This window comes from Sphingomonas abaci, assembly GCF_014199625.1.
Taxonomy (GTDB): domain Bacteria; phylum Pseudomonadota; class Alphaproteobacteria; order Sphingomonadales; family Sphingomonadaceae; genus Sphingomonas; species Sphingomonas abaci.
Window position 1 is genome coordinate 169,679 of record NZ_JACHNY010000003.1, and the last position, 55,257, is coordinate 224,935.

Annotated in this window: 54 protein-coding genes (2 of these 54 only partly in view); 29 read left to right on the forward strand and 25 right to left on the reverse strand. The window is 69.5% G+C overall.

Features of this window, described 5'->3' with window-relative positions:
- On the reverse strand, positions 1-1,587 hold the 5' portion of the coding sequence (locus tag GGQ96_RS08360) for a tetratricopeptide repeat protein (RefSeq protein ID WP_184113532.1). 75 nt of this gene lie to the left of the window's left edge; the window shows 1,587 of its 1,662 coding nt (coding positions 1-1,587); it begins with the start codon at positions 1,585-1,587; the stop codon falls past the left edge of the window.
- A 108-nt stretch (positions 1,588-1,695) separates the two neighbouring features.
- Between GGQ96_RS08360 and GGQ96_RS08365 the strand changes: the two genes are divergently transcribed.
- The 10 genes from GGQ96_RS08365 to GGQ96_RS08410 all read left to right on the forward strand — a co-directional run bounded on the left by GGQ96_RS08365 (position 1,696) and on the right by GGQ96_RS08410 (position 14,367).
- On the forward strand, positions 1,696-2,316 hold the full coding sequence (locus GGQ96_RS08365; RefSeq protein WP_246360339.1) for a polysaccharide biosynthesis/export family protein: 621 nt from the start codon (positions 1,696-1,698) through the stop codon (positions 2,314-2,316).
- Positions 2,317-2,408: 92 nt separating this feature from the next.
- On the forward strand, positions 2,409-3,635 hold the full coding sequence (locus GGQ96_RS08370; protein WP_184113534.1) for a hypothetical protein: 1,227 nt from the start codon (positions 2,409-2,411) through the stop codon (positions 3,633-3,635).
- Positions 3,632-5,152 carry a GumC family protein gene (locus tag GGQ96_RS08375; protein WP_184113536.1) on the forward strand — a complete coding sequence of 507 codons (1,521 nt, stop codon included), beginning with the start codon at positions 3,632-3,634 and terminating at the stop codon, positions 5,150-5,152. The genes GGQ96_RS08370 and GGQ96_RS08375 overlap by 4 nt, the downstream gene beginning before the upstream one ends.
- A gap of 18 nt (positions 5,153-5,170) precedes the next feature.
- On the forward strand, positions 5,171-5,977 hold the full coding sequence (locus tag GGQ96_RS08380) for a CpsD/CapB family tyrosine-protein kinase (protein WP_184113538.1): 807 nt from the start codon (positions 5,171-5,173) through the stop codon (positions 5,975-5,977).
- The gene (locus tag GGQ96_RS08385; RefSeq protein ID WP_184113540.1) at positions 5,977-7,218 is read left to right on the forward strand and encodes a glycosyltransferase family 4 protein; all 1,242 of its coding nucleotides are present in this window, start codon (positions 5,977-5,979) and stop codon (positions 7,216-7,218) included. The genes GGQ96_RS08380 and GGQ96_RS08385 overlap by 1 nt, the downstream gene beginning before the upstream one ends.
- A gap of 4 nt (positions 7,219-7,222) precedes the next feature.
- The gene (locus GGQ96_RS08390) at positions 7,223-8,614 is read left to right on the forward strand and encodes an oligosaccharide flippase family protein (RefSeq protein WP_184113542.1); all 1,392 of its coding nucleotides are present in this window, start codon (positions 7,223-7,225) and stop codon (positions 8,612-8,614) included.
- A gap of 77 nt (positions 8,615-8,691) precedes the next feature.
- On the forward strand, positions 8,692-10,239 hold the full coding sequence (locus GGQ96_RS08395) for a hypothetical protein (RefSeq protein ID WP_184113544.1): 1,548 nt from the start codon (positions 8,692-8,694) through the stop codon (positions 10,237-10,239).
- A gap of 180 nt (positions 10,240-10,419) precedes the next feature.
- A complete protein-coding gene (locus GGQ96_RS08400) occupies positions 10,420-11,643 on the forward strand; it encodes a glycosyltransferase family 4 protein (protein WP_184113546.1) in 1,224 nt (407 codons plus the stop codon).
- Complete coding sequence (locus GGQ96_RS08405) at positions 11,640-12,809, forward strand: glycosyltransferase family 2 protein (protein ID WP_184113548.1); 1,170 nt, start codon at positions 11,640-11,642, stop codon at positions 12,807-12,809. Before GGQ96_RS08400 ends, GGQ96_RS08405 begins: the two co-directional genes overlap by 4 nt.
- Before the next feature lie 76 nt (positions 12,810-12,885).
- A complete protein-coding gene (locus GGQ96_RS08410) occupies positions 12,886-14,367 on the forward strand; it encodes an undecaprenyl-phosphate glucose phosphotransferase (RefSeq protein WP_184113555.1) in 1,482 nt (493 codons plus the stop codon).
- A 247-nt stretch (positions 14,368-14,614) separates the two neighbouring features.
- Here the strand turns inward: GGQ96_RS08410 and GGQ96_RS08415 are convergent, their stop codons facing one another.
- Positions 14,615-15,283: a YiaD family glycine zipper/OmpA-like lipoprotein gene (locus GGQ96_RS08415; RefSeq protein ID WP_184113557.1), complete on the reverse strand. Its 669-nt coding sequence runs from the start codon at positions 15,281-15,283 to the stop codon at positions 14,615-14,617.
- Between the two features lie 135 nt (positions 15,284-15,418).
- On the opposite strand from GGQ96_RS08415, the gene GGQ96_RS08420 reads away from it, so the two are divergent.
- Positions 15,419-16,720: a hemolysin family protein gene (locus GGQ96_RS08420; protein WP_184113559.1), complete on the forward strand. Its 1,302-nt coding sequence runs from the start codon at positions 15,419-15,421 to the stop codon at positions 16,718-16,720.
- Between the two features lie 58 nt (positions 16,721-16,778).
- On the opposite strand, the gene rdgB is transcribed toward GGQ96_RS08420, so the two are convergent.
- Entirely contained in the window at positions 16,779-17,408 is a 630-nt protein-coding gene (gene rdgB, locus GGQ96_RS08425) for an RdgB/HAM1 family non-canonical purine NTP pyrophosphatase (protein WP_184113561.1), read from the reverse strand.
- Positions 17,405-18,121 carry a ribonuclease PH gene (gene rph / locus GGQ96_RS08430; protein WP_184113563.1) on the reverse strand — a complete coding sequence of 239 codons (717 nt, stop codon included), beginning with the start codon at positions 18,119-18,121 and terminating at the stop codon, positions 17,405-17,407. Before rph ends, rdgB begins: the two co-directional genes overlap by 4 nt.
- Positions 18,122-18,201: 80 nt before the next feature.
- Between rph and hrcA the strand changes: the two genes are divergently transcribed.
- Both hrcA and grpE read left to right on the forward strand, forming a co-directional pair.
- Positions 18,202-19,245 (forward strand): heat-inducible transcriptional repressor HrcA, encoded by a 1,044-nt coding sequence (gene hrcA / locus GGQ96_RS08435; protein ID WP_184113565.1) that lies wholly within the window; start codon positions 18,202-18,204, stop codon positions 19,243-19,245.
- A 13-nt stretch (positions 19,246-19,258) separates the two neighbouring features.
- Positions 19,259-19,819: a nucleotide exchange factor GrpE gene (gene grpE, locus GGQ96_RS08440; RefSeq protein ID WP_184113567.1), complete on the forward strand. Its 561-nt coding sequence runs from the start codon at positions 19,259-19,261 to the stop codon at positions 19,817-19,819.
- Positions 19,820-20,064: 245 nt separating this feature from the next.
- Here the strand turns inward: grpE and GGQ96_RS08445 are convergent, their stop codons facing one another.
- Complete coding sequence (locus tag GGQ96_RS08445) at positions 20,065-21,228, reverse strand: glycosyltransferase (protein ID WP_184113569.1); 1,164 nt, start codon at positions 21,226-21,228, stop codon at positions 20,065-20,067.
- A gap of 24 nt (positions 21,229-21,252) precedes the next feature.
- Positions 21,253-22,041, reverse strand: a complete 789-nt coding sequence (locus tag GGQ96_RS08450) for a hypothetical protein (RefSeq protein ID WP_184113571.1) — start codon at positions 22,039-22,041, stop codon at positions 21,253-21,255.
- 138 nt (positions 22,042-22,179) lie between these two features.
- On the opposite strand from GGQ96_RS08450, the gene GGQ96_RS08455 reads away from it, so the two are divergent.
- Positions 22,180-23,406 carry a threonine synthase gene (locus GGQ96_RS08455; protein WP_184113573.1) on the forward strand — a complete coding sequence of 409 codons (1,227 nt, stop codon included), beginning with the start codon at positions 22,180-22,182 and terminating at the stop codon, positions 23,404-23,406.
- Positions 23,403-24,347: an oxygen-dependent tRNA uridine(34) hydroxylase TrhO gene (gene trhO / locus GGQ96_RS08460; RefSeq protein WP_184113575.1), complete on the forward strand. Its 945-nt coding sequence runs from the start codon at positions 23,403-23,405 to the stop codon at positions 24,345-24,347. Before GGQ96_RS08455 ends, trhO begins: the two co-directional genes overlap by 4 nt.
- Before the next feature lie 9 nt (positions 24,348-24,356).
- Here the strand turns inward: trhO and GGQ96_RS08465 are convergent, their stop codons facing one another.
- The 3 genes from GGQ96_RS08465 to GGQ96_RS08475 all read right to left on the reverse strand — a co-directional run bounded on the left by GGQ96_RS08465 (position 24,357) and on the right by GGQ96_RS08475 (position 26,282).
- Entirely contained in the window at positions 24,357-24,824 is a 468-nt protein-coding gene (locus tag GGQ96_RS08465; protein ID WP_184113577.1) for a vgr related protein, read from the reverse strand.
- Between the two features lie 87 nt (positions 24,825-24,911).
- A complete protein-coding gene (locus GGQ96_RS08470) occupies positions 24,912-25,535 on the reverse strand; it encodes a PEPxxWA-CTERM sorting domain-containing protein (protein ID WP_246360342.1) in 624 nt (207 codons plus the stop codon).
- 276 nt (positions 25,536-25,811) lie between these two features.
- Positions 25,812-26,282, reverse strand: coding sequence for a copper chaperone PCu(A)C (locus tag GGQ96_RS08475; protein ID WP_184113579.1), 471 nt, complete (start codon positions 26,280-26,282; stop codon positions 25,812-25,814).
- Positions 26,283-26,455: 173 nt separating this feature from the next.
- Between GGQ96_RS08475 and dnaK the strand changes: the two genes are divergently transcribed.
- The 4 genes from dnaK (at position 26,456) to GGQ96_RS08495 (ending at position 31,209) form a co-directional block, all read left to right on the forward strand.
- The gene (gene dnaK, locus GGQ96_RS08480; RefSeq protein WP_184113587.1) at positions 26,456-28,363 is read left to right on the forward strand and encodes a molecular chaperone DnaK; all 1,908 of its coding nucleotides are present in this window, start codon (positions 26,456-26,458) and stop codon (positions 28,361-28,363) included.
- A 78-nt stretch (positions 28,364-28,441) separates the two neighbouring features.
- On the forward strand, positions 28,442-29,566 hold the full coding sequence (dnaJ, locus tag GGQ96_RS08485; protein ID WP_184113589.1) for a molecular chaperone DnaJ: 1,125 nt from the start codon (positions 28,442-28,444) through the stop codon (positions 29,564-29,566).
- A gap of 33 nt (positions 29,567-29,599) precedes the next feature.
- Positions 29,600-29,974, forward strand: a complete 375-nt coding sequence (locus tag GGQ96_RS08490; protein WP_184113591.1) for a hypothetical protein — start codon at positions 29,600-29,602, stop codon at positions 29,972-29,974.
- A 308-nt stretch (positions 29,975-30,282) separates the two neighbouring features.
- Positions 30,283-31,209, forward strand: coding sequence for a DMT family transporter (locus GGQ96_RS08495; protein ID WP_184113593.1), 927 nt, complete (start codon positions 30,283-30,285; stop codon positions 31,207-31,209).
- Positions 31,210-31,256: 47 nt separating this feature from the next.
- Here the strand turns inward: GGQ96_RS08495 and ppa are convergent, their stop codons facing one another.
- The 3 genes from ppa to GGQ96_RS08510 form a co-directional block, all read right to left on the reverse strand.
- The gene (gene ppa, locus GGQ96_RS08500) at positions 31,257-31,835 is read right to left on the reverse strand and encodes an inorganic diphosphatase (RefSeq protein WP_184113595.1); all 579 of its coding nucleotides are present in this window, start codon (positions 31,833-31,835) and stop codon (positions 31,257-31,259) included.
- A 32-nt stretch (positions 31,836-31,867) separates the two neighbouring features.
- A complete protein-coding gene (locus GGQ96_RS08505) occupies positions 31,868-33,778 on the reverse strand; it encodes a M61 family metallopeptidase (RefSeq protein ID WP_184113597.1) in 1,911 nt (636 codons plus the stop codon).
- A 77-nt stretch (positions 33,779-33,855) separates the two neighbouring features.
- Complete coding sequence (locus tag GGQ96_RS08510) at positions 33,856-34,506, reverse strand: DUF1345 domain-containing protein (protein ID WP_184113599.1); 651 nt, start codon at positions 34,504-34,506, stop codon at positions 33,856-33,858.
- Positions 34,507-34,558: 52 nt separating this feature from the next.
- Between GGQ96_RS08510 and hisS the strand changes: the two genes are divergently transcribed.
- From hisS to GGQ96_RS08530, 4 genes are all read left to right on the forward strand, one after another.
- Positions 34,559-35,800, forward strand: coding sequence for a histidine--tRNA ligase (hisS, locus tag GGQ96_RS08515; protein ID WP_184113601.1), 1,242 nt, complete (start codon positions 34,559-34,561; stop codon positions 35,798-35,800).
- Positions 35,801-35,834: 34 nt separating this feature from the next.
- Complete coding sequence (prfA, locus tag GGQ96_RS08520) at positions 35,835-36,914, forward strand: peptide chain release factor 1 (protein WP_184113603.1); 1,080 nt, start codon at positions 35,835-35,837, stop codon at positions 36,912-36,914.
- Positions 36,907-37,716: a peptide chain release factor N(5)-glutamine methyltransferase gene (gene prmC / locus GGQ96_RS08525; RefSeq protein ID WP_184113605.1), complete on the forward strand. Its 810-nt coding sequence runs from the start codon at positions 36,907-36,909 to the stop codon at positions 37,714-37,716. The genes prfA and prmC overlap by 8 nt, the downstream gene beginning before the upstream one ends.
- Positions 37,717-37,981: 265 nt before the next feature.
- Positions 37,982-38,950 carry a DUF4167 domain-containing protein gene (locus GGQ96_RS08530; protein WP_184113607.1) on the forward strand — a complete coding sequence of 323 codons (969 nt, stop codon included), beginning with the start codon at positions 37,982-37,984 and terminating at the stop codon, positions 38,948-38,950.
- 70 nt (positions 38,951-39,020) lie between these two features.
- On the opposite strand, the gene GGQ96_RS08535 is transcribed toward GGQ96_RS08530, so the two are convergent.
- Positions 39,021-39,299 (reverse strand): hypothetical protein, encoded by a 279-nt coding sequence (locus GGQ96_RS08535; protein ID WP_184113609.1) that lies wholly within the window; start codon positions 39,297-39,299, stop codon positions 39,021-39,023.
- A gap of 73 nt (positions 39,300-39,372) precedes the next feature.
- Between GGQ96_RS08535 and GGQ96_RS08540 the strand changes: the two genes are divergently transcribed.
- Entirely contained in the window at positions 39,373-39,798 is a 426-nt protein-coding gene (locus tag GGQ96_RS08540) for a CBS domain-containing protein (protein WP_184113611.1), read from the forward strand.
- Positions 39,799-39,802: 4 nt separating this feature from the next.
- Here GGQ96_RS08540 and GGQ96_RS08545 read toward each other — a convergent pair whose 3' ends face one another.
- The 6 genes from GGQ96_RS08545 to lgt form a co-directional block, all read right to left on the reverse strand.
- On the reverse strand, positions 39,803-40,825 hold the full coding sequence (locus GGQ96_RS08545; protein ID WP_184113613.1) for an adenosine deaminase: 1,023 nt from the start codon (positions 40,823-40,825) through the stop codon (positions 39,803-39,805).
- Between the two features lie 193 nt (positions 40,826-41,018).
- Positions 41,019-42,332 (reverse strand): cystathionine gamma-synthase family protein, encoded by a 1,314-nt coding sequence (locus GGQ96_RS08550; protein WP_184113615.1) that lies wholly within the window; start codon positions 42,330-42,332, stop codon positions 41,019-41,021.
- 311 nt (positions 42,333-42,643) lie between these two features.
- Positions 42,644-43,414, reverse strand: coding sequence for a peptidoglycan editing factor PgeF (pgeF, locus tag GGQ96_RS08555; protein ID WP_184113617.1), 771 nt, complete (start codon positions 43,412-43,414; stop codon positions 42,644-42,646).
- Positions 43,411-43,923, reverse strand: a complete 513-nt coding sequence (locus GGQ96_RS08560; RefSeq protein ID WP_343058973.1) for a GNAT family N-acetyltransferase — start codon at positions 43,921-43,923, stop codon at positions 43,411-43,413. The genes pgeF and GGQ96_RS08560 overlap by 4 nt, the downstream gene beginning before the upstream one ends.
- Positions 43,920-44,978, reverse strand: coding sequence for a class I SAM-dependent methyltransferase (locus GGQ96_RS08565; protein ID WP_184113619.1), 1,059 nt, complete (start codon positions 44,976-44,978; stop codon positions 43,920-43,922). The genes GGQ96_RS08560 and GGQ96_RS08565 overlap by 4 nt, the downstream gene beginning before the upstream one ends.
- Positions 44,979-44,982: 4 nt before the next feature.
- Complete coding sequence (lgt, locus tag GGQ96_RS08570) at positions 44,983-45,861, reverse strand: prolipoprotein diacylglyceryl transferase (RefSeq protein WP_184113621.1); 879 nt, start codon at positions 45,859-45,861, stop codon at positions 44,983-44,985.
- A gap of 65 nt (positions 45,862-45,926) precedes the next feature.
- Here lgt and GGQ96_RS08575 point away from each other — a divergent pair, with 65 nt between their 5' ends.
- Positions 45,927-47,606, forward strand: coding sequence for a class I adenylate-forming enzyme family protein (locus tag GGQ96_RS08575; RefSeq protein ID WP_184113623.1), 1,680 nt, complete (start codon positions 45,927-45,929; stop codon positions 47,604-47,606).
- A 157-nt stretch (positions 47,607-47,763) separates the two neighbouring features.
- Here the strand turns inward: GGQ96_RS08575 and GGQ96_RS08580 are convergent, their stop codons facing one another.
- The 4 genes from GGQ96_RS08580 to GGQ96_RS08595 are packed head-to-tail and all read right to left on the reverse strand — an operon-like array spanning position 47,764 to position 51,572.
- Entirely contained in the window at positions 47,764-48,486 is a 723-nt protein-coding gene (locus GGQ96_RS08580; RefSeq protein WP_246360414.1) for a hypothetical protein, read from the reverse strand.
- A 48-nt stretch (positions 48,487-48,534) separates the two neighbouring features.
- Positions 48,535-49,404, reverse strand: coding sequence for a class I SAM-dependent methyltransferase (locus tag GGQ96_RS08585; protein WP_184113625.1), 870 nt, complete (start codon positions 49,402-49,404; stop codon positions 48,535-48,537).
- Positions 49,401-50,801: a threonine synthase gene (gene thrC, locus GGQ96_RS08590; RefSeq protein ID WP_184113627.1), complete on the reverse strand. Its 1,401-nt coding sequence runs from the start codon at positions 50,799-50,801 to the stop codon at positions 49,401-49,403. The genes GGQ96_RS08585 and thrC overlap by 4 nt, the downstream gene beginning before the upstream one ends.
- Positions 50,802-50,849: 48 nt before the next feature.
- Positions 50,850-51,572: a M15 family metallopeptidase gene (locus GGQ96_RS08595; protein ID WP_184113629.1), complete on the reverse strand. Its 723-nt coding sequence runs from the start codon at positions 51,570-51,572 to the stop codon at positions 50,850-50,852.
- 50 nt (positions 51,573-51,622) lie between these two features.
- Here GGQ96_RS08595 and GGQ96_RS08600 point away from each other — a divergent pair, with 50 nt between their 5' ends.
- The 4 genes from GGQ96_RS08600 (at position 51,623) to GGQ96_RS08615 (ending at position 53,890) form a co-directional block, all read left to right on the forward strand.
- A complete protein-coding gene (locus tag GGQ96_RS08600) occupies positions 51,623-52,297 on the forward strand; it encodes an RluA family pseudouridine synthase (RefSeq protein WP_184113631.1) in 675 nt (224 codons plus the stop codon).
- Positions 52,298-52,304: 7 nt separating this feature from the next.
- Positions 52,305-52,727 (forward strand): alternative ribosome rescue aminoacyl-tRNA hydrolase ArfB, encoded by a 423-nt coding sequence (gene arfB / locus GGQ96_RS08605; protein ID WP_184113633.1) that lies wholly within the window; start codon positions 52,305-52,307, stop codon positions 52,725-52,727.
- Between the two features lie 40 nt (positions 52,728-52,767).
- Positions 52,768-53,247 (forward strand): GAF domain-containing protein, encoded by a 480-nt coding sequence (locus GGQ96_RS08610; protein ID WP_184113635.1) that lies wholly within the window; start codon positions 52,768-52,770, stop codon positions 53,245-53,247.
- 256 nt (positions 53,248-53,503) lie between these two features.
- Positions 53,504-53,890, forward strand: coding sequence for a hypothetical protein (locus GGQ96_RS08615; protein ID WP_184113637.1), 387 nt, complete (start codon positions 53,504-53,506; stop codon positions 53,888-53,890).
- Here the strand turns inward: GGQ96_RS08615 and GGQ96_RS08620 are convergent.
- Together GGQ96_RS08620 and GGQ96_RS08625 are read right to left on the reverse strand one after the other, a co-directional pair.
- Positions 53,871-55,136, reverse strand: coding sequence for a M20/M25/M40 family metallo-hydrolase (locus tag GGQ96_RS08620; RefSeq protein ID WP_184113639.1), 1,266 nt, complete (start codon positions 55,134-55,136; stop codon positions 53,871-53,873). The two genes, GGQ96_RS08615 and GGQ96_RS08620, sit on opposite strands and share 20 nt — an antisense overlap.
- An 80-nt stretch (positions 55,137-55,216) precedes the next feature.
- Positions 55,217-55,257 carry the 3' portion of a universal stress protein gene (locus GGQ96_RS08625; RefSeq protein ID WP_184113641.1) on the reverse strand. 415 nt of this gene lie beyond the right edge of the window, so 41 of the gene's 456 nt are visible here — the last part of the coding sequence; its start codon lies beyond the right edge, outside the window; the stop codon is at positions 55,217-55,219.

A 55,257-nucleotide genomic window follows, 5' to 3' on the forward strand; every position in this document is an offset into this window, starting at 1 on the left:
CGGCGGGATCGGCACGGCCTGGCCGTGCAGCCGGGCGAGGATGGCCGTGCTCCGCGCCGCGCAGGCCGGATCGCCGGCGGCGCGGCATAGCCGCTGTCGGGTCGCCCAGGCGGAGGCGGACAGCGGGTTGCGCAAGGTGAAGGCACGCGCCAGCGACAGCGCCTCGTCCAGCCGGTCGCGCTGCGCCAGCATCGTGGCGTACAGGCGCAGCATCGTCGCGTCATCCGGCGCCGCGCGGGCGCCATCGGCCAGCGTCCGGTCCGACAGCAGCGCGTCGCCCTGCGCCCGGTAGATGCGGGCGAGCAGCGCATAGGCATAGGGCGACTGGGGATCGTCGCGCAGCACCACCCGCGCGTCGCGCAGCGCGGCGTTGGCGTCGCCCCGCGCCAGCGCGGCGGTGGCGCGGGCGGTCAGCGCCATGGGCTGGTCCTCGTCGAACGCCAGCACCGCATCGGCCAGACCGGTGGCGCCGGCCGCGCCGCCCGCCCCGGCCAGCGCGGCGGCGAGGGCGCCCTGCGCATCGGTGGTGGCGGCGGTCGGCGCCTGTCCGGCATAGCCGGCGAGCAGCCGTCGCGCGGTTGCCCAATCCTCGCGCCGGACCGCATATTCGGCGACCGCCAGCACCAGCGCCGGCGGGGGGGACGACACCCGGTTCAGCAGCGCCGCCAGGCGCGCCGGTGCGATGTCGGCGTCGGCGAACATCGTCACGGTCGAATCGCGCAGCGCATCGTCGGCATCGGGCTTGTAGAGCGCGACCAGCGTATCGGCGGCGGCGGCATCCTGACCCAGCAGCAACTGCGTGCGCGTCAAAGCGATCTGCCCGTCGCGGTCGGTCGGGCGCGCGCCCGCCTCGCGCCGGAGGACGGCCAGCAGCGCGGGCGTGTCGTAGCTCCGCTGGTAGAGCGAGGCGAGCTGTCGGCGCAGGTCGGGACTGCCGCCGCCTTGCGAGAAGATCGGCGCAATCAGCGCCACCGCCTGTTTCAGGTCGCCGCGCTGCTCGGCGACGCGGCTGGCGAGCACCCGCACCACTTCCTGCTCGGGCTGTTCGGCGATCAGCGCCTTGGACATCTGCTCCGCCGCGTCGAGCCGGCCGCGCCGCAGCGCCACGGTGGCGCGGACCAACCGTCCGTTCAGGCTGCCGGGATCGATCGCAAGCAACTGGTCGGCATAGCGACTGGCATCGTCGAGCGAATTGCTGGCCAGCGAGAGCTGCGCCAGTGCGTCGATCGCCTCGCGATTCGACCGGTCCTGATCCAGCGCGGCGCGGAACGAGCCGAACGCGCCGTTGTAATTGCCGAGCTGGATCTGGTTGCGCGCCCGCGCGATCCACAGGTCGGGCGAATCATCGCGCAGCTGCACCGCCTTGTCGAACTGGATCTGGGCGCCGCGGAAATCCCCCATTGCCGCAAGCTGCTGCGCCTGGGCCTGGGCGGCGGCGGCGCGCTCGTTGGCGGACTGGCACGCCGACAGCGCCAGGGCGAGCGCGACGAGCGGCACCGTCGCGCGGTGCCGTCCGGTCGCGAGCGCTCCACGGCGCGAAGGCGGCCATAGCGCGGAAATCTTAACGGAAGCCACCAAGCTGCGCATATGTCCCCATCCGGGCCATGTCAGCCCAATCCACCGTCCCATATGGCTTTTCCCCGGTCGAGCGGGTAAGGCAAGCCCGTACCGGTACAAGCGTCGAAGGGGATCGCGATGAAGATGGTGATGTTGCGGGCGTCGAGCGCGCTCGTGCTGGCGCTTGCGTCGATCACGGGCGGCTCCGCGGCGTTGGCGCAGGCCGGCAGGGCCGCAGCCACGGCGGGCGGTACGGCCGCTCCCTATCGGATCAATCCGGGCGACGAGCTGGAAGTCTATGTCTGGGGCGAGGATCGCCTGCGCCGCGTCGTCAAGGTGCTGCCGGACGGCAGCTTCTCCTATCCGCTGGTCGGCCGGGTTGAGGCGGCGGGCAAGCTGCCGAGCGAGCTGGAGCAGGTCATCACCCGCGGTCTCGCCAGCCAGTTTCGCGAGCAGGTGCCGCAGGTGACGGTGTCGATCACCGCGCCCAGCGGCTTCAGCTTCTCGGTGATGGGCAAGGTGCGGACGCCTGGCACCTTCGCGCCCGGCAAATATGTCAACGTGCTGGAGGCGATCGGCCTGGCGGGCGGTCCCAGCGAATTCGCCCAGACCAATGACGTGGTGATCATGCGCAAGCAGGGCAGTGGCCTGTCGCCGATCCGCGTGCGGCTGACCGACGCGCTGCGCGGCAATCCCAGCCAGCGCGACCTGGCGGGCCTGCCCGTGCTGCAAGCCGGCGACACGGTCGTCGTCCCGTAATTCGGCGCTCCTTCTGGCTGGCCGCCGCCACGGGCGCGGCGGTCGCGCCGCTGGCCGTCGCCGCGCAGGTCCGCACCGTCCCGGCGCTGACCGTGTCGGGCGGCCTGGGCTATGACAGCAATCCGTTCCTGGGGGCGGGCGGCGCGGAGGGCAGCGCCTCGACGACGCTCAACATCATGCCGTCGATCACCTTTGTCGACGGCGTCGACCGGGCGGTGGTCGCGGGCTCGTACAACCGGCAGGACTTCTTCACCCGTTACGGCAGCAACAACGGCTATCAGGCCTCGGCGAGCGGCCACAAGCAGTTCGACGCGCGGACCGGTATCGACGTGGTCGCCAGCTATGACAGCTCGATCCTGGGCGGCGCGGGCAATTTCGCGCCGATCGGTCAGGTTGTGCCGATCACGCCGGGAGCCGGTGGGACGGGGACCGGCATCGGCTCGGGCGCGGCCGATTCGGGCAGTCTGCCGGTGGTGTCGGCGCCGATCGGCACCGCGCCGGTGGTGACGATCCCGGTGGATGGCGATATCGGCCTGATCGGGCTGCGCCAGCGCCGCAAGACCGTCTCCACCTCCGCCAGCGCCTCCTATCTCCTCAGCGAGCGGACCAGCCTGTTCGGCGGCGTCAACGCCTCGCGCTCGACCTATCCGGGCGGGGCGCGGCAATCGATCCTGCTCGGCGACTTCACGCAATATGGCGCGAATGCCGGCTTCAGCCGGTCGATCAACGAGCTGTCCTCGGTGGGCCTGCAGGTGTCGGCCTCGTTCGTCGACTATGATCGCGGCTTCTCCTCCTCCTTCTTCACGCCGCGCGTCACTTATAACCGCACCTTATCGCCGCGCTGGACGCTGAACGCGGCGGTGGGCGGCGCGATCGTGCACGACCGGATCAGCGGCACCTCGGTCACGGTCTCCGCGACCGGCACCCTGTGCCGGACCTTCTCGGAGCGCGGCAATTTCTGCGCCTTCGCGTCGCGCGAGCCGAGCGTGACCGGTTTCGGCGGGGTCAGGACCGCGACCACGGCCGGCGCGAATCTCGGCTACCGGCTGAGCGAGGTGTCGACCGTGTCGGCGTCGGCGACCTACAACCATATCAACAACGGCGCGCCGGAACTGTCGGAGGGCGTGCTGCCCGCCAGCCAGGATTTCACCTCGGTCGACGGCAGCTACCAGCGCCAGCTCGGGCGCCATGTGTCGGCGCTAGCCTCGGCCGGCTATCGCCACGTCTCCAGCGGCTTCCGGACCGCGGGCGGCGCGACCGGCGGCGACAGCGTCTTCGGGCGCCTGGGTCTCACGCTTTCCTTGGGCGGACTACGATGAACGACGGATATTCGGGCTATTCCGCCGATACGGATGGCGGCGAGGGCGGCGGCGACCTGATCGCCTATCTGCCTTCGATCCTGTGGCAGCGGCGCTGGTGGATCATCGTGCCGATCGTGCTGTGCACGATCGTCGGCGTGGCGGCGGCGGTGCTGCTGCCGGCGCGGTACCGGTCGTCGGCGACGTTGCTCGTCGAATCGCCGGAACTGCCCGCGCAGCTCGTCGGGCAGCAGCAGAACACCAGCCTGATTGACCAGCGCATCGCCAAGATCCGCCAGCAGGTGCTCAGCCGACCCGACCTGATCGAGTTGATCGAGAACAACAATCTCTATCCGGAGGAGCGCGGGTCCAAGCCGCTGTCCGAAGTGATCGACAAGATGCGCAAGGCGACCAACCTGTCGCCGGTCAGCGCCGACATCCAGACCGGACCCGGCGGCACCAACACGATCGCCTTCAGCCTGACCTTCGACTATTCCGACCCGCAAAAGGCGCAGATCGTCGCGCAGGACTTCGTCGAGCGTCTGGTGAAGCTGGACGCGACCCAGACCGCGCAGGCGGCGACCGGCACGGTCGAGTTCCTGCAGGACCAGGCCAATGGCCTGCTGGGCCAGATCAACGCGATCGAACGCCAGATCGAGGCGATCAAGGCCGAGAACGGCATGGCGCTGTCGACCGGCGGCATGATGATGCTGGGTGGCGGCGGTGGTGGCGGCTACCAGGCGCAGATCGCCGCGCTCCAGCGCGAGAACGCCCAGCTCCAGGCGCAGCTCAAGCTCCAGGCCAGTGCCACCGATCGCGATCCCGCGGTGCAGGCGGCGGAGGCGCAGCTCGCCGCCGCCCAGGCCGTCTATTCGGACACGCACCCGGACGTGCTGGCGGCGCGGCAGCGGCTGGCCGAGGCGCGCAAGTTCGCGGCGGTTAACGTCGCCAAGGCGAACACGGGTTCGGCGATCCGCAGCCAGATCGCCTCCAACGCGGCGGCGATCAGCAGCCTGCAGGCGGCGCTGAGCAACGACAGCGCCCGCACCGCCGCGCTCGCCAACGCCCAGGCCAGGGCACCGGCGGTCAACGAGCAGATCGCGCAGCTCCAGGCCAAGGCCGAGGGCCTGCGCACCAACTACCAGACGGTGCAGACCAACCTGATCAACGCGCGCGGCAGCGCCCGGATCAGCGAACAGCAGCGCGGCGAACGGTTGAGCGTGATCGATCCGCCGGTCGCGCCGGACAAGCCGACCTGGCCCAACCGCCCCTTGCTGGCGCTGGGCGGCATCGTCGCCGGCGCGGCGCTCGGCCTGGGCATCGCGCTGGTTCTGGAATTCATCATGCGGCCGATCCGCGGCGTCGGTTCGCTGCAGGCGGTGACGGGCGAGCCGCCGATGGTGATCATTCCGCAGATCGCCGGCCGGCGTCCCGTGCAGGAGACGGACGGCGACGACGATCGGGACGCGACCAACGCAAAGCGTCGCTGGTTCCGCCGGCGCAAGCGGACGGCCGACCCCGCCGTCGCTGCCGGCTAACGGGCTAAAGGACAGTCGATGATCTATCAGTCTCCGGCCGCCGGGGCGGTTCCTCTGGCCAGCGCCAACCCGACCACTGCGGCAACCCCGCTGTCAACCACCCCCCGCCACGTTATCCCGGCTGACCAGCTGGGCGAGGCGATCGTGGGATTTCGCAGTCGCGACCAGCGCTCGCGTCCGTTCAACCTGCTGCGCACGCAGATCGCGCGCCTGGTGGGCGAGGGGGTGCGGGTGATCGGCATCACTTCGGCGACGCCGCAGGTCGGCAAGACCTTCGTCGCCAGCAACCTCGCCGCCTCGCTGGCGCGCCTGCCCGAAATGCAGACGGTGCTGGTCGATCTCGACCTGCGGCGCGGGTCGGTTGCGGAACGCTTCAACATTCCGGTCCAGCAGGGCGTCACCGAATATCTGGCGGGGGAGGTCGACGACCTGTCCACGATCGCATGGGGTGTGGAGGGCGAGCGGCTGACGCTCTATCCCACCGCCGAGGCGCGGGTCCATTCGTCCGAACTGCTCGCCAGCGCGCGGTTGCAGGGGCTGATCGCGTCGATGCGCGCCATCCCCGGCCAAGCGGTGGTGCTGTGCGACCTGCCGCCGGTCTTCGCCAATGACGACAGCATGATCGTCAGCGAACTGATCGACGGCTATATCATGGTCGTGGAGGACGGCGTCACCACCGCCAAGCAAGTGCGCGACTCGCGCCGGCTGCTGGGGTCGGTTCGCTGCTTCGGCACGGTGCTGAACCGGTATATCAAGGGCTTTGCCGGCGGCGACTACGGCTATGGCTATGGCAAGGGCAGCGGCTACTCGGACTATTACAACTGATGACCAGCCAGGCGGCGGCGAGCGGCGCGCCGCGACGCATCCTGCTCGTCGCGCCCAACATCTCGCGCCGGATGGGCGGCGAGGGGCTGAAGGCACTGCAGATCCATCTGGAGCTGCGCGCGCTGGGGCATGAGGTGCGGCAGGTCGCCCATGCCCGGGTCCGCGACGAGATGGCGCGCGACTATCCCGAGCTGGCGATCGACTATGTCGAGGACACGCCGCTCCAGATCCGGCTGTTCCGGATGAAGGCGGGGCCGCTGCTCGCGCTGCTCAACGCCTGGCAGTTGCATCGGCTGGCGGAGACGGTGGCGGCGCGGTTCCGACCCGATCTGGTACATTTCACCTCGCCCATCTCGCCCGTCCTGCCCTATTTCCGCTTTCCCGGCGTTCCGGTGGTGATCGGCCCGCTCAACGGCAACGTCACCTATCCGCCCGCTTTCGCCGCGCGCGATCCCCGGGCGAGCGGCGCGAAACAGGCGGCCATCGCGGCGCTGCAATGGACGCTGGGCCGTGTCTTCCGGGGCAAGCGCCGGGCGACCCTGCTGGTCGCGGGCGGCGATCGCACGGCGCGGTCGCTGCGGCTGGCCGGCTGTTCGCCCGCGCAGTTCGTCCCGACGCTCGACTCGGGCATTCCCGATGCGCTGGTCGATCGCCCGCGTTTCCGCCAGCTGGGCGAGAACTTCCGGTTCGTGCATGTCGGGCGGCTGGTCGGCTATAAGGGTTGCGACCTGGCGATCCGCGCGGTCGCGGCGAGCGACCCGCGCGTGACGCTGGATGTCATTGGCGACGGCGAGGAACGCGGCGCGCTGGAAGCGCTGGCGACCACGCTGGGCGTGGCCGGGCGAGTGACCTTTCATGGCTGGATGACGCCGGGCCCGGCGATGTATGACCGGCTGGGCGGCTATCGCGGACTGCTCCAGCCCGCACTCGCCGAGGCGAATGGCATCGCCTATCAGGAGGCGATGACGCTGGGCCTGCCGATCCTGTGCCTCGACTGGGCCGGGCCGCGCGAACTGCTCGATGCGGGCGAAGCGGTGCTGGTCGCGCCGGACGGCGGCGAGGCGGCGGTGGTCGCGGCGCTGGCCGCGGGGATGACCCAGCTTGCCACCGATCCCGAGGCGGCGGACCGGATGTCGGCGCGGGCGCGCGCCAAGGCGGAGGCGCTGGGCTTCCGCTGGCGCGACCTGCTGTCCCGCTGGCAGGACAGTTACGCGCTGGCCATTTCCGGCCGGGCGGCGTAGCGGCATGGCCGTGCGTTCCTTCCTGATTCCCGCTTTCATCCCGCGCCTGTCCCCCGTCGGAGCGATCGAGGCGGCGCGCCGGATCATGGCCGGCGACACCGCGATCGTCGTCGGCACCATGTTGATTCAGAACATGATCCGGGTCGTGGGGTCGATGATCCTGACCCGGATGCTGAGCGCGGAGGCGTTCGGCGTCATCGGCGTCATCTCGTCGGTCGCGGTCACCTTCGGCCTGTTGTCGGACATCGGCATCATCGCCTTTGTCGTCCGACACGATCGCAGCAACGAGCCGACCTTCCTGGACGAGGTCTGGACGCTGCGGATGATCCGGTCGCTGGTGCTGACCACCGGCGTCTTCCTGTTCGCGGGGCCGATCTCCGTGTTCCTGGGCAAGCCGGAACTGCACTGGCCGATCGCGGTCGGCGGGCTGCTGTTCTTCTTCGAGGGATGCAGTTCGCTGAGCAGCGTGACCGCCGTGCGCAACCGCCAGCTCAAGCGACTGAGCGCGATCGACATCGGCACGCAGATCTTCACCATGTCCGCGACGATCGGCATGGCGCTGATCTTCCACAATTACTGGGCGATCATCATCGCCAACAACATGACGCTGATCCTGTCGATGTGGCTCAGCTATGCGATGTTCCCCAACTCGGCCCGCCGCTGGCGCTACAGCCGCGAGCGGGTGCGCGAGATGTGGAAATTCTCGCGTTTCATCACCGGCTCGACGATGCTGACGCTGGTCATCGGCCAGGCCGACAAGGTGGTGCTGTCGAAGACCTTCCCGCTGGCGATGTTCGGCCTCTACATGCTGGCGGCGGGGCTGGCGGCGGCGCCGGTCGGACTGGTCAGCGGCTATGTCGGCCGCGTCCTCTATCCCCGCCTCGCCGAGGTGGCGCGCCGCGCGCCGGAGCGGATGCGCGCCGAATTCTACGCGACCCGGATGAAGCCGACCCTGCTCTACGGCTTCGCGGTCGGCGGGCTGATCGGCGTGTCGCAGCTGCTGGTCGAGCTGATGTACGATCCCCGCTATCTACAGGCGGGTCATTATCTGGGCATCCTGGCGATCTCCAGCTTCTTCATGATGAGCAGCTCCTCGATCAACGAGGTGATGATCGCCACCGGGCACCAGCGCTACACCTTCACCGCCAATGTCGCCCGGCTCGCCTATCTCGTGCTGGGCGGCACGGCGGCCTATCATTATGCCGGCCCGATCGGGGTGATCTGGGTGGTCGGCACGATCGAGCTGATGGCGCAGGTCTTCGGCTGGGTCGCGCTCGCGCGGCAGCGGCTGCTGGACGTGCCGCGCGAGCTGCTGATCCTGCTCGCCGGGGCGGGCGGCATCGCCACGGGATGGGCCGGGCAATGGGTGATCCGGGCGCTGTTCCACATCCATTGACCCGGAACGGCGCGGGGAGGGTTTAAGGGGCCAATCGCCAGGGCGGGCCGGACCGGGCCGCCGGCAGGAGATGCTGGATGACCAAATCCTATCGTTACGCGTGGCTGGGCCTGGCGCTGTTCGCCGGCGGACCAACCGCCTGCCAGGCGCAGCCCCAGGCCGCCGCCACGGCCGGCCCGGTGAAGGGCGCCCGCTTCGAGATGGGCATCAACCTGTCCTCGATCGATTATTATTCCGGCGAATACGCCTTCATGAACCTGCTCACCGGCAGCCATTGGGTCGATACCAAGGACAAGTGGCAGGACCTGCCCGACAGCCAGATCGACTCGCTCGGCATGGTCCGCCAGATGCCCGCGGGCGCCAGTTATGCGCGCATCCTGACCCCGCCTTCGGCCGTCTTCACCGGCCGGACCGTGTCCATCCGCTGCACCTGGACCGGGAGCGGCGATGTGAGCATCGGCGGCAGCCGCAAGAACCTTTTCCGCAGCGACCACAGCCTGACCTTCGACTGGCCCGCCGCGCCGCCGCCCGAAGGAAACAGCCGGAACTGGCTGGAGCTGTCGAACATGAGCGCCGCCGATCCGGTCCGCGATGTGGACTGTCGCGAGAAGGGCGCGCCGCGCGACCAGGTCTTCGCGACCCAGTTCGTCGACAGCCTGAAGCCGTTCAGCGTGATCCGCTTCCTGGACTGGTCGTCCGCCAATCCCAATCCGGACACCTTCACCTGGGCGAACCGGTCGCTGCCCAACGGCATCAACCAGGTCGACCGGGCGCGCGGCGTGGCGCTGGAACAGATGCTGGCACTGGCCAAGGCGGCCGACGCCGACCCCTGGTTCACCATCCCATGGAATGCCGATGCGGACTATGTCACCCGGATGGCCAAGCTGGTCCATGACCGTCTGCCGCCGGGGCATCGCGCCTATGTCGAGTTGGCGAACGAGCCGTGGAACTATGCCTTCCCCCTGGCGCACCAGATTCAGAAGGAGGGACTGGCCGCCGGGCTCGACACGAACGGCTTCCAGGCGAATCTGAAGCGCTACAGCCAGAAGACGATCGCGACGATGCGTATCTGGTCGGCCGCCTTTGCGGACCGGCCCGCGTCGCTGGTGCGGGTCGCCGGGTCGCAGGCGGTCAACCCTTGGGCGACCGAGCAGATCCTGGCCTATCCGGGATTGCCCGACGCCATCGATGCGGTGGCGATCGCCCCCTATTTCCAATATGACGCGAGCGCGGCGTTGACCGCGCCGCTGCCCGAACGCCTGGCGTCGCTGCGCCGAGGACAGGCCAATGTGCTGGCGCAGGCCTGGAAGACGCTCGATCTGGTGCGCGGCAAGGGCAAGCGGCTGATCACCTACGAGGGCGGGCAGCACGTCACCGATTTCACGCCGGGCGGTGGCGAGCGGGTCCAGCAGGTCAATCGTTCGCCGGAGATGGAGCGGCTGTATCGCGACTATATCGCGGCGTGGAAGGCCAGGGTCGGCGACCTGATGGTGTTGTACAACGCCACCGGCCCGGCCGGCGGCGGCGGGGCCTGGGGCATCCGCGAATATGCCGGCCAGCCCCTCGACCAGACTCCCAAGCGTCGGGCGGCGCTGGCCTTCGCACGCCAGACTGCGACGCCATGACAAGGGCCGGAATCCGCACGGGCCAGGTTTATGTTGCATTGCATCATTCTGGCGGTTGGCGATCTTGATCCACTTCTGTAACGATGGCGGCATGATGGATCGAAGCCGCCCCGTTCGTGATGTCGTCGGCGGCCCGTCCCCGGCGAAGGATGGCCGCCGTGGCGGACCGGAGTCGTTGCGATGAAGCTGGCCTATCTTCTCAACACCTATCCGCAGACCAGCACCACCTTCATCCGGCGGGAAATCCGCGGGATCGAGGCGGAGGGCCAGCCGGTCACGCGCTTCGCCATTCGTCGCTGGGACAAGCCGCTGGTCGAGCCGACCGATGTCGAGGAGCAGGCGCAGACCGAGTATCTGCTGAGCGGCAATGTCGCCGGCCTGTTCGTGTCGTTGCTGCTGGCGCTGGCGACGAACCTGCCGCGGCTGGTCCGCGTACTGCCGCTCTGGTGGCAGGTGCGCAAGGCGGCGGGCGACGGCATCGTGCGCCATGTCGCCGCGCTGCTGGAGGCGATCCATTTCGTTCGCCGCGCGCGGGCGCTGGGCATCACCCATGTCCATGCGCATTTCTCCACCAATGCGACGACGGTGGCGATGCTGGCGCGGCGTCTGGGCGGCCCAGCCTATAGTTTCACGGTGCACGGGCCGGAGGAACTGGATCACCCGCCCAGCAACGCTATCGCGCCCAAGGTCGCCCATGCCGCGCTGGTGGTGGCGATCACCTCCTTCTGCCGCAGCCAATTGTGGCGCTGGACCGGGGTGGAGCATTGGGACAAGGTCCGAATCGTCGGCTGCGGCGCGGACTTCGCGGCGCTGGAGGCGAGCCGGGTCGAGCCGCAGCCCGGCTATGACTTCTGTTGCATCGCCCGGCTGGCGGAGCAGAAGGGACTTCCCGTGCTGGTCCAGGCCTTCGACCTGCTGGCCCGGCGTGGCATCCGGCCGCGCATCGCGCTGATCGGCGACGGCGACCTCCGGCCGATGCTGGAGCGCGAGATCGCCCGACTGGGCCTCGGCGAGCAGATCACGCTGATGGGCAGTCGCGACGGCGCCACGGTCGCGGCGCAGCTGCGCGCGTCCAAGGCGATGGTGCTGCCCAGCTTCGCCGAAGGGCTGCCGGTGGTGATCATGGAGGCGCTGGCGGTCGGCACGCCCGTCGTCACTACTGCGATCGCCGGGGTGCCCGAACTGGTCGACGCCGGTTGCGGCTGGGTCGTCCCCGCCGGGTCGGCCGAGCATCTGGCCGATGCGATGGTCGAGGCGCTGTCGATCGATCCCGCGCAACGCGCCGCGATGGGCGCGGAGGGCCGCCGCCGCGCGCTGGCCGGCTATGACGTGCGGCGCAACGCGGCGCGGCTGCTCGGCTATCTGCGCGACGGCGATGGTCGGAACCTGGGAGCGGCGGCATGATCGACCTGCTCTGCCTGATCCTGGTCCTGCCGCTGGCGATCGTGACCTGCGTGTTCGTCGTCGAGGCGGGGCTGGGCATGGTCCCTGCGCGGCCGTCCGACGGCGCGGCGCTCGACGCGCTGGCGGAGGGGGTGGTGCTGATCCCTGCGCATGACGAGGCGCGCGGGATCGGTGCGATGCTTGCCGGCCTGTTCGCCGGCCTGCCGCCGGCGATGCGGGTGTTGGTGGTGGCGGACAATTGCACCGATGCCACCGCCGCCGTGGCCCTGGCCGCCGGAGCGGAGGTGGTCGAGCGGCACGACACCAGCCGGCGGGGCAAGGGGTTCGCGCTCGATTTTGGCCGGGCGCATCTGGCTGGCGACCCGCCGCCCTGCGTGATCGTGGTCGATGCCGATACGGTCCCCGCGCCTGGCGCGCTCGCCCTGCTGGCGACGCGCGCCATCGCCAGTGGCCGGCCGGTGCAGGCGGCCTATACGATGACGGTCGACGACAGCGTCTCCAGCACCGCGCGCTTCTCCGCCGCCGCCTTCTACGTCAAGAACGCGGTGCGCCAGCTCGGGGGCGCGCGGATCGGCGCGCCCGCGCTGCTGACCGGATCGGGCATGGCCTTTCCCTGGCGCGTCTTCGCCCGTCTGCCGCTGGATACCGGCCATGTCGCCGAGGATCTGATGCTGGGCGTCAGCGCCAGCCTGGACGGCACGCCGCCGCTGTTCGATCCGCAGGCGGTCGTCACCAGCGCGACCAGTTCGGATCGCGGCACCGAGGTGCAGCGTCGGCGCTGGGAATCGGGCTTCTTCCAGGTCGCTGGCGATCATGCCGGGGCGGTAATCGGGCAGGGCCTTCGCCGCGGTCGGCCGGCGCTCGCCTGGCTGGGCCTGCATCTGCTGACGCCGCCCTTCCTGCCGCTGCTCGCGCTCGACATCCTGGCCATCCTGCTGCTGTCGCTGCTCGCACTGTTCGGCATCGGCCGGGGGGCACTGGCGACGATCGCCATCCCCACCGGACTGGCGCTGGTCGCGACGCTCGGCTCGCTGCTGCTCCACGGGCGCGACGACCTGTTGAAGGGGTGGCAGACGATTCCGCGCTATATCATCTGGAAGTTGGGCGTTACGGCGGCGGCCCTGTTCCGGCGGGAGCGAAGCTGGATTCGTACCGACCGTGATTGACAGGACCATCTATTAACCGGACCGTCACCTCGCCCGACCTATGACGCTGAATTCGAACAGGGAGCAAGAAGCGCTCGTGAGCCCATTAACCGACCTGCGGCAGGGGAACGGTAGCGACGGTCCGCCGGGTGAGGCCCGGCCGGTCGAACGCGCGCCCGCATTGCTGGAAATGGCCGGGCTGGCGACTCGCGTCGCGGAAGCGCTGACCGTGCTGGTCGTCAGCCTGCTCGGCATCTGGGCGACCTATACCACCTTCCAGCTGTCGCCGATCGACCAATATGCCCGTGTCGCCTGGCTGAGCTCGGTGCTCTATGCGCTCATCGCCGAGCTGGCCGGCTGCTACGACGTCGATGCACGCTTCTCGCTGCGCGCCAGCTGGCCGCGCGTTTCGACTGCATGGCTGGGCTGCTGCATCGCGATGCTGACGCTCGCCTTCTTCGTGCGGGCGTCGGAGGATTTCTCGCGCGGCTGGACGGTCTTCTGGTTCCTGTCGGTCGGCTTCGCGCTCGTCGTGGTGCGCGGGATCGCCACTGGCATCCTGTCGCGGATGAAGCGGCAGGGGGTGTTCAACCAGCGCGTCGCCATCCTGGGCGCGACGGCGCAGGGGCACCGGCTGGCCGCCTATGTCCAGTCCAACCCGATGCTGACGGTCGACCTGGTCGGCTGTTACGACGACCGGGGGGCGGACACGATCCATCCCGGTCTCTGCACCCCGCATCGCGGCGGCCTGCCCCAGTTGCTCGCCGACATCCGCGCGGGCGAGATCGACCAGGTCGTGGTGGCCATGCCCTATGTCAGCGACGACGAATTGCAGGACGTGGTCGGCCGGCTGGCGATGTTCCCGGTGCTGATCCGCTTGGCGCCCGACCTGTCCGCCTTCACCCTGGCGGGCCAGTCGATGGTGATGCTGGGCCATCTGCCGCTGATGACGGTGTTTGAACGGCCGATCAGCGGCGTCGACCAGATCGTCAAGCGCATGGAGGATTTGCTGCTCGGCTCGATCCTGCTGATCATGGCCGCGCCCTTCCTGCTGATGGTGGCGCTGGCGGTGAAGCTGGACAGCCCCGGCCCGGTCTTCTTCCGCCAAGAGCGCGAGGGCTTCAACCATCGCCGTTTCCGCATTTGGAAGTTCCGGTCGATGCGCACCGACATGCTGCAATATGACGGGATCAGCCAGGCGCGGCGCGGCGATCCGCGCGTGACCCGGGTCGGCCGCATCATCCGCGCAACCAGCATCGACGAAATTCCACAGTTGTTCAACGTGGTGTTCGGCGACATGTCGCTGGTCGGCCCGCGCCCGCATGCGCCCTCGACCCGCGTCGCCGGCGTGCTGTTCAGCGAGGCGACGCAGAACTACGCGGCGCGCCACCGGGTGAAGCCCGGCATCACCGGCTGGGCGCAGGTCAATGGCTGGCGCGGCGAGACCGATACCGACGAGAAGCTGCTGAAGCGGGTCGAATATGATCTCTACTATATCGACCATTGGTCGGTCGGGTTCGACCTCTACATCATGGCCCGCACGATCGCCGCGCTGATCTTCCCGAAATCGGCGTACTGATCGGCTCGCCGGCCGGATGGAGCCGTCGGGGACGTCGGCGCTTTCACACTCGGTTTGTCCAGGCTCCGGTTCTGGCCTGCCCTGTCCAGGCGGAAGCGGGAGCTATCCGAAACCCGGCGCACCATCGTGGTGGTGGAGCGAGGTTCGGGGGACATCGTGATCCTGGCAAGAATGCCCGCTGCCGCCGGGATGGCGTAGGTTGGTTTTGGTCCCGCCCCCGCGACCGGGGGGCGGGAAGGGCCGGCGGTCAGCGCAGGTCGTTCTGGCGGATCGGCACGATCTTGATCTCGACCCGGCGGTTGGCGGCACGACCGGCATCGGTGTCGTTGGAGGCGATCGGCTGGGTCTTGCCATAGCCGCGCGTGGCGATCCGGGCGGCCTGGACGCCGCGCCCCGCCAGATAATCCGCCACCGCCACGGCACGACGTTCCGACAGCGCTTGGTTATAGGCGTCGCTGCCGGTTGCGTCGGTATGGCCGTACACGTCGATATAGGTTTCCTTGTATTCGGCCAGCGTCTGCGCCACCTGGTCCAGTGTCCGCTGGAACTGCGGCTGCACCGCCGAACTGTCATAGGCGAAGGTGATGCCCGACGGAATGTTGAGCACCAGGTCGTCGCCGCGGCGGATCACCTGCACATCGGTGCCGGCGGTGCGTTCGCGCAGTTGCCGTTCCTGTCGGTCCATATAAGCGCCGATGCCGGCGCCCGCGAGGCCGCCCAGCCCGGCGCCGACGATCTTCTCGGTCCGGTCGCGCCGGCCACCGACGATGTCGCCCAGCAAATAGCCGCCCAGGGCGCCGCCGATGCCGCCGATCGCGGTCTTGGAGATGCGCTGCTGGCCAGTCTCGGGATCGGTGGTGCAGGCGCTGGTCGCGACCAGCGCGGCCAGGCTGGCAAGGAGGATGGGGGTCTTCATGTCATGTCCCTTTGCTATCGTTGAACAATGCGGTTTTGCCGGCGATTGTTCCGCCTGCGCACTGAACCACGCCTGACCGCATGTTTCCGCATTGTCGAACAGGGCGATCGGCCGCTAGGATCGTTCGGCACGCCAATGGCCCCGCTTCCTCCCTTTCCCTGGATTGACGTCCTCATCATCCTCGCGCTGGTCGCGTTGAACGGCGTGTTCGCGATGAGCGAGCTGGCGCTGGTGTCGTCGCGCAAGGCGCGGCTGGCGGCGATGGCGCGCGCGCGGCGACCCGGCGCCCGCGCCGCGCTGACGCTGGCGGGCGATCCGGGCAAGTTCCTGTCGACGGTGCAGATCGGCATCACGCTGATCGGCATCCTGGCGGGCGCCTATTCCGGCTCCAGCCTGGGCGCGCCCGTCGCCGCGCGGCTGGAGATGCTGGGCCTGCCCGCCGCCACCGCGCGCTCGGTCGGCTTCGCGCTGGTCATCGGCCTGACCACCTATGCCTCGCTGATCGTCGGCGAGCTGGTGCCCAAGCAGATCGCGCTGCGCCGGCCCGAGGCGGTGGCCTGCGGCGTCGCCATCCCGATGCGCTGGATCGCGCGGATCACCGCGCCGCTCGTCTGGCTGCTCGATTCGAGCAGCGCGCTGATCTTCCGCCTGTTGCGGCTCGACCGGGGCGGCGACGAGCAGGTGACGGCCGAGGAGTTGCAGATGATCGTCACCGAAGCGAGCAAGTCCGGCGTGATCGAGGAGCATGAGCGCTCGATCATTTCCGGCGTCGTCCGCCTCGCCGACCGGCCGGTGCGCGAAGTGATGACGCCGCGCACCGATGTCGACTGGCTCGACCTGCAGGCCGGCGAGGCCGAGATCCGCGCCCGGCTGCTGGCGACGCAGCATACGCGTTTGCCGGTGGGGGACGGATCGATCGATGCGGTGGTCGGCGTCGTCCAGGCGCGCGACATCGCCGCCGCGTTGCTGCGGGACGAACCGCTCGACCTGGCGGCGCTGATGCGCAAGGCACCGGTGGTGATCGACCAGGTCGACGCGCCCGACGCCTTCGTGACCCTGCGCGGCGGCGAGGTGCCGATGGCGCTGATCCATGACGAATATGGCCATTTCGAAGGGATCGTGACGCCGGCCGACCTGCTGGCGGCGATCGCCGGCGGCTATCCGGCCGAGGCGGCGTCGGAGGATGGCCCGGCGATCGTGCGGCGCGACGACGGCTCGCTCCTGGTGGCGGGGACGGCGGCGGCGGACCTGCTGGCGGAACGGCTGGACATCGAGCTGCCCGAGGATCGCGACTATGCCACCGCCGCCGGCCTGGCGCTCGCGGTGTTCCGCCACCTGCCGGCGGAGGGGGAGAGCTTCGTCGAACAGGGCTGGCGGTTCGAGGTGGTCGATCTCGACGGCCGGCGGATCGACAAGCTGCTGGTAAGCCGGGCGTAGGGCGGGGGCGCGAGCTCCTGCGAAGGCAGGAGCCCAGGGCCACCCGCCCGGCGCGCAATCAGAACACCGCCGCGACCAGTTGCTGGAACGCCTCGCCGCGGTGGCTGATGCGGTTCTTCAGCGGCTCGTCCATTTCGGCGAAGGTCGCGTCATGGCCGTCGGGCTGGAAGATCGGGTCGTAGCCATGGCCCTTGAGCCCACGCGGCGGGTGGACCAGCGTGCCGTCGACTCGCCCCTCGAACCATTCGACATGGCCGTCGGGCCAGGCGAGCGCCAGCGCGCAGACGAAATGCGCGGTGCGGGCCGGGTTGGGACCGCTCTGGCCGATGCGCGTCTCGATCAGGTCCATGGCGCGGGCGAAGTCCTTGTCCTCGCCGGCCCAGCGCGCCGAGAAGATGCCGGGATCGCCGCCCAGCGCATCGACGCACAGGCCGCTGTCGTCGGCGAGCGCGGGCAGGCCGGACAGGTCGGCGGCCGCCCGCGCCTTCAGCTCGGCGTTCATGACGAAGGTGGTGCCGGTCTCCTCCGGCTCTGGCAGGTCGAGCGACGCGGCCGACACCACGTCCAGCCCGCGTCCCTCCAGCAGCGCCGCGATCTCGCGCACCTTGCCGGCATTGTGGCTGGCGATCACCAGCTTGCCGGGCGTCAGCTTGCGGATCGCCTGGGGCTCGTCGCCTTCGCCGCTCATGCCTTCACCGCCCGGTCCTGCGCCGCGAAGATCTCGGTGCAGCCCATCCGCGCCAGACGGAGCAGGCGGAGCAGCGCCTCCTCGTCATAGGTGGCGTGCTCGGCGGTCGCCTGCGCCTCGGCGATGTGGCCGTTCTCCAGCAGCACGAAATTGGCGTCGGCGTCGGCGTTCGAATCCTCGTCATAGTCGAGGTCGAGCACCGGCGTGCCCTTGTAGATGCCGCACGACACCGCTGCGACCTTTTGCCGGATCGGATCGGCGGTCAGCTTGCCGCTCTGGAGCAGCGTGTCGATGGCCAGGCGCAGCGCCACCCAGGCACCCGAGATGGAGGCGGTGCGGGTGCCGCCATCGGCCTGGATCACGTCGCAGTCGAGCACGATCTGCCGCTCCCCCAGCGCCTTCAGGTCGACGACCGAGCGCAGGCTGCGGCCGATCAGCCGCTGGATTTCCTGGGTGCGGCCGGACTGCTTGCCCTTCGCGGCCTCGCGGCTGCCGCGCGTATGCGTGGCGCGGGGCAACATGCCATATTCGGCCGTCACCCAGCCCTCGCCCTTGCCGCGCAGGAAGGGCGGCACGCGCTCCTCGATGCTGGCGGTGACCAGCACGCGGGTGTCGCCGAAGCCGATCAGCACCGATCCCTCGGCATGGCGGGTGAAGCGGGGCTGGATGGAGATCGCACGCATCTGGTCGGGGGTGCGGCCGCTGGGGCGCATGGGCAAGATCCTGCTAAGCTGTGTTGGTTGCCTCGACGCCTAGCCTTCCGTTCGGGAACAGGCCAGCCTAGATCATGCGGATGATGAGCCCGCCCGTCACCGAATTGACCGACCGCGCGCGGCAGATCTTCCGCGCGGTGGTCGATGGCTATCTGGCCAGCGGCGCCCCGGTGGGGTCGAAGACGATCGCCGCCGCCGCCGGGCTCAACCTGTCGCCTGCCTCGATCCGGGGGGTGATGGGCGAGCTGGAGGCGCTGGGCCTGCTCGCCAGCCCGCATACCTCTGCGGGGCGGGTACCGACCGATCGCGGCCTGCGCCTGTTCGTCGATGGGATGATGCAGGCCGCCGAACCCTCGGCCGAGGAGCGCGCCCAGATCGAGCAGCGCAGCCGCAGCGGCGGGCCGGTCGAGGAAGCGTTGGCGGCGACTACGGCGGCCCTGTCCGGCCTGTCGGCCTGTGCGGGGCTGGTGCTGGTGCCGAAGCGCGAGCTGCGGCTGCGCTCGATCGGCTTCGTGCCCCTGTCGCCGGGCCAGGCGCTGGCGGTGCTGGTGGCGGAGGACGGCTCGGTCGAGAATCGGGTGGTCGACCTGCCCGCCGGGATCGATGCGTCGGCGCTGGTCGCGGCGGCCAACTACATGTCCCAGCGGCTGGGCGGGTTGACGCTGGGCGAGGCCAGGGTGCGGGTCGAGCAGGAGCTGGCGGCGGGGCGCGCGGCACTGGACGATGTCGGCCGCGCGCTGGTGGAGCGGGGCTTGGCGGTCTGGTCGGAGGATGGCGACCGCCGGCCGGTTCTGATCGTGCGCGGGCAGGGGCGGCTGATCGACGCCGCCGCCGCCGCCGATCTCGACCGGGTGCGCGACCTGCTCGACGATCTGGAGGGCAAGCAGGAGATCGCGGCGCTTCTCGACAGCGCGCGGGCGGGCGACGCGACCCGCATCTTCATCGGCGCGGAGAACAAGTTGTTCGCGCTGTCGGGCTCGTCGGTGATCGCCAGGCCGTTCCGCGGGCCGGGTGGGCAGGTGGTCGGCGTGGTGGGGGTGATCGGCCCCACGCGGTTGAACTATGCGCGCATCGTGCCCATGGTGGATTTCACGGCCGCAACGCTGGCCCGACTGATGGGCTGATACAGGGAACGACATGACCGATACGACTGACACGCAGGACGAGACTCTGCGCGCCGAGACCGCCCAGGCCGCGCCCGAAGTGGCGGAGCATGACGCCGCCGCCCAGCGCATCGCCGAGCTGGAGAACCAGCTGGCCGACGCCAAGCAGCAATATCTCTACGCCCAGGCCGATATCCAGAATGTGCGCCGCCGCGCCGAGAAGGACGTGGCCGATGCGCGCGCCTATGCCGCCACCGCCTTTGCCCGCGACGTGCTGTCGGTGGCTGACAACCTGGCGCGGGGGCTGGCGGCGATCCCTGCCGATGCGCGCGAGGACGAGCGGTTCAAGGGGCTGGTCACCGGCCTGGACGCGACCGGCCGCGAGCTGGACAGCGTGCTGAGCCGCCACGGCATCACCCGCATCCAGGCGATGGGCGCGAAGCTCGACCCCAACCAGCATCAGGCGATGATGGAAATGCCGAGCGATGCGGAGCCCGGCACGATCGTGCAGGAGATGCAGGCCGGTTATATGATCAAGGATCGCCTGCTGCGTCCGGCGCTGGTCGCGGTGGCGAAGGCGCCGGCGAACGGCTGACCGGTCGCGGGCCGCCGCCCGCCGGGGGCGGGCGGTGGTCGGTGGCGTTCTGGCGGACATTCCGCCCGCACGGCAAGCCATGCCGATGCCGATGGCATCCATCGCGGCGCAGACCCGCAACCGGTTGGCGGACGCGGGTGGCTCGCGGCGATCGGTCCATTGCTGGGCCCCGGCCGTCGCCGGGGTGGCGGGCCAGGGGCGGACCGCGGAAACCCGCACCGATCCCCTGACGAAAGGCCTTCGACTTAGAGCCCCGCCACCTGGCGCAGATGGTTGATGCGCCGCTCGAACTCGCGCTCGAAACTATGGTCGCGGCCGAGCGTCGCGGCATTGGTGGAGAAGGTCACCAGCCGATCCCGATCGTTCGACAGGCTGACGATCGCCGCCGCCGCGCCGTCGACCGAGTCCATCGGCACTCGCAGGCCGATCTCGGCCAGTCGCGTGATCCCGCGGAACGCGGCGTTGTTGTAGCCGACGATCGGCACGCCGCAGCTCAGCGTCTCCATATAGGTGCAGGACGGGTCCGACTGACGGTGGCAGCAGAGGAACAGGTCGGTCCGCGCGATCATTGCCGGGATCAGCGCGTCTTCGAACGGCACGGGGCCGTGCAGCGTCACCCGCCCGCCCAGGCCGGTCGCCGCGATCCGCGCCGCCATGCCGGCGCGCAGATCGCCATCGCCATAGACGTCGAGCGTGAAGTCCAGTCCGGCGCGGACCAGGGCGTCGGCCACCGGCAGCAGGTGGTCTGCGCCCTTCATCCGTTCCAGCCGGCCGGAAAAGGCGAGCCGCAACGGTCCGCCCGCCCGCATCTGGCGGTGTTTCTCGGCCAGCGCCGCCGCCCCGATCTGCTTGGCGTCGCTGGTCCGCGTGTCCAGGTAGAGCAGCGGCGCCGGGGTCAGGCGGCGATAGGCGTTGAAGGCGGGGGTGCCGTTGCACTGCAGGCCCTGCGACCGCGCGAAGGCGCGCCGCCGCCGCCGCTCCATGCCGATCGTCCACACGCCCGACTTGGCCATCTGCACCGACAGGCCGTTGTAGAGCCGGTTGATCCGCAGCCGCGTGGCGAGCGTATATTCGATGATATAGACGAGCGGGGCGCGGACCGCGCCGGCCAGCGCGAAGTCGACATGGATGTCGCCCGCCGCCAGCACCACCGCCGCGTCGTCAAACAGGCCGGGTTCGGCGAGCGCGTCCTGGCCGATGACGCGCATCTCGACCGGCAGGTCCTGCGGCCGATATTCCGACCCGAAGGCGATGTCGTGCCGCTGCCCGGCCCGCATCGCGCAGCGCACCGGACCCGGCCACAGCCTGGCATAGGCCTGAAGCCCTTCCACCGCCTTGCGGTCGAGGAACAGGGCATCGCCCTCCGGGACTGCCGGCACACTCGGCAGCACCACCAGCGTTCGCGTCAAAACGGTTTTCCTCGATGGTCGCGATCAGTTCGGGAGACCGTCAATCCTGTCATATTCCCGAATCACATGTTCGCCGGTGACGATACCATAACCTGCCATATAGGCTTCGGCCTCGTCTACCGCCGCCTGCACGTCATAGCCGGTGCCGATCGGGCTGCTATGGCGCAGCGGGGTGGCATCCACCACGCCGATCGGCCAGCCCATCCGCTCGGCGACGACGCCCCAGGTCAGGTCCAGTCCCCAGCCGTAGCGCAGGCTGGGCAGCGGCAGCAGCGTGTCGAACGTGTCGCGGTGGAAGGCGGCGATCGGCCCCACCTCGACAAAATTGGTGGTGCGGGCCAGCGCGCCCGGCTGCCGGCGCGTGATCGGGAAGCTGGAATAGGACAGGGCGCGATGCGCGGGCATCGCGATCTTCAGCCCGGCGAGCGCGCAGGTCGCGACGAAATCGTCGGTGAAGCGGTTCGGCAGTTCGACATCGTCGTCCACCATCCAGAGCCAGTCGAAGCCGGACAGGTCGTGCCGGCCCATCAGGATGTTGGTGTTGTCCAGCTTGCCGAGGCCGTCGATGTCCTTCTTCTCGGTGACGACCGCATGACGGCTGTCGCGCATCCGCGCGAAGATCGCGTCGAGCGATCCGGGCCGCCGCGGCGACTGGACGCCGACCGCCAGGATGCGCTGGCGCGGCAGGTTCCGGTAGAAGGCGGAACCGCGCAGGTCGTCGATCTTCTGGCGCAGCGCGCGATCCGCGATGCCGTCCATGACGCGGGCCTTGACCGGGTAGAGGCGGCGGCCGAGCGCATGTTGCGCACGCATGCCGAAATCCCTGTAATGACGGGTCATTGTCTGCGCATCCTGCGATGTCATCGTCTGTCGCCCCATAGCATGGTTAACCATAGCTTTGGATAGGAAGGAATTTGTCTCCCCGGTCGCGATTGCGCTAAAGAGGCTGCGATGTCGCAGAACCTGACCGCCAATCGCCCGACCTTCGTCACTCATCTCGAATGCTCCATGACCGGCGAACGCTATGAAGCGGACCGGCTGCACGGCCTCTCGCGGGTGGGCCGGCCGCTGCTGGTCCGCTACGATCTGGCGGCGGCGGGGGCGGCGCTGTCGCGCGACGCGCTGATGGCGCGGCCGACCGACCTATGGCGCTGGCGCGAACTGCTGCCCGTCCGCCATACCCGCGACGTGGTCAGCCTGGGCGAGATCGAGACGCCGCTGGTCCCGATCCCGAACAGCGGCGGCGGCGGCCATGTGCTGGTCAAGGACGAGGGCCGGCTGCCGACCGGCAGCTTCAAGGCCCGCGGGCTGGTGATGGCGGTGGCGATGGCGCGGGAGCTGGGCGTCACCCGCATCGCCATGCCGACCAACGGCAATGCCGGCGCGGCGCTGGCCGCCTATGCGTCGCGGGTCGGGATCGAGACGATCGTCTTCTGCCCCGAGGATACGCCCGAAGTGAACGTCCGCGAGATCGCGATGCAGGGCGCACGCGTCTGGCGGGTCAATGGCCTGATCGACGATTGCGGCGCGATCGTCGGCAAGGGGGCGGCCGAGGGGCGCTGGTTCGACTTCTCGACGCTCAAGGAACCCTACCGGATCGAAGGCAAGAAGACGATGGGGCTGGAGCTGGCCGCGCAGCTCGGCTGGGAACTGCCCGACGCGATCTTCTATCCGACCGGCGGCGGCACCGGCCTGATCGGCATGTGGAAGGCGTTCGACGAGTTGGAGGCGCTGGGCTGGATCGGCTCGAAGCGGCCGCGCATGTATGCGGTGCAGGCCAGCGGCTGCGCGCCGATCGTCCGCGCCTTCGAGGCGGGCGAGGAGCATGCCGAGCGCTGGGAGGACGCCGAGACGGTGGCGGCCGGCATCCGCGTGCCGCGCGCGGTCGGCGACTTCCTGATCCTGCGCGCGGTGCGCGCGAGCGGCGGCAAGGCGCTGGGCGTCGGCGATCCGGCGATCCTGAAGGCGGTGGACGATTGCGCGCGCCGCGACGGCCTGCTGCTGTGTCCCGAGGGCGGCGCGACGCTGGCCGCCTATCGCGAGGCGCTGCGCACCGGCGAGGTCGACGCGGAGGAACGGGTGGTGCTGTTCAACTGCGCCACTGGCCTGAAATACCCGATGCCGCCCGCGCCGCGCACGCTCGACCGTCACGCGCCGATCGACTTCGACTCGCTGTGACGATCCGCATCGCGGCGCTCTATCGCTTCGCCCGGTTCGGCGATCCGGCGGCGATCCGCGCGCATCTGTTCGACGCCGCGGACGCGGCGGGGATCAGGGGCACGCTGCTGATCGCGGGCGAGGGGATCAACGGCACCATCGCCGGCGCGCCCGAGGCGATCGATCGGATGGTGGCGACGATCCGCGCGCTGCCCGGCTGCGCCGGCTTGCAGCCCAAGTTCGCGACCGCCGACGCCATGCCCTTCCACCGGCTGAAGGTGCGGCTGAAGCGCGAGATCGTGACGATGGGCATCGCCGATATCGACCCGCTGGACGTGGTCGGCACCTATGTCGCGCCGGCCGACTGGAACGCGCTGATCGACGATCCCGACACGGTGGTGATCGACACGCGCAACGATTACGAGGTCGCGGTCGGCAGCTTCGCCGGCGCGGTCGACCCCGAAACCGCCAGCTTCCGCGACTTCCCCGCATGGGTCGAGGCGAACCGCGCGCGGCTGGAGGGACGACGCGTGGCGATGTTCTGCACCGGCGGCATCCGGTGCGAGAAGGCGACGGCCTATCTGAAGCGCGAGGGGTTCGCGGATGTCCACCACCTCGACGGCGGCATCCTGCGCTATCTGGATGAGGTGCCGGCGGAAGATAGTCGCTGGCAGGGCGAATGCTTCGTCTTCGACGAGCGCGTCGCGGTCGGCCATGCGCTGGCGCCGGGCAGCCATATGCTGTGCCGCGCCTGCCGCATGCCGGTGAGCGCGGCCGATCGCGCCTCGCCGCTCTACGCGGAGGGGGTGAGCTGCCCGCGCTGCCATGCCACGCGCAGCGACGAACAGCGCGCCGGCTATGCGGAGCGCCACCGCCAGGCGCGGCTCGCCGCGGACCGGGGGCAGGCGCATGTTGGCGCGATGCAGCCCGGGCGTCCGCGCGCGGAGGACGACCCCGACTGACGGCGGCCGTCAGACGGTCGGCGTGCCCCGGAACGGCAGCAACGTCTCATATTGCGCCAGCGCCGGCGCGCCCGGCACGACCAGCCCCCGACGCAGCAGGAAGGCATGGCGGACGATCTCCGCCTGCTGTTCGATGCCGTAGCGGGGCAGGGTGACGCCGGGCCGGAAGCTGTAATCATAGCGGCAGAAGGGGTGCCGACGCAGCACCAGGCTGATGCCCCGCTGATGCTGCCAGACATGCGTCATCTCGTGCAGGAACAGCCCCTGCGCGGTGACATGCGCCGCGCCGAAATCCTCGCACCAGAGCTGGCCCTTGGGGTGGAAATGAATGCAGCCGCGCGGGGCCATCACCACGTCGCGCGGCTGGAAGAAGGCCCATTTGCGCCTTGCCAGCCGCACCCGCCCATAATCGATCGCATCGCCGAACATCGCGGCGGCGAGCGCGGTTTCGCCGGGGGTGAGGGGACGATCGGTCATGCCCGGCAGATTAGGCGAAGGCCTCTCATCCGCAACGCGAAAAGGGCCGCCGGTCGATCGACCGGCGGCCCTTTCATAGTGTCCCGGTCAGGCGAGTGCCTGCGTGGCGCGCTGCGAAGAACGGCGGCGCATCGCCGCGCCGGTCAGGCCGAAGCCGACCAGCATCAACGCCCAAGTCGTCGGCTCGGGAACGGCGGCGACATAGGTCAGATTGTCAATCAGTACCCAATCCCCGCTTCCGAATGACAAGGTGGCGCTGCTAATTCCAGCGCCCGAGATACCGTAATAATTCATATCGTTGGTAGCGAACACCGGCGGGAAGGTGTAGGTTTGGCCACCGGCCGATATCGACCAGGCGATGTCTGATGCGCCAAGGTTGAAACCGAAAGCCGAAACCGGCGCGCTAAAGTCGAATATGATAGTGGACGTCGCGTCTCTATTGTTTCCGAGGCTCTGACCTATGGTGTTATATTGACCTGAATAGTTATTGAGCTCGGTCGTTCCGCGTATGGACACAATGTCATAGGTTCGTAGTCCCGTTGCGCCCCCGTTGCCAGTTTCGAACGTAACGACCGTGCCGCCGTTCAGTGCGGGACTGGACACCGGCGATCCCATGCCCTGAATGACGGCGGCCGACGCCCCTCGCGGTGTCATGCAGATCAAGCCAGCTGCACTTAAGATGCTGGCAAGATTATGCCGAAATGTGACCATAGCTTTTCCCCCGTTCCATTGAATTAAGTGCGCGACGACGGCGGGCTCGGTGCGGCAATATGATGAATTGCTGCAGATTTTGCCCCAAGCTATTGCCAGTTTGTCGTCGTTGCTGCGTGTTTACTGATGCGTTAACTATAATTGAGCAATACGTACGTTTACTTAGAGGTCAAAGGTTGTGGAGAAACACTGGCAAGAGTCGAATGGCAACGTATTCCAAAACAAGACTATATGAGTGTCAATTTGGGGTTGTTACGTAGCGTTTTTACAAGTTTTCTATTGCTCCGCCCCGCCATCCCCCGCCGCGACCACCATCGCCTTGCGCGAGACGCGGGTGCCGTCGCCGAAGTTGAAGGTCAGGATCATCTCGCCGCCCGGCTTCACGATGGGATTGATCCCGAACAGCATCAGGTGGCGGCCGCCGGGCTCGAAGTCGATCTCGCCCTTCACGGGAAGCGGCAGGCTGTCGAGCGGGCGCATCGACGTCATCCGGCCGTTTCGCATCGTCTCGTGCATCTCGGTGCGGATCGCGGTGTCGGCGGAGACGCGCAGCAGCGTCATCGGCCGGTTGGCGCCGTGCACGATCGCATAGCCCGCCGCCGGCCGCCCCGGCACCGCCGGCAGGCGGACCCAGGCCTTGTCCACCGTCACCTCGTCCGGGCCGCTGCACCCGGGCAGCATCAGGGCCGTGGCGAGCCCGAGCCGCGCCGCCGCACGTGCAACCGGATTGGCAACCATCGGTTTCATCGCTCCTGTCCCATCGCCGTGCGGCTTTCCCGCAACGGTGCCGTGTTCTACGGACCACCCCGTCTTGCGGCAAGCCGATGCCCCCCTATATCGCCGCCATCCACCGGTGATTGCGCCGCCGTAATGGGGCGTGGTCATAATGCTTTCTGTTTGATGAGGGGCATCAACGTCACATGGCAAAAGTAATCGGCATCGATCTCGGCACCACCAACAGCTGCGTTGCGGTGATGGAGGGCGGCAAGCCCAAGGTGATCGAGAACACCGAGGGCGCACGTACCACCCCGTCCATCGTCGCCTTCGCCAAGGATGGCGAGCGATTGATCGGCCAGCCCGCCAAGCGCCAGGCGGTCACCAACCCGGACAACACCATCTTCGCGGTGAAGCGCCTGATCGGCCGCCGCTTCGACGATCCGGTCACCCGCAAGGACACCGAACTGGTCCCGTACAAGATCGCGCGCGGCACCAATGGCGACGCCTGGGTCACGGCGGGCGGCAAGGATTACAGCCCGTCGCAGATCAGCGCCTTCACACTCCAGAAGATGAAGGAAACCGCCGAGTCCTATCTGGGCGAGACGGTGACCCAGGCGGTCATCACCGTGCCGGCCTATTTCAACGACGCGCAGCGCCAGGCGACCAAGGACGCCGGCCAGATCGCCGGCCTCGAGGTGCTGCGCATCATCAACGAGCCGACGGCGGCGGCGCTCGCCTATGGCCTGGAGAAGCAGGACGGCAAGACCATCGCGGTCTATGACCTGGGCGGCGGCACGTTCGACGTGTCGATCCTGGAGATCGGCGACGGCGTGTTCGAGGTGAAGGCCACCAATGGCGACACCTTCCTGGGCGGCGAGGACTTCGACAACAAGATCGTCGACTACCTGGCCGACGGCTTCAAGAAGGACGAGGGCATCGACCTCACTAAGGACAAGCTGGCGCTCCAGCGTCTGAAGGAAGCGGCCGAGAAGGCGAAGATCGAGCTGTCCTCGGCCCAGTCGACCGAGGTCAACCTGCCCTTCATCACCGCCGACCAGAACGGTCCGAAGCATCTGGTCAAGACCATCACCCGCGCCGACCTGGAGCGGTTGGTGGAGGACCTGATCAAGCGCACGCTGGAGCCCTGCAAGAAGGCGCTGGCCGATGCGGGCGTCTCCGCGTCCGAGGTGTCGGAAGTGGTGCTGGTCGGCGGCATGACCCGCATGCCGCGTGTCCGTGAAGTGGTGAAGTCGTTCTTCGGCAAGGACCCCCATACCGGCGTCAACCCGGATGAGGTCGTGGCGATGGGCGCGGCGATCCAGGCCGGCGTGCTGCAGGGCGACGTGAAGGACGTGCTGCTGCTCGACGTGACCCCGCTGTCGCTGGGCATCGAGACGCTGGGCGGCGTGTTCACCCGCATGATCGATCGCAACACGACGATCCCGACCAAGAAGTCGCAGACCTATTCGACCGCCGACGACAACCAGGGCGCGGTGACCATCCGCGTGTTCCAGGGCGAGCGCGAGATGGCGGCCGACAACAAGATGCTCGGCCAGTTCGACCTGGTCGGCATCCCGCCCGCGCCGCGCGGCGTGCCGCAGATCGAGGTCACGTTCGACATCGACGCCAACGGCATCGTCAACGTGTCCGCCAAGGACAAGGGCACGGGCAAGGAGCAGCAGATCCGCATCCAGGCCTCGGGCGGCCTGTCGGATGCCGATATCGACCAGATGGTCCGTGACGCGGAGCAGTTCGCCGAGGAGGACAAGAAGCGTCGTGCCGGAGCCGAGGCGAAGAACAACGCCGAATCGCTGATCCACACCACCGAGCGGCAGCTCGCCGACAATGGCGACAAGGTCGACGAGGCGCTGAAGTCGGAGATCGAAGCGGCGGTGGCCGAGGCCAAGTCGGCGGTCGAGAGCGGCGACGCGGACCGCATGAACGAAAAGGCGCAGGCGCTGGCGCAGGTCGCGATGAAGCTGGGCCAGGCGATCTACGAGAAGCAGGCGCAGGCCGAGGCCTCGCCCACGGGCGGCGCGTCCGCCGATGCGCCCAAGGATGACGTGGTCGACGCCGAATTCTCGGAAGTCGACGACTCGCACAAGGCGTAACGAAGTGACGATCGCGCCCCGTCGACCCGCCGGCTTTCGCCGGAGCGGGTTGGCGGGGCGCTTTCCTGTGAGGCGCGCATGAGCACCCAGATCGATTATTACGAGCTGCTCGAATGCGAGCGCACCGCGGATGCGGGGACGATCAAGTCGTCCTATCGCAAGCTCGCGATGAAGTATCATCCGGACAAGAACGCCGGGTGCAAGGATTCCGAGGCCAAGTTCAAGGCCGTGTCCGAAGCCTATGACGTGCTGAAGGACCCGCAGAAGCGCGCCGCCTATGACCGGTTCGGCCACGCCGCCTTCCAGAATGGCGGTGGCGGCGGCGGTCATGCCGGGGCCGGGGACTTCAGCGGATTCTCCGACATCTTCGAGAGCGTCTTCGGCGAATTCATGGGCGGGCGCGGCGGCCGACAGCAGGCCCGGCGCGGCGCCGACCTGCGCTACGACATGGATGTGTCGCTGGAAGAGGCGTTCCACGGCAAGCAGACCGAGATCACGGTCGACGTGTCGGCCGAGTGCGACACCTGCCACGGCTCGGGCGCCAAGCCCGGCACCCATGCCGCGACCTGTCGCCAGTGCAACGGCCATGGCAAGGTGCGGGCGCAGCAAGGATTCTTCGTGGTGGAGCGGACCTGTCCGGTCTGCCAGGGTTCGGGCCAGGTGATCGCCGACCCGTGCAACGACTGTCGGGGCGAGGGGCGCGTCGACAAGACCAAGACGCTGCAGGTCAATATCCCGCCCGGTGTCGACGAGGGCACGCGCATCCGCCTGACGGGCGAAGGCGAGGCAGGGCCGCGCGGTGCGCCGGCCGGCGACCTTTACATCTTCCTCCACGTCAAGCGCCATGCGATCTTCGAGCGGGAGGGCACGACGCTGTTCGCGCGCGCGCCGATCAGCTTCACCACGGCGGCGCTGGGCGGATCGCTGTCCATCCCCGGCCTGGACGGCCGCACGCACGAGATCAAGATCCCGGCCGGCATCCAGTCCGGCAAGCAGTTGCGCCAGCGCGGCGCGGGCATGCCGGTGCTGCAGGGCCGCGGGCAGGGCGATCTGGTGGTGCAGATCGATGTCGAGACGCCGACCAAGCTGTCGACCCGCCAGCGTGAATTGCTCGAACTGTTCCGCGAGACGGAGACGGGCGACGAATGCCCGGCGAGCCACGGCTTCTTCGCCAAGTTGAAGGGCGTGTTCGCGGGCGAGTGACGACCGGCCCGGGGGCGGGCGGAAGGGGGAAGCGTGGCGGCGATCGTGGTGGCGCTTCTCGGCTTTTGGGCGGTGATGCGCCTCGCGCCCGCCACGCCTGCCGCCCGGGTGATCCACGACGCGCTGGTCGTCCGCCCCGCCCGGCGACTGGATCGGATCGGGCGCGGGCATGTGACGCTGCTCGTCCTGGCGGCGATGCTGATCCCGGCCACGGCGTGGCTGGCGGGACGCGACAGCGTGCCGCTCGCCGGCATGGCGCTGCCGGAACTGGCGAGTTGGGCGGCGACCTTCGAGGTCACGACGCTGATCGACCTGGCGGTGGCGGGCATGGCGACGGGAGCGAGCCTGCGCTTCGGATGGGCGGTCCGGATGGGACGTCGCTGGCGTCGGAGCGGCGGTGCCGGCTAGGTCGGCGTACTGGCCGCCAAGCCGCGCGATACGGGTCGTCGTCCGTCGTGAGGCCGGCCCGTGCTGGTTGCCCGGCGAAGGCCGGGGCCTTGTCGGCAAGGCCCGGGTGACGAAACGCCGCCCCTTTGCCTCCCTGTCCCCCGGCCTTCGGCGGGAAGCATGACATCGCGCGGAGACGCCCCGCGGAGAGTGGGCGGCGGCACGGCACAGGCCTCCGCTTGGCATTGCGCGCGATCACTCGTCCCGGCGCGCCTGGCGCGTGAAACCAATCGCTTCCCGCCGCCACCGCCACCCCCTACAGCCAGGCCATGAGCCACGCCGTCTCCGGTCCAGCCCCCGCTTCCGCCCCGGCTCCAGCCTTCGTCTTCGCCGTGGCGGCGATTGGCATCGGGGTGTTCTCGGTGATGGACGCGGCCATGAAGTTGCTGGTCATCGCGATCGGCGTCTACAACACGATGCTGTGGCGGTCGTTCGGCAATGTCGCGATCGGCCTCGGCCTGTGGAGCCTGGGCGATCGGCGCTGGCCGAGCCGCACCGCGTGGCGGCTGCACGGCGCGCGCGGCGCCGTCACGACCGCGATGGCGCTGCTGTTCTTCTGGGGGATCGCGCGGGTGCCGCTGACGCTGGCGGTTTCGATCGGCTATACCGCGCCGGTCATGGCGCTGTTGCTCGCCGCGCTGGTGCTGAAGGAGCGGATCGACTGGCGCGCGCCGGTCGCCAGCCTGGCGGCGCTTGCCGGGGTCGGCGTGATCCTGGCCGGGCAGGCGCGGGGCGACGCGCCGCCCGACGTCTGGTGGGGCGCGGCGGCGATCTTCGCCTCGGCGATCCTCTATGCGGTCAACCTGATCCTGGCGCGGTTGCAGGCGCTGGCGGCGGGACCGGTCGAGGTCGCGCTGGTCCAGTCGCTGGTGGTGCTGGTGATATTGGGGTGCGCCGCGCCCTGGTTGGCGGTGCCGCCGCCGGCTTCGCTGTGGCCGCTGATCGCGCTGGCGGCCGGGCTGGGGTCGATCTCGATGCTGCTGCTCGCCTGGGCCTATGCGCGCGGATCGGCCAGCTATCTGGCGAGCAGCGAATATACGTCCTTCGTCTGGGCGGCGGCGCTCGGCTGGACGGTGTTCGGCGAGCCGGTGTCGGGCTGGACGCTGGCCGGAGCGGGGGTGATCGTCGCCGCCTGCCTGTTTGCGGCGCGGCGGCGTGACGTGGTGGCCACCGCGACGCTCCAGAGCCAGACCTGACGCCATCCGCCCCCGACGCGTCCGGCCGGGGAGCGGATGGAACCGATTTATTCGCGACCCGGCACGTCGTGGTCGTGCGGCTCCTCGCCGGCGGCCTTGGCCTCGTCGTACCGCTCGATCGCCTCGCGGACGATACGGCGAGCTTCTTCGGCATCGCCCCAGGTGCCGATCCGCACCCACTTCTTCTTCTCCAGGTCCTTATAGTGGGTGAAGAAGTGCTCGATCTGCTGGAAGACGATCTCCGGCACGTCGTCGCGGCCGCCCACGTTCGAGTAATAGGGGAAGACCTGGTCGACCGGCACGCAGACCAGCTTCTCGTCGCCGCCGGCCTCGTCTTCCAGGTTGAGCACCGCGATCGGCCGGGCGCGGACGACGCAGCCCGGCACGAAGGGCGAGCGGGCGATGACCAGCGCGTCGAGCGGATCGCCATCCGGCGACAGCGTGTGCGGTACGAAGCCGTAATTGGCCGGGTAGCGCATCGGCGTGTGCAGGATGCGATCGACGAACAGCGCGCCCGAGGCCTTGTCGAACTCGTACTTCACCGGTTCGCCACCGGTCGGCACCTCGATGATGACGTTCAGGTCGTCGGGCGGGCTCTTGCCCACCGGGATCAGATCGATACGCATGATTTTTCCCTGTGAAATCGGTCGTTAGAGGATCAGCGCGGCGTCAACAGGCGGTCGAGACCCGTCTCTCCGGTGCCGATCTTCTCGAGTCGCGGGTAGCGCGGGCCGCCATGATAGTCGATGGCGAGATCGCGGTAGCGCTCGCCATTCTTCACCAGAAGATGGATCGGTTCCTTCGAGGTCTTGGCCTCGACGATCGCTGCCTTGAGCGCGTCGCCGCTATAGGCGCGGCCGTTCACCGCCTCGATGCTGGTGCCGACATCGATCGCCGCCTTGAATGCGGGCGAGCCCCAGATGGTCGAGGTGACATTGCCATCCTTGCCGACAACCAAGCCGAGCGAATAGCTGGTATCGGTGCCGCGCAGCTTCTCGACCTTGCTGAAATAGCCAGTCGGCTCGGGCGTGAAGACCAGCTTGTAGCCGTTCATTGCAAAGCCGTTGATCGGCGCCGGCTGGCCCGTCTCGGTCAGGCGCTTCTGAAGAAAGCCTGCCCAGTCATAGGGTTGAATGCGGTTGAGCGTCTGGGCGACGTCATCGAATGTATAGGTTACCTCGCCCCAGTCGCCGTCGCGGATGCCGAAAAAGGCCTTGGCGAAATCGTCGATCGACTTGGTGCCGCCCGATTGCCGGCGGAGCATCGCGTCGACCTCCATCCAGACCATCAGGCCCTCGTTGTAATAATCCTCCGATCGCTGCCAGCTCGTCCAGCCCTTGGGCCGGCGCGAGGAGATGATCGGGTCGTTGGTGGTGTCGATCAGCGGCCGCCACTCGCGCCCACGGCTGTTGTCATAGCTGGCCAGGATCGACGCATAGGCGTCCAGCGTGTCCTGTTTCGAGACAATGCCCGAGCGCGCCTGCAGCACATAGCCCCAGAACTGCGTCTGCCCCTCATAGACCCAGAGCAGCGAGTCGCGCATCGGCATCCGGAAGTCGGGCGTCCACAAGTCCGCGCCGCGTCGGAACTTGCCGTCCCAGCTATGGGTGAACTCGTGCGGCAGCAGGTTGCGCGTCGCGGTGCTGTTCTCCCAGTCGATGAAATAGCCGGGGCGCACGCCGTTCTCGGACGAGCGGTGATGCTCCAGCCCGATGCCGCCGAGCTGGTCGGTGATCGACAGGAGGAAGGTGTACTTGTCGTAATGCTGCGCGCCGAAGGTCTTGGCGGCCTGTTCGACCAGCCGCTTGTGCGCGTCGATCTGCGCCGGGGTGGCGTTCAGCTCCTTGGGATCATCGGCGAAGACGCTGAGATCGACCCGCGGCGACAGCGGGAAGACCTTGCCATATTTGCCCGCCAGCAGTGGCGAGTCGACCAGCACCTCGTAATTCGTGGTGTCGTAGCTGTAGGTCGAGCCCGTCGCCTTGGCCGGCACCGCGCCGGACGCGGTCCAGCCGGCCGGGAATTTGACGGTCATCTGGATCGGGATCTGGCGGGTGAAATAGCCGGCCGGGTAGAGGCTGACCGAATTGGGCTGGAGCGAGATCATCGTCGGCGTGGCGACGATGCGGCCCTGGTCGCCCTTGGTCGCAGACAGGAACTGGAAATCCACGTCCAGCGTCTTGGCGCCCTGCGGCACGTCGACGTGGAAGGCGTATACGTCGACCGGGTCGCGCGTCCAGGGCAGCACCCGGCCATTGGCCCGGACGACCAGGCTGGCGACCTTCTCGATCTCGCCGCGCGGCGCGTGGTTGCCGGGCAGCCATTTCGGATAGAGCAGCGCCACGTCGCCGGTCTTGGATACCGGGATCGTCTCATGGACCGTGAAGATGCCGCGCTCGGTATCGGTGGCGTCGACGTTCAGCGTGATCGTGCCGGGATAGGGCACGTCCTGCGCTGCCGGGATGGTGTCGACGATCGGCACCGGCTGCGGCGCGGAGTTGCCGGCGGGAACCTGGGCGAGGGCGGAGGTGGAGAGGAACAACGACGCGACGACGGCTTTGCGGATCATGGACGGTCCCGACATGGAGAATGGCCAAGGTCTAGCGGCCGAAAAGGTCAGTCGTCCACCCCTGTCATGGGGGCGCCTCAGCCACCGCCCAGCACATTGATCGAGAAGGCGATAATGCCGAGATTGAACACGAAGGCGGCCAGGCAGTGGCCCAGCACCACGCGCCGGATGCGCCGCGAGCCTATGGCCACGTCCGAGGTCTGGAAGGTCATGCCGAGCGTGCAGGCGAAATAGAGGAAGTCCCAATAGTCGGGCGTCTTCGTGTCCGGGAAGCTCAGGCCCCCGGCATCGCCTTCGCCGCCCTCCGCCTCGATATAGAAAAGATGCGCATAATGGAGCGCATAGACGGTGTTGGAGAAGAGCCAGCACAGGGTGAGCGTCGTGATCACCAGGAGGATGGCGAAGGCGTCGTTCTTGCCCTTCAGCTCGCCCGCCACCGCCGCCAGGATGACCAGCATCGTGACGCCGGTCAGGCCCAGCAGCACCGCGCGATTGGCGTCGTTCTCGCGCGTGGCGGCGCGCATCCGCTCCGCCTGGCCATCGTCGAGGAGGGTGGCGACCGAGACGAGGAAGACGAAGGCGGCCAGGTCGAACGCGCCCATCACCGCGCGACCCAATTCCAGCCGCGACCAGCCCAGCGCGAAGGCGCCGGCGAACACCAGCACGAACAGGACGAAGCGTGGCGGCGCCACGCGTTGTCCCAGGCCCCACCATCTGCGTTGCGTCATCGCGCGCGGTGCTAGCGCGAAGCCGCTCGCTCGACTAGATAGCCGCGCTCTTATGGCCCGTATCCAGACCCCCCATCGCGTCCGCGGCACGCAGGACATCTTCGGCGACGATCAGCGCCGCTTCGCCCAGGTGCTCGGCACCTTCGACCGGGTGAAGGCGCTCTATGGCTTCCAGCGCGTCGACATTCCGATCTTCGAGGCGACCGAGGTCTTCTCGCGTTCGATCGGCGAGACCACCGACGTGGTGTCGAAGGAGATGTACACCTTTCCCGATCGTGGTGGCGACCTCTTGACGCTGCGGCCGGAATTCACGGCCGGCCTCGCCCGCGCCTTCCTGACCGAGGGGTGGCAGCAACATGCGCCGCTGAAGCTCGCCACCTCGGGCCCGGTGTTCCGCTACGAACGGCCGCAGAAGGGGCGCTACCGCCAGTTCCACCAGATCGATGCCGAGGTGATCGGCGCGGCCGAGCCGATGGCCGATGTCGAGTTGCTGGTGATGGCCGACCAGCTCCTGCGCGACCTGGGCATCGAGGGCGTGACGCTCCAGCTCAACACGCTGGGCGATGCCGCGACGCGCGACGCCTGGCGCGCGGCGCTGGTCGCGCATTTCGAACAGCACCGCGCCGACCTGTCCGAGGACAGCCTGACCCGGCTGGAGAAGAACCCGCTTCGTATCCTCGACAGCAAGGACCCACGCGATCGGCCGGCGGCGGACAGCGCGCCCGATATCGACGCCTATCTGACCGAGGAGGCGCGCGCCTTCTTCGACGCGGTGACGGCGGGGCTGGACGCGGCGGGGGTCGCCTGGACACGCAATCCCCGGCTGGTGCGCGGGCTGGACTACTACCGGCACACCGCCTTCGAGTTCGTCACCGATCGGCTGGGCGCGCAGGGAACGGTGCTGGCCGGCGGCCGCTATGACGGGCTGATTGGCTCGCTCGGCGGTCCCGAGACGCCGGGCGTGGGCTGGGCGGCGGGCGTCGAGCGGCTGGCGATGCTGCTGGCGGAGCCGGCCCGGCCGGCGATCGACGCGGTGATCGTGCCGATGGGCGCGGCGGCGGAAGCATGCGGGATCGGCCTGCTCGCCGCGCTGCGCCGCGCGGGGCTGGCCGTCGACATGGCCTATAAGGGCAAGATGAAGCAGCGCCTGGCCAAGGCCGATGCGCAAGGCGCGCGCGCCGCCATCATCATCGGCGACGACGAGATCGCGGCCGGGGCGGCGGCGGTCAAGTCGCTGGCGGACGGCACGCAACGCGCCGTCGCCTTCGACGCGCTGGCCGAGGCGCTGCGGTGAGCCATCGGCGCCGTTCGGGCGTTGGGGGCGGGGCATGACTCCGATTTCCCCCGACCGCATCCGCCAGATCGAGGCCAGGCGCGACGAGCTGGCGGCGCAGATGGCGACCGGCGACCTGCCGGGCGACCGTTTCGTCGCCGTCTCCAAGGAATATGCCGAGCTGGAACCCGTCGCCCAGGCGGCGGGCGAGGTGCGCCGCCTGCGCCAGGAGGCCGAAAGCCTGGCCTATATGGCCGAGGACAGCAGCGACGACGAGCTCCGCCAGATGGCGGCCGAGGAATTGCGCGAGAACCGCCAGGCGCTGGAGGCGGCGGATCGTCGGCTGGCGCTGGCGCTGTTGCCGCGCGACGCCGCCGACGAACGCGCGGCGATGCTGGAGATCCGCGCCGGCACCGGCGGCGACGAGGCGGCGCTGTTCGCGGGCGACCTGTTCCGCATGTACCAGCGCTACGCCGATTCGCGTGGCTGGCGCGTCGAGCTGATCTCGGGCAGCGCGTCCGACGCGGGCGGCTATAAGGAGGTCGTGGCGTCGGTGACGGGGCAGGGCGTGTTCGCGCGGCTGAAGTTCGAAAGCGGCGTCCACCGCGTGCAGCGCGTACCGGCGACCGAAGCGGGCGGGCGGATCCACACCTCCGCCGCGACGGTCGCGGTGCTGCCGGAGGCCGAGGAGGTTGATGTCCGCATCGACGAGGCCAAGGACCTGCGCATCGACGTCTATCGCTCGTCGGGGCCGGGCGGCCAGTCGGTCAACACCACCGACTCGGCGGTGCGCATCACCCATCTGCCGACCGGCATGGTGGTGATCCAGCAGGACGAGAAGTCGCAGCACAAGAACAAGGCCAAGGCGCTCAAGGTCCTGCGCACTCGCCTCTACGAGGCGGAGCGCGAGCGGCTGGCGGCGGAACGGTCGGGCACGCGCAAGGCGATGGTCGGCTCGGGCGATCGGTCGGAACGCATCCGCACCTATAATTTCCCGCAGGGGCGCGTCACCGACCACCGCATCAACCTGACGCTGCACCGTCTGCCCGAAATCCTGCAGGGCGAGATGGACGAACTGATCGGCGCGCTGATCGCCGAGGACGAGGCGGAGCGGCTGGCGAGCCTGGATGGCTGACGCGCGCGCCGCGATTGCGGCGGCGGCGGCGCGGTTCGGCTTTTCGGCCACGGCGCGGCTGGATGCCGAATTGCTGATGGCGCACGCGCTGGGGCTGTCGCGCGACCGGCTGCTGCTGACGCTGGACGATCATGTGGAGCCGCCGGGCTTTGCGAGCCTGGTCGACCGGCGGGCCGTCCACGAGCCGGTCGCCTATATTTTGGGCACGCGCGGCTTCTGGACGCTGGACCTGGCGGTAGGGCCGGGGGCGCTGGTGCCGCGCGCGGACAGCGAGACGGTGATCGAGGCGGCGCTGGCGCACTGGGCCGGACGGCCGCCCGCGACGATCCTGGACCTGGGGACGGGGCCGGGCACGCTGCTGCTGGCGCTGCTGTCCGAATGGCCGGACGCGGTGGGGTTGGGGGTCGACCGATCGGCCGACGCGCTGGCCTATGCCCGGATCAACGCCGCGCCCTTTGGCGGGCGGGCGCGCTTCGTGCGGGGGGATTGGGACGCGGCGCTGGCCGGCTCGTTCGACCTGATCGTCACCAACCCGCCCTATATCGGCACCGGTGAGGTGCTGGCGCACGAGGTCGCCGGGCACGAGCCCCCCGAGGCGCTGTTCGCGGGGCCGGACGGGCTGGACGATTACCGCCGGCTCGCCCCGGCGATCCGTCGGCGGCTGGCGCCGGGCGGCGCGGCGGTGATCGAAATCGGCTGGACCCAGGCCGACAGCGTCGGCGACCTGTTGCGCGACGAGGGCTTCGCCGTGGCCGTGCACCGCGACCTGGGCGGGCGGCCGCGTGCCCTGCTGGCCCGTTGAACGGGCTGGCGACTTGAAGCGGGACGGTGCCAACGCCATATTTTGCTTGTGGGGTGGAGCCATCCCCCGCTATGGATGGCCATGGGGAACGCGACCATTGACGGATTGTCAAGCGACGGCTTGTCAGGCAGCGACCCGCATCACCAGTCATGATGCCGCATATGTGGCGATGACGAACCCGGCGTAGCCCGAGCGGCACGCGGCAGGGCGGGGTGCATTCACAGGCCTAGGAGCCCGTTTTTGCGTTTGGCAAAGGACAACAAGCTTGATCAATAATCGGCAGGCCGGTCGTCGTCGCGGCCGGGGCGGTAATAACAACAACAACAGCCCGCGCCAGGGTGGCGGCGGGGGTCGCCCCGACAATGGCAACCGCATCGATAGCCGCGCGCGCGGCAATGCCAACCAGCTGTACGAAAAGTACAAGAATCTGGCCTCCGATGCGCAGCGCCAGGGCGACCGCGTCAACACCGAATATTACCTCCAGTTCGCGGACCATTATTTCCGCGTGCTGAGCGACCAGCGCGGCCGGTTCGAGGACCAGCAGCCGCGCCGCCCGGTGCAGGATTTCGACGCCGACGATCAGGACGAGTTCGGCGACGAGGGCGAGCCGATCCGTGCCGGCGAGCAGGATGGTCGTGGCGCGCAACGCGACTATCAGGGTCGCGAGCACCCTCGCCGCGAGGAGCGCGCCGAGCGCCAGGATCGCAGCGAGCGTCAGGACCGCAGCGAGCGTCAGGACCGGGGCGACCGCCTCGAGCGTGCCGAGCGTCAGGACCGAACCGAGCAGCGGGCCGATCGCCAGGATCGTCCGCGCCGCGCCGAGGGCGAGCGCCCGCGCCGCTGGGACCGCGACGAGCGCGCCGAGCGCGAGCCGGACCAGGCCGCCGCCGCACCAGCTGCGCCGGTCGAAGTCGCCGGCCAGCGCCGTTCCGACCCGCCGGTCGCGGGCGAGGATCTGGAGCAGCGCGCCGAGACCGTGATCGAGGCGGACGCGCCGCTCGCGGTCGAGGCGCCCGCCCCCCGCCGTCGCGGGCGTCCGCGGCGCGATGCGGCGGCGGCCGAGGCGGTGACGCCGGCCACCGACACGCCGGCTCCGGCGGCCGCGGCGAACGGCGTCGATGCGGATCGCCTGCCTCCCTCGCTCGGCATCGCCCCGGCCAACGACTCGGACGAGGCGCCCAAGCCGCGCCGTCGTCGCGTCCGCGCCGCCGCGCCGGACGCGGTCGCCGAATAATCCGCCTCGCGACGCTGCGACGAACAGGCCGGTCCGCGATCCGCGGGCCGGCCTTTTTCACGACCGGGGCCTAATCCCGCCGGTGCACATCCTCGTCATGGCCCGAGCCGGAGCTGAGGAACAACAGTCCCATCAGCGCGCCGGCCAGCACCACCGATCCGCCGACTCCGCCCAGGATCGCGAACATGGTGACGAGGTGCAGCGGCCCCTGGAGATGCGCCATGCCGACGATCGCGGCGGCGGCGCAGAACGCGGCAGCCAGGATCATCCAGGCGAGCAGATGGCGATAACGCGCCCAGGCGTGCGCAGCCTGATCCGGATCATCCAGTCCCTTGGGCAAATCGTCCATGCGCCATCATGTCATGCTTTCCTCGTCGGGCGAAACATGATCTGCTGAACGCACGATAGACGAGGAGGCGAGGATGACGATCGCGGCGATCCTGGGGAAGGACCCGGTGCCGGTGGTGACGATCCGGCGCGACGCGACGGTGGCGCGGGCGGTGGACCTGCTGGTCCAACACCGGATCGGCGCGGTGCCGGTGATGGACGGCGATACGGTCGCCGGCATCCTGTCGGAGCGCGACGTGGTGCGGCTGCTCGCCCGGGATCGGGAGGCGCTGGACGAACCGGTCGATTCCGTGATGACCGCGCCCGCGATCACCGTCGGCCGGGCCGAGCCGGTGATCGGCGCGTTGTCGCTGATGACCCGCCGCCGCATCCGCCATCTCCCGGTGGTCGAAGACGGGCGGCTGGTCGGCCTGGTGTCGATCGGCGACCTGGTCAAATATCGCATCGACCGGATCGAGGCGGAGGCCGCCGCGATGCGCGACTATATCCAGTCGGCCTGAGGGATCAGGCGACCGGCTGGGGCATCGCCGCATAGGCGTCGAGCCGCGTGAGATGGTCGGCGACCACATCGTCGGGCAGGAAGCTGCCGAGGAAGCTGTTGCGCGCCAGCCGGACCAGATCGTCCTTCGACAAGCCCCGCGCCTCCGCGGCGGCGATGTAATTGTCGGCGACATAGCCGCCGAAATAGGCGGGGTCGTCGGAATTGATCGTCGCGCGCAGCCCCTCGCGCAGCATCCGGTCGATCGGGTGGTCGTCCATCGTGTCGACCACGCACAGCTTCAGGTTGGACAGCGGGCAAACGGTCAGCGTCATGGCGGTGCGCGCCAGGCGGGCGGTCAGCGCGGCATCTTCCAGGCTGCGATTGCCATGGTCGAGCCGATCGATCGCAAGCAGGTCGAGCGCCTGGACGACATAGGCGGGCGGCCCTTCCTCGCCGGCATGGGCGACGCTCTTCAGGCCCAGCGCACGGGCGGCAGCGAAGACGCGCGCGAACTTCTCCGGCGGATGGCCCAACTCGGACGAATCCAGTCCCACCGCCTCGATCCGGTCGAGCCAGGGGCGCGCCATCTCCAGCGTCGCGAAGGCGTCGTCCTCGTCCAGATGGCGCAGGAAGCTCATGATGAGACGCGAGGTGATGCCATGCTTCGCCTCGGCTTCCTCCATCGCGGAAAGTAGGCCGGAAATCACGGTGTCGAAGGCGATGCCGCGCGCGGTGTGGGTCTGCGGATCGAACATGATCTCGGCATGGACGACGCCGTCCTGGGCCACCCGGTCGAAATAGGCGGCGGCGAGGTCGTGGAAGTCTTGGCTGTGGATCAGGACGTTCGCGCCCTGATAATAGATGTCGAGGAAATCCTGGAGCCGGGTGAAGCTATAGGCGGCCCGCACCGCCTCCACCGAGTCGAACGGGATGGCGATGTTGTTGCGTCGGGCGAGCGCGAACATCAGTTCAGGCTCGAGGCTCCCCTCGATATGCAGGTGGAGTTCCGCCTTGGGCAGGCCGGCGATGAAGGCGCGCATGGTCATGCGCCCCTACATCGCGGCCATCGCCGGGCGGGGCAAGGGGCGTTGTCGCGGAAGAATGGGGGCACGCGACGACGCAGAGACTTTACTGAAGGACGATGGTCGCCATCCGCGTGGTCTATGACTTATCGGAGGTTGGGAAGGCCGGCTGTGCCGCGGCCGACCTCCCTTCCCATCTTTACGCCTCCGCGTGAAATCAGATCGCCGCCAAGGCTTGATCGAAGTCCGCGATCAGGTCGTCGGCATCCTCCACCCCGATCGAGATGCGGACCAGATTGTCGGTGATCCCCAGCGCCTGCTTGCGGGCCTCGGGCACCGACAGGTGGGTCATCGCCGCCGGGTGGCTAGCCAGCGTCTCGGTGCCGCCCAGCGACACCGCCAGCTTGGCGATGCGGAGCGCGTCGAGGAACCGGAACGCCTCGGCCTCGCCGCCCTTGACCAGCAGCGAGAAGGTCGAGCCCGCCCCCGTACAGTGGCGGTCGTAGATGTCCTTCTGCCGCGCATCCTCGATGAAGCCCAGATAGCCCATCCGCTCGACCTTGGGGTGCTGGCGCAGGAAGGCGCAGACCTTGGCGGCATTCTCGCCCGCCCGGCTCATCCGCAATTCCAGCGTCTCCAGCGAGCGGAGCAGCATCCAGGCGGTGTTGGGGTCGCAGATCGTGCCGATCGTATTGCGCATCGACCGGATCACGTCGATCTGCGCCTTCTTGCCCAGCACGCCGCCCGCCACCAGGTCGCTATGCCCGCCGGCATATTTGGTCAGCGAGTAGACGACGATGTCCGCGCCGTGGCGGAGCGGCTGGTGCCAGAGCGGGCCCAGGAAGGTGTTGTCGATCGCGATCGGCGGCTTTTCCGCCCGGTCGGCGAAGATCGCGTCGCGGCTGGCGACCACCGCCTCGACATCGACCAGTGCGTTGGTCGGGTTGGCCGGGCTTTCCAGATAGATGAGCGCGACGTTGCCGGTCGCCGCCTCGGCCAGGACGCGGTCGATCTCCGCGCGCGTCGCCCCGGCCGGGAAGTCGAGCCACTTGACCCCGAACTTGCCCAGGATGCGGCCGATCAGCGTCTCGGTCGCGGCATAAAGCGGGCCGCTATGGACGATCGTGTCGCCAGGCTTGACCATCGATAGGAACAAGGTCGCGATCGCGGCCATGCCGGAGGAGAAGGCGAGCGCATCTTCCGCCTCTTCCCAGATCGCCAGCCGGTCCTCCAGGATCTCCTGATTGGGGCCGTTGAAGCGCGAATAGACCAGCCCCTCCGCGCCGCCCGGCCGCTTGCCGGTCACGCCTTCGAAATGGCGCTTGCCGGCGGCGGCATTGGGGAAGACGAAAGTGGAGGTGAGGAAGATCGGCGGTTTGAGCGACCCTTCCGACAGCGACGGGTCATAGCCATGGCCCATCATCAGCGTCGATGGCTTCAGCTTGCGGTCGCCGATCCGGGCGGGTTCGGTGATCGGCGAGCGGTTCGCGTCGACACCGGTCATGTCGGCTTCGGTCTCGTCCATCGGCATGTGATTCTCCTCTTCCGTACCGCCTTGTACGCGCTGGAAAGTCTCAATGGAAACCATCTTGGCCCAATGGGGACATGGCGTGAAGACGGATGATTCAACAGAAGGCGCAAAGGCGCGAAGGAAGAAGGCTTGTCCACGCGGAGGCGCGGAGACGCGGAGGTCCGTCGGTCTGCGGCGCAGCCGCCATCCTCCCTTCGTTCCTGGACCAGTCTTGGACCGGGTTGCTGGCAACCGCCGCTCGACCCGGAAATCGTCGCGCCTTCGTGCCTTCCCCGGACCCGCTTCTTCCTTCCCGCCTTCGCGCGAAAAATTCAGCCCACGCCGATCAAGGCGATCTGCCGCCCGTAATCCGCCTCGCCACGATGCGTCGCGCGGCGATAGGAATAGAAGCGCGCCTCGTCCGCGTACGTGTCGAGCCCCAGCGCATCGATCCGCCGCAGCCCGGCCGCGATCAGGCGGTGCGCGACATAGGCCTCCAGGTCGAAGCGGTGGTGCCCCGTCCGGCCCGAGGCGAAAAAGCGCTCGTTCGCCGGATCGGCCTCGGCGAAGCGGGCGAGGAAGGTATCGTCCACCTCGTAGCTGCGCCGGGCGATGCAGGGACCGATCGCGGCGGTGATGCGCTGGCGGTTCGCGCCCAGCGATTCCATCGCCGCGATCGTCGCGTCGGTCACGCCGGCCAGCGCGCCTTTCCATCCGGCATGGGCCGCGCCGACCACGCCCGCCTGGACGTCGGCGAGCAGCACCGGCGCGCAGTCGGCGGTCAGGATGCCGAGCAGCAGCCCCGGCCGCCGCGTCGCCATGCCGTCGGCATGGGGGCGGTCGTCGTCGGAAAAGGGCGAATGGATGGTGACGACATCGGCCGAATGGACCTGGTAGAGCGTCTGGAGCGTGGCGCCGGGCAGCACCGCCGCCACCGCCCGCGCACGGTTCTCGGCGAGTTCGGGCGAGATGGCGGCCTGCCCGCGCCGGCCCAGGTCCAGGCCCGCCGTGACCCCGGTCGACACGCCGCCGCGCCGGCCGAGAAAGGCGTGCGGCACGCCGTCGAGCACGCCGCTGCGGATCGTGTCCACGCCGTCGGTCACAGCGTCCGTCGCATGATATCGTCCTCGTCGGCATGGTCGCCGACCATGAAGGTGTAGCGTCCGATCCGCTCGAACCCATAGCGTTGGTAGAAGCGCCGGGCGCGGGCATTGTCGACATAGACCGACAGGAACATCTCGGTCGCGCCGCGGTCACGCGCGGTGGCCAGCGCCCAGTCCATCATCGCTGGCGCGATGCCCCGACCGTGATAGGCGGCATCGACATAGAACTGGCGCAGCTCGATCGCCGGACCCCGGCGCTCCACGGCGAAGCTCGCCGGGCCGAGTTTGATGAAGCCGACCAACGTGCCGTCCGCCTCCGCCAGGTGGAAGGCATAGGCGGGATCGGCGATCTCCGCCTGCCAAGCCTGGATGGTCATCGGATCGAGGAACGCCGCGAGGTCGGCGGGCGCGTAGAGATGGCCAAAGGTCGCGGTGAAGCTGGCGGCGAACAGCGCGCGGATCGCGGGCGCGTCCGCCGGGATGGCGTCGCGATAGAGCATTTCGGTCATCCGAAGGCCGCCGGCTCGGGCCAGTCCCTGGCGGTCAGCGCCAGCACCTTGAACAGCGCGCCCATGCCGTTCACCAGCCGCATCCGGTCGGCGGCGATCGCCTCGGCCCGGTCGGGGGCGTGGCGGGCAAGCGCCGCGGCGCGCGAGTCGATGCCCAGCCGCACCAGCCACTCGGCCTGTTCCATCGGCCCCCAGGCGGAGAGGCCCGCCGTCTGGCCCGCCGCCGCCAGCGTGGTGAAGTCGACATGCGCGGTCAGGTCGTGCTCGCCCGGCGCCTCATAGGGATTGGCGAAGCCGTGGCGCTTCACCGCCTGCAATGTCTCGCCGAGCGCCGGGCCCTCATAGCCATAATCGATCGCGAGCAGCGCGCCGCCCTGCGCGGCGATCCGCCGGCCGAGCGATCGCATGATCCCGATGGCGGCGGGGGCGACCTCCAGGATCGAGCCGATGGCCGCATCGCGCAGCGGCTCCGGAATCACCGTGTCGGGCACCGGCTTGCCGGCGATCGGCAGGAACAGCGTGTCCTGGCAGGCGATCAGCCGCTCGTGCCACTGGTCGCGGCGAACGAGCTGGCGGATCGGCAGCGCGTCGAAGAACTCGTTGGCGACGACGATCAGCGCGCCCTCGGCCGGCAGCGTCTCGACCGAATCATGGAAGGTCGCGTCCGCCACCCGCTCGGCCTGCGCCGCGCGCAGCACCGGGCTGGTCTCGACGAGATGGACGGGCGGGGTGAAGCCGGCGCGCGCCATCGCCCGCCTGGCATCGGCGGCCAGCGTGCCGCGACCGGGCCCCAGCTCGACCCAGTGGCAGGCGGGCCGGCCGGCGCGGTCCCACAGATCGGCGCACCACAGGCCGACCAGCTCGCCGAACATCTGGCTGATTTCCGGCGCAGTGACGAAATCCCCGCCCGCGCCCAGCGGGTCGCGGGTGGCGTAATAATGGGCATTGGCCGCGCCCATGAACTGGGCGAGCGAGATCGGGCCGGCCAGCGCGATGGCGCGCGCCAGCCGCTCGGGAAGGGCCGGCTCGGCGGGATCGGGAGACGTGTCGGTCATCGGCTCAGGCGACGCTCTCGGTACCCCAGGTCGGTTCGACCCGCACCCGCCGCTTCGCCGCCGTCGCCATCAGATACGCGCCGCCCAGGATCATCGGCACGCACAGCCACTGGCCCATGTGCAGGCCGGTATGCTCGGCGAAGGCGCGTAGCTGGCTGTCCGGCTCGCGGAAGAATTCGACGACGAAGCGGGCGCAGCCGTAACCGACCAGGAACAGCCCGACCAGTTTGCCCGGATCATAGCGCGCCTTGGTCCGCCAGAAGGCGAAGCTCATGACGGCGAGGAGCAACAGCCCCTCCAGCGCTGCTTCGTAGAGCTGGCTCGGATGGCGGGCGGGATCGATCATGCCATAGGGGACGGTGTGCGGGAAGACGATCGCCCAGGGCACGTTCGCCGGCTTGCCCCAGAGCTCGCCGTTCACGAAATTGGCCAGCCGGCCGAAGAACAGCCCGAACGGCACCACGCAGGCGACATAGTCGTGGATGCGCAGCCAGTTGAGCTTGTTCTTGCGCGCAAACAGGATGATCCCGACCATGGTGCCGATCGCGCCGCCATGGAAGGACATGCCGCCGTCCCACAGCCGCAGGATACGGAGCGGATGGAGGAACATCTCCGGCGCGTAGAAGGTCACATAGCCCAGCCGTCCGCCCAGGATGATGCCGAGCGTCGCATAGAAGACCAGGTCGTCGGCATGGCGCCGCGCCATCGGTGCGCCCGGCTGGTCGAGCATCCTCAGCAGCATCCACCAGCCGATCAGGATGCCGGCGATATAGGCCAGGCTGTACCAGCGCAGCGTGAAGAAGCCGATGCTGAACACGTCCGGGTGCAAGCCCAGATCCTCGAACCGGATATGTCCCGCAGCGGCGGCGATAAAGTAGATCAAGGCTTTTCCCTCAGGCTTGTGGCCTCCATAGTGGCGGCAGGCAACAAGACCAAGCGGAGAGACGGATGCGTAGCGAACTGGATCGGCGGATGGATTCGACCATGGCGCAGGTGACGGGAGCGGGCGGGCCGCTGCCGCTGACCACGGTCGAGCGTCACGGCGTCACCTTGCCGGCCTTCGCGATCGCGCCGCCCTCGCTCGCGCATTATTTCGCCCATTACGCGCAGGAGCATCGCGACACCTGCTTCCTGGTGGCCGGCGAGGAGCGGCTGACCTTCGGCGAGGTGTACGGCGTGGCGGCGGAGATCGCCCGGTCACTGGTCGCGCGCGGGATCGACCGGGGCGACCGGGTCGGCATCGCCGCGCGCAACTCGCCGGTCTGGATCGCCGCCTATATGGGCGTGCTGATGGCGGGCGGGATCGCGACCCTGCTCAACGGCTGGTGGCAGGCGGAGGAGTTCGCCGCGGCGCTGGACGATGTCGGTTGCGCGCTGGTGGTGGCGGACGGGCCGCGCGCCGAGCGGCTGGCGGCGATCGAGGGGCTCGCCGTGCCGGTGGTGCGGGTCGACGATCGCCTCCCCCTTGCCCAGGCCGCCGCGCCGCTGACCGGCGGGGAGGGCGTCCTGCCCGAATTGGGGCCGGGCGACGCTGCGACGATCCTGTTCACCTCGGGCTCGACCGGCCGGTCCAAGGGCGCGCTGGCGGATCATGGATCGGTGCTGCAGGCGACGCTCAACTTTCTGGCGCAGGCGCTGATGGTGCTGGGCCTGGCGACCGAGGACGGCGATGCCCCGACGCTGCCGCCGGCGACGATGCTGACGCTGCCGCTGTTCCACATCACCGCGATGGTGCCGGTGCTGCTGCAAAGCTTCGCCATGGGCCGCAAGCTGGTGCTGCTGCCCAAATGGGACACGCGCGAGGCGATGCGGCTGATCGAGCGGGAGAAGGTCACCTATTTCGTCGGCGTGCCGCTGATGAGCTACGAAATTCTCAATCATCCGGAGCGGGCGGCCTTCGACCTGTCCACCGTCACCGATTTCGCGGCGGGCGGCGCGCCGCGCCCGCCCGAGCATGTCCGCCGAATGGACGCCGAACTGGGCGGGCCCGCGCCGCTGATCGGCTATGGCCTGACCGAGACCAATGCCGCCGGCACCGCCAATTGGCGCAGCAACTATCTCGCCAAGCCCGATTCCGCCGGCCGCGCCTCCGCCCCGCTGATCGAGCTGGCGATCCTCGACGAGGCGGGGCGGCCGGTGCCGCAGGGCGCGCGCGGCGAGGTGGCGATCCGCTCGGTCGCCAATTTCCGCGAATATTGGAACAATCCGGCCGCCACCGCCGCCGCCATCACCGCCGACGGATTCTTTCGGACCGGCGATATCGGCTATCTCGACGCGGACGATTATCTGTTCATCGTCGACCGCAAGAAGGACATCATCATCCGCGGCGGCGAGAATATCAGTTGCCTGGAGGTGGAGGCGGCGCTCTACGCCCACCCGGCGGTGCGCGAGGCGGCGGTGTTCGGCCTGGTCGACGAGCGGTTGGGCGAGGTGCCGGCGGCGGTCGTCCATGCGGAGCCGGGCGTCGACGCGGCCGCGTTGCAGGCGTTCCTGGGCGAGCATATCGCCGCCTTCAAGGTGCCGGTCCGGCTCTGGCTGGTCGACGCCCCGCTGCCGCGCCTGGGGACGGAGAAGATCGACAAGGTGGCGTTGCGGGCCGAGTACCGGGCGCTGGTGGCGGCGGGCTGAGGGGCGGATCGTCCATCGATCGGGTGCGACATCACCCGACCCACCATTCCACCCCGGCGGAGGCCGGGATCCAGTTACGGAACGGTTGCCCTAGCCTATGAACGTCCCCCAACTGGATCCCGGCCTCCGCCGGGATGGTCGGAGGCGGTCTGCGGGTTCACAGCTTTCCGAACACCGCCTCGAAGCCGGGGATGTCGCCCGCCGCCAGGAAGCGGGCCTGTTCGATCCAGCGGTCGCGGGTCATCCGGCCGGAGAACGGCCCGAGCTGCGCGTCGAGCCGGGTGGCGGCATCCTCGTCCAGCGCGGCGATCTGGCCCACCGTGGTGATGCCTAGTTCGCCCAGCCGCGCGACCAGCTTGGGCCCCAGCCCCTTCAGCAGCGACAGCGGCGCATCGGCCGGGTCGTCGGCCAGCGCCGGAGTGGAAGGTGAAGTGGCTGGCGGGGTGGCGGGCACGGGGGCCGGTGCGATCGTCGCCGGGCTGGCCTCCAGCGGCGCGGCGGCAGCGATGGGTTCGTCGGCGAGCGGATCGGTCGTGGTCGGCTGCTCGGCTTCGGCCGGCGCGGGCTGGACGATGGGCCGAGCGACCGGCTCCGGGGCGGGCGGAGGCGGCGGAGGCGGCGGGGGCGGGAGCGGCGATTCCGCCACCGGCGCTGACGCGGTCGGCTCGGTCACCCCGGCCTCGCGCGCGTTGTGCGCGACCTCGCGCTCGGCCAGAGTCCGCTGGCGTTTGCGGCGCATGCCGACCAGGATGATCGCGATCGCCGCCACCGCGACCAGCACGATCAGCACCAGGTGCATGGTGGTGATGACGCCGACGCCGCCATCGGGCAGCAGGCTGGTTCCGGGTTGCGAGGCGGTGGCGGTGGTCGACTGGCTCATGCGCGCGACCCTAGCCGCTGCCATCCGCCAGGGCCAGCCGCCACGCGATCAGCGGGACCAGCGCGCCCAGATCGCGGTCGGCAGGGTCAGCCCGCGCGCTTCCTCGCGCACGCCCAGCTCCCCCGCCTCGACCGTGCCGGGCAGGTCGGCGAAGAGCTGGCGCAGCATCTCGCCGATCGCCAGCGCCGACATGCGCACCGCATAGACGGTGAGGAACAGGAAGCGGGAATTCTCGTCCAGCAACTGGCGGCAATCCGCGATCAGACGCGGCAGATCCTCCTCCAGCCGCCAGATCTCGCCCTCGGGCCCGCGACCATATTTGGGCGGGTCGAGCAGGATGCCGTCATAGCGCCGGCCGCGCCGCACCTCGCGCGCGGTGAACTTGGCGGCGTCGTCGACGATCCAGCGCACCGGCGCGGCGTCCAGGCCCGACAGGGCCGCATTGGCGCGCGCCGCCTCGACCGACTTCTTGGAAGCGTCGACATGCACCATGCGCGCCCCCTGGCTCGCCAGCGCCAGCGTGCCGACGCCGGTATAGCCGAACAGGTTCATGCAGTCGGGCGTCTCCAGCCCGTCCAGCCGTTCGCGCATCCAGCTCCACACCGGGGCCATGTCGGGGAAGAATCCCAGATGGCGGAAGGGCGTGGTCTGCGCGGTGAAGCGCACATCGTCCCAGCGCATCCCCCAGCCGTCGCGCGGCACCGGCTGGTTGAAGTGCCAGCGGCCGCCGCCCTCCTCGTCGGAACCGGGTACGAACTCCCCGTCGAACGTCCAGTCGGCCTTGGCCGGCGCCCACATCGCCTGGGGTTCGGGCCGGACGAAGCGGAAGCGGCCATAGCGCTCCAGCTTGCGGCCATGGCCGCTATCGACCAGCCCGTAATCGGCCCAGGGCTCCCCGATCAGCGTGCCCAGCATCATGCGGACGGCGTGGCGTGTTCGGCGATGAAGCCGGCGATGACCGACAGATCGGCGGGCAGGCTGGTATAGCGTTCCTCGCGGTCGAACAGGTCGCCGACGCGCAGCGGCAGCGTCGGCCGGCTGCCGACCGCGCGCTCGACCGCATCGCCGAACTTCGCCGGATGCGCGGTGGCGAGCGTCACCATCGGCGCGTCGACCGTGGTGGCAGCGCGGCGCGCGGCGGCCAGGCCGATCGCGGTGTGCGGGTCGATCACCTGGCCCGACGCCTCCGCCGCCCAGCGCATCGCCATCGTCATCTCGTCGGCATCGACCCGCTCGCTGGTGAACAGCGCCGCCGCCCCCTCGCGTTGCGCATTGGTCAGGCGCAGCACGCCGTCCCGCTCGAACCCCTGCATCTGCGCCGCCAGCGCCGCGCCGTCGCGCCCGCCCAGGTCGAACAGCAGCCGCTCGAAATTGGACGACACCTGGATGTCCATCGACGGCGTCGCGGTCTGCTGCACACCCGCCTTGGAATAGTCGCCCGCCGACAGCGCGCGGTGGAGGATGTCGTTGACGTTGGTCGCGACCACCAGCTTGGCCACCGGCAGCCCCATCTTCGCCGCGACATAGCCGGCGAAGACATCGCCGAAATTGCCCGTCGGCACCGAGAAGGCGACTGCCCGCTCCGGCGCGCCGAGGCGGACGGCGGCATAGAAGTAATAGACCACCTGCGCCATCAGCCGCGCCCAGTTGATCGAATTGACCGCCGACAGCGCATAACGGTCGGCCATCGCCCGGTCGGCGAAGGCGGCCTTCACCAGCGCCTGTGCCTGGTCGAAATCGCCGTCGATGGCGATGTTGAAGACGTTGGGGGCCAGCACCGTCGTCATCTGGCGACGCTGCACCTCCGACACCCGGCCCATCGGATGGAGCATGAAGATGTCGACGCCCGCGCGCCCGGCCACCGCGTCGATCGCCGCCGATCCGGTGTCGCCGCTGGTCGCGCCGATGATGGTCAGATGCTTGTCGGTGCCGGTCAGGAACCGCTCGAACAGCAGGCCGAGCAGTTGCAGCGCCACGTCCTTGAAGGCCAGCGTCGGTCCGTGGAACAGCTCCAGCAGCCATTGGTCATGGTCGAGCTGGACCAGCGGCGTCACCGCCGCGTGCGAGAAGCGGCCATAGGCGGCCTCGCACAGCGAACGCAGTTCGTCCTCGTTCAGCGCATCGCCGACGAACGGCGTCATCACCCGCACCGCCGTCTCCGCATAGGACAGGCCGGCCAGCGCCGCGATCGAGTCGCGACCCAGCGTCGGCCAGGTCTCGGGCACGTACAGGCCGCCATCGGCGGCGAGCCCGGCGAGCGTGGCGGCGCGGAAGTCGACGATCGGCGCGGTGCCGCGAGTGCTGAGGTAGCGCATGGCCCTGCCGCTAACGCCTGTGCGCGGACACGACAAGCAAGGGCTGGTTCAGCGCCGCCGCTTTTTCCTTGTCGGCGGCGCCGCCGCGGGGACGGGCGGCGCGGGCTGGCCGCTCAACCGCAGGTCGAGCGGCGGGGTGATGGCGGGATCGGCCGGGAAGCGGGCGCGCGCCCTGGCGAACAGGAACCGCGCCTTCGCCGCGCCCGGCGCATCGGCGGTTGCGCCGACCCAGCGCCAGTGCCACGGCTCCCACTTCACATTCTGCCGGTTGCCGGGCGGGAAGCTCAGTTCGAAGCCGTAGCGCGGCGCATGGTCGTGCAGCCAGCGCGCCTGTGGCGTGGCGGCCATGCATGCCTCCGCATCGGGGCATCCGCGCGACGGGCGCACCGCGAAGTCGAGCGCGAAGCCGGTGCTGTGCTCGCTATGCCCCGGCGGCGCGACCGAGATCGCCCGGTCCGCCGCGGTCGGTCCCGCGCCGCCGGTGGCGAAGACGCTGCCCTGGCGCAACACGCCCCGGTGGCAGGACAGGCCCCGGATCGCGCCCGCTCCCAATGCCGCGTCGGCGGCCGCGATCAGCCGTTCGAGGTCCGGGATCACCTCGCGCCGGAGCAGGCAGGCGTGGAGGCCGAAGCCCGGCGGGGCCGGGACCAGATCGCCCGGCGGCGCGTCGCCATAACGGAAATGGCCGTAGAGCCGTCCGTCCGTCGCGACCGGCGCGGCGGCGGGCGGGGCGGCGGGCGTCACCGCCTGGGCGAGCAGAATGGCGAGCATGGCCGCGCGGCTCTGGCATGGGCGTCGCGGCGGTGGCAAGGACCGCAGCCATGGACCCCGAACGTATCCTTTTCATCGATGGCGAGGCGCTCGTCATCGACAAGCCCGCCGGCCTGCCCGTCGATCCGCCCCGCGACGGATCGATCAGCCTGGAGAACCACCTCGAATCGCTGCGTTTCGGCTTTCAGCGCTGGCCGACGCCGGTGCACCGGCTGGACCGCGACACCAGCGGCTGCCTGCTGCTCGCGCGCAATCCCAAGGCGGGGGCGCGGTTCCAGCAGGCGTTCGAGAATGGGACGGTCGAGAAACGCTACCTGGCGGTGCTCGACGGCGTGGTCACGGGCGAGGGGACGATCGACCTGCCGCTCGCCAAGGTCAGCAGCGCCGAGTCGGGCTGGCGGATGGTCGGCGATCCCGCCGGCAAGCCGTCGCGCACCCACTGGCGCGCGCTGGCCGAACAGGATGGCCGCACCCTGGTCGAGTTCCGGCCCGAAACGGGGCGCACGCACCAGATCCGCGTCCATGCCGCCAGCGGCCTGAACGTGCCCGTGGTCGGCGACCCGATTTATGGCCGCGCCCGGCGCGTCGCGCCGAACCAGGCGGGCGGGCAGGGAATGCTGCTCCATGCCGCCGAGTTGGTCGTCCCCCGGCCGGGCAAGGAGCCGATCAAGGCGGCGGCCCCGCTGCCCGAGCGGTTCGGAGCCTGGCCCGGCCTGGCGGGTTGATCGCGCCATGGTCGCCATCCCCGTCACCCGTGCGATCTGGATCGACAGCGAGGAACTGCACGAAAGCTATACCCGCGCTTCCGGGCCGGGCGGGCAGCATGTCAACACCACCGACAGCGCAGTGCTGCTGCGCTTCGACGTGGCGAACTCGCCCAGCCTGCCCGACGCGGTGAAGGCGCGGCTGGCGGTGCTGGCGGGATCGCGGCTGACCCGCGAGGGCGTGCTGGTGCTGCGGAGCGAAGGCGCGCGGTCGCAGCTGCTCAACCGGCAGGAGGTGCGCGAGCGGCTGGTCGAACTGATCCGCGAGGCGACGATCGTGCCCAAGAAGCGCCGCCCGACCAAGCCGACCCGCGCCTCGCAAACCCGCCGGGTCGAGGGCAAGGCGCGGCGCTCGGCGGTGAAGGCGGGGCGCGGCAAGGTCCGCGACTGACCGGCTGGCGGTGGCGGCCGGCCCCGCCTAGATAGGCGGCATGTACCAGTTCGACATTTCGTCCGGCAGCAAGGCGGACCTGTACCGCGACCTCCATGCCGCGCTCGATGCGCTGACCGCCGGCGAGCCCGACGCGGTCGCCAACATGGCCAACGCCTCCGCGCTGCTGTGGCAGTATCTGCCCGACCTCAACTGGGCCGGCTTCTACCGCATGGTCGCAGGCGAACTGGTTCTGGGGCCGTTCCAGGGCAAGGCGGCGTGCATCCGCATCCCGCTCGGCAAGGGGGTGTGCGGCACCGCCGCCGAAAGCGGCGAGACGCAGGTGGTGGCCGATGTCCACGCCTTTCCCGGCCATATCGCCTGCGACGCGGCGAGCCGGTCCGAACTGGTCGTGCCGATCGTCCGCGACGGCGCGGTGCTGGGGGTGATCGACCTCGACAGCCCGGAGCCCGGTCGTTTCGACGCGGAGGATGCCGCCGGCTGCGAGGCGCTGGCGACGCTGCTGGCCGGGCGGCTCTGAGGGCCGCTTCGCTGGTCGTCCTTCTGCAGGGATCGGTCCGCAACCCGCCATCCCGCCGCGGCGAAGGCCGGGGTGGTGCGAAGTCTGGGGTGACGTCGTGACGTTCGCGGCCGCCGCGCTGCCGCCGGGGTGGAACGCGGGGGGTGTGGAGCGCAGGCGGTCGCAACCGTCTCGCCACGGGCCAGACGCTTGCCTGCCCCGGATCGGGACCGTCGCGGCGCTTTTCCGGCGCGGCGCGCGCGCTACGATCCGGCGCATGATGAAGACGCAGGCGAGATGGTGGTGTGGGCTGGCGCTGCTCGCGACCGGCCCGGCGAACGCGCAACGGGGTGGCCCGCCGCCGCCACCGCCGATAGCGGGCGGCGAGCCGGCCTATGCCGTCCCGCCGGTCACCCTGTTGCTCGACCTGCGGGGAGAGCCGCGCGACGACCCGCCGCCACTCGCGCCGCCGCCGCTGCCGGAGGTGCGCTCCGGCCGGCGCGATGCGACGCCCGGCGCGACCGTCACCACCACCACTGCCGCGACCGGTTCGCGGATGCGGGCGGCGGACGAAGGATCGATCACGACCACCACGGACGTCTATGCTGATCCGCCGCCGCCATCGCGTCCTCCGCGCCGACCGGTCAGCGCCCGCCGAAGGTGACCAGGCTCTCCGACCCGTCCGCCGCCAGCGCCGATACGCCGACGAAGTGATCGTCGACCGGCACCTGTGCCAGCAGCGTCCTGGTGCCGGTCACGTCGCGGCTGTCGGTCCAGTCGGCGCGGTCGTTACGACGCCAATGCACGCGGTAGCCCGCCGCCCCCGGCACCGCCGGCCAGCTCACCTGCGTGTCGCGCGACAGAGCGCCGGAGATCGTCACGCTCGCCGGGGCGGCGGGGGCGCCGGCCAGCCGGGCAAGCGTCGCGACGTTGATCGCCGTCACCTTGGCCAGATAGGGAAAGTCCATCCGGTCGATCGTGTCGCCATAGACCACGCCCTTCTCGGTGCGCAGATCCTGGTGCTGCGCATCCCAATTCTCGTTGGCGACCGAAAAGCGCACCGCAGGATAGCCGAGCTTCAGGAACGGCTCGTGATCGCCGCCGCGGCCGAACCGGTCGGGCCGTCGGTCGAGGAACACGTCGAGCCCGAACCGCCCCCGCGCGGCGACCCCATCGATCGCCTTGGCGAGCGCGCGGCTGGGGCCGTCATCCTCGCCGCCATTGCCGCGCCGGACCATCTGCTGCGCCTCGTCCTCCGACGAGCGGATGCCCTCGGAAAAGACGCGCACCCAGCGCGATTCGCGGACATCGCCCTGGCCGATCGTGTTGCCGACGATGTCGTTGTTGAGCATCGCCGACACCTGCCAGCCGCGCGCCTTGGCGGTGTCGGCGAGCAGGGTGGCGCCCCACAGGCCCTGCTCCTCGCCGGAGAAGACCGCATAGACGATGGTCGCGTCGAACGTCTGGCGGGACAGGATGCGCGCCGCCTCCAGCACCAGCGCGACGCCAGACGCGTCGTCGTTGGCGCCGGGCGCATCGCTGGTCGTGTCCATCACGTCGGTGACGCGGCTGTCGATATGCGCGCCGACGATCACCACGCGCTCGGGATCGCGGCCGCGCTGGATGCCGAGCACGTCCTGCACCACCACGCCGGTCGGCGCGCGCGGGCCGGTGAAGCGCCGCTCGATCCGCTCGACCGTGATGCACCCGCCACAGCCGCGCGCGATCGCGGCGAAACGCCCGGCGGCCCAGTCGCGCGCCGCGCCGATGCCGCGCTTCGGGTCGGTGGTGGTGGAGGCGGTGTGCCGCGTGCCGAAGCCGACCATCGCGGCGACATCGGCCTTGAGGCGGTCCGGAGAGGGGGCGGGGGTGGCGGCGGCAGCCGCGGCGAGGGCGAGGAGGATCGGCATGGACGATCAGCATGCCGCAGCCAGTCCTGCCGCTCAAGCCATTGCGATCACGACCGGTTACGTTCGATTCGTTGAGCCGGTCAGCTTAGCCGGTCGATCTGCTCCGGGGTCAGCGATCCGG

What these genes read in the sequence shown, in the direction of transcription:
- dnaK (WP_184113587.1), top strand. Translation starts at nt 26,456, where the DNA reads ATGGCAAAAGTAATCGGCATCGATCTCGGCACCACCAACAGCTGCGTT.
- GGQ96_RS08390 (WP_184113542.1), top strand. Translation starts at nt 7,223, where the DNA reads ATGGCCGTGCGTTCCTTCCTGATTCCCGCTTTCATCCCGCGCCTGTCC.
- GGQ96_RS08535 (WP_184113609.1), bottom strand. Translation starts at nt 39,299, where the DNA reads ATGGACGATTTGCCCAAGGGACTGGATGATCCGGATCAGGCTGCGCAC.
- GGQ96_RS08405 (WP_184113548.1), top strand. Translation starts at nt 11,640, where the DNA reads ATGATCGACCTGCTCTGCCTGATCCTGGTCCTGCCGCTGGCGATCGTG.
- hisS (WP_184113601.1), top strand. Translation starts at nt 34,559, where the DNA reads ATGGCCCGTATCCAGACCCCCCATCGCGTCCGCGGCACGCAGGACATC.
- GGQ96_RS08595 (WP_184113629.1), bottom strand. Translation starts at nt 51,572, where the DNA reads ATGCTCGCCATTCTGCTCGCCCAGGCGGTGACGCCCGCCGCCCCGCCC.
- GGQ96_RS08455 (WP_184113573.1), top strand. Translation starts at nt 22,180, where the DNA reads ATGTCGCAGAACCTGACCGCCAATCGCCCGACCTTCGTCACTCATCTC.
- GGQ96_RS08565 (WP_184113619.1), bottom strand. Translation starts at nt 44,978, where the DNA reads ATGACCGACACGTCTCCCGATCCCGCCGAGCCGGCCCTTCCCGAGCGG.
- GGQ96_RS08450 (WP_184113571.1), bottom strand. Translation starts at nt 22,041, where the DNA reads ATGCGTGCGCAACATGCGCTCGGCCGCCGCCTCTACCCGGTCAAGGCC.
- thrC (WP_184113627.1), bottom strand. Translation starts at nt 50,801, where the DNA reads ATGCGCTACCTCAGCACTCGCGGCACCGCGCCGATCGTCGACTTCCGC.
- GGQ96_RS08400 (WP_184113546.1), top strand. Translation starts at nt 10,420, where the DNA reads ATGAAGCTGGCCTATCTTCTCAACACCTATCCGCAGACCAGCACCACC.
- GGQ96_RS08375 (WP_184113536.1), top strand. Translation starts at nt 3,632, where the DNA reads ATGAACGACGGATATTCGGGCTATTCCGCCGATACGGATGGCGGCGAG.
- GGQ96_RS08395 (WP_184113544.1), top strand. Translation starts at nt 8,692, where the DNA reads ATGACCAAATCCTATCGTTACGCGTGGCTGGGCCTGGCGCTGTTCGCC.
- rph (WP_184113563.1), bottom strand. Translation starts at nt 18,121, where the DNA reads ATGCGCCCCAGCGGCCGCACCCCCGACCAGATGCGTGCGATCTCCATC.
- hrcA (WP_184113565.1), top strand. Translation starts at nt 18,202, where the DNA reads ATGATGAGCCCGCCCGTCACCGAATTGACCGACCGCGCGCGGCAGATC.
- GGQ96_RS08610 (WP_184113635.1), top strand. Translation starts at nt 52,768, where the DNA reads ATGTACCAGTTCGACATTTCGTCCGGCAGCAAGGCGGACCTGTACCGC.
- GGQ96_RS08580 (WP_246360414.1), bottom strand. Translation starts at nt 48,486, where the DNA reads ATGAGCCAGTCGACCACCGCCACCGCCTCGCAACCCGGAACCAGCCTG.
- GGQ96_RS08465 (WP_184113577.1), bottom strand. Translation starts at nt 24,824, where the DNA reads ATGACCGATCGTCCCCTCACCCCCGGCGAAACCGCGCTCGCCGCCGCG.
- GGQ96_RS08475 (WP_184113579.1), bottom strand. Translation starts at nt 26,282, where the DNA reads ATGAAACCGATGGTTGCCAATCCGGTTGCACGTGCGGCGGCGCGGCTC.
- GGQ96_RS08420 (WP_184113559.1), top strand. Translation starts at nt 15,419, where the DNA reads ATGGCCCCGCTTCCTCCCTTTCCCTGGATTGACGTCCTCATCATCCTC.
- grpE (WP_184113567.1), top strand. Translation starts at nt 19,259, where the DNA reads ATGACCGATACGACTGACACGCAGGACGAGACTCTGCGCGCCGAGACC.
- GGQ96_RS08575 (WP_184113623.1), top strand. Translation starts at nt 45,927, where the DNA reads ATGCGTAGCGAACTGGATCGGCGGATGGATTCGACCATGGCGCAGGTG.
- rdgB (WP_184113561.1), bottom strand. Translation starts at nt 17,408, where the DNA reads ATGAGCGGCGAAGGCGACGAGCCCCAGGCGATCCGCAAGCTGACGCCC.
- GGQ96_RS08585 (WP_184113625.1), bottom strand. Translation starts at nt 49,404, where the DNA reads ATGATGCTGGGCACGCTGATCGGGGAGCCCTGGGCCGATTACGGGCTG.
- GGQ96_RS08495 (WP_184113593.1), top strand. Translation starts at nt 30,283, where the DNA reads ATGAGCCACGCCGTCTCCGGTCCAGCCCCCGCTTCCGCCCCGGCTCCA.
- GGQ96_RS08510 (WP_184113599.1), bottom strand. Translation starts at nt 34,506, where the DNA reads ATGACGCAACGCAGATGGTGGGGCCTGGGACAACGCGTGGCGCCGCCA.
- prfA (WP_184113603.1), top strand. Translation starts at nt 35,835, where the DNA reads ATGACTCCGATTTCCCCCGACCGCATCCGCCAGATCGAGGCCAGGCGC.
- GGQ96_RS08550 (WP_184113615.1), bottom strand. Translation starts at nt 42,332, where the DNA reads ATGCCGATGGACGAGACCGAAGCCGACATGACCGGTGTCGACGCGAAC.
- GGQ96_RS08385 (WP_184113540.1), top strand. Translation starts at nt 5,977, where the DNA reads ATGACCAGCCAGGCGGCGGCGAGCGGCGCGCCGCGACGCATCCTGCTC.
- arfB (WP_184113633.1), top strand. Translation starts at nt 52,305, where the DNA reads ATGGTCGCCATCCCCGTCACCCGTGCGATCTGGATCGACAGCGAGGAA.
- GGQ96_RS08505 (WP_184113597.1), bottom strand. Translation starts at nt 33,778, where the DNA reads ATGATCCGCAAAGCCGTCGTCGCGTCGTTGTTCCTCTCCACCTCCGCC.
- dnaJ (WP_184113589.1), top strand. Translation starts at nt 28,442, where the DNA reads ATGAGCACCCAGATCGATTATTACGAGCTGCTCGAATGCGAGCGCACC.
- ppa (WP_184113595.1), bottom strand. Translation starts at nt 31,835, where the DNA reads ATGCGTATCGATCTGATCCCGGTGGGCAAGAGCCCGCCCGACGACCTG.
- GGQ96_RS08615 (WP_184113637.1), top strand. Translation starts at nt 53,504, where the DNA reads ATGATGAAGACGCAGGCGAGATGGTGGTGTGGGCTGGCGCTGCTCGCG.
- GGQ96_RS08560 (WP_343058973.1), bottom strand. Translation starts at nt 43,923, where the DNA reads ATGACCGAAATGCTCTATCGCGACGCCATCCCGGCGGACGCGCCCGCG.
- GGQ96_RS08470 (WP_246360342.1), bottom strand. Translation starts at nt 25,535, where the DNA reads ATGGTCACATTTCGGCATAATCTTGCCAGCATCTTAAGTGCAGCTGGC.
- GGQ96_RS08415 (WP_184113557.1), bottom strand. Translation starts at nt 15,283, where the DNA reads ATGAAGACCCCCATCCTCCTTGCCAGCCTGGCCGCGCTGGTCGCGACC.
- GGQ96_RS08380 (WP_184113538.1), top strand. Translation starts at nt 5,171, where the DNA reads ATGATCTATCAGTCTCCGGCCGCCGGGGCGGTTCCTCTGGCCAGCGCC.
- GGQ96_RS08620 (WP_184113639.1), bottom strand. Translation starts at nt 55,136, where the DNA reads ATGCCGATCCTCCTCGCCCTCGCCGCGGCTGCCGCCGCCACCCCCGCC.
- prmC (WP_184113605.1), top strand. Translation starts at nt 36,907, where the DNA reads ATGGCTGACGCGCGCGCCGCGATTGCGGCGGCGGCGGCGCGGTTCGGC.
- GGQ96_RS08545 (WP_184113613.1), bottom strand. Translation starts at nt 40,825, where the DNA reads ATGACCATGCGCGCCTTCATCGCCGGCCTGCCCAAGGCGGAACTCCAC.
- GGQ96_RS08600 (WP_184113631.1), top strand. Translation starts at nt 51,623, where the DNA reads ATGGACCCCGAACGTATCCTTTTCATCGATGGCGAGGCGCTCGTCATC.
- GGQ96_RS08540 (WP_184113611.1), top strand. Translation starts at nt 39,373, where the DNA reads ATGACGATCGCGGCGATCCTGGGGAAGGACCCGGTGCCGGTGGTGACG.
- GGQ96_RS08365 (WP_246360339.1), top strand. Translation starts at nt 1,696, where the DNA reads ATGAAGATGGTGATGTTGCGGGCGTCGAGCGCGCTCGTGCTGGCGCTT.